The following is a 54,919-nucleotide window of genomic DNA, read 5'->3' on the forward strand; positions in this document are numbered from 1 at the left end:
GGGAAACGGGCCTGCCCACCCCTTGCAACGCCAGCCGCTAAGCCGATCGGCCTGAGGTGCGCGGCCCACCCCGGCTACGCCGGGGTGGGGGTGCCGGGGGATTTACACCACTTCAGGGGACGCCATGCAGGCCGCAAGGCTGTGGGGGTTCAAGTCCCCCTGCCCCCATGGCGAAAGGCTGGCTACGACGCACGCCAGTCAGGACAAAAGTTCATCTCCAACTGTGTCTGTGGCTCTCCATACGCACCGGTTCCACGACCTTTCCCTGGAACACCACCAGGACTAGACCGAAGCCATCGTGGGATACCGAAGTTGGTTCATGTCGCTCCGCTACTGGCCGCCACCTGCCTGGCTGGATTTGCGCTGTTGCAGTTGCTGTTCAGCATCGGCACCTGGTGAGGATGGGCCCCCTGCCCGTCCCTCGCCATGAAGGTGATCGTTGATCTCTGCGTGGTGCCGATCGGCGTGGGCGTCAGCCTGGCGCCCTATGTGGCCACCTGTGAGCGGGTGCTGCAGCAGGCCGGGCTCACGATCCGGCTGCACCCCAACGGCACCGGTATCGAGGGGGAGTGGGCGCCCGTGATGGCCGCGATCGAGGCCTGCCATGTCGCGGTGCACGCGATGGGCTGCCCGCGGATCTTCACCACCGTGACGATCAACACCCGCAACGACCGCGACCAGAGCCTCGACGACAAGCTGGCCAGCGTGCAGGCGCTGCTGGGGTGACACTTGGAGCCTGCCTTGCACCTGTGGGCGTCCACCGGAGAGCGGACCGGAACCTTCGGAATCGTGCTGTTCCCGGGGGTGGAGGAACTCGACGCCACCACCCACTGGGCCTCCCTGGGGCGCCTGCGGGCTCTCGGTGATGTGGAGGTGGTGGAGGAGCGCTTCACCCGGGATGGGGCCATCTGGACGGCGGCCGGCATCGCGTCCGGCATCGACCTCACCCTGCAGTTCATTGCTGAAACGGCCGGAGACGATGTGGCCGGCACGGTACAGCTGGAGGCCGAATACTTTCCTTCTGCAACGATCTACGGGACGGCCGCCAGCAGCGGCAAGGGGGCCGCCTATTTCCGGACGTCGTGAGGCGATGGGATGGGTGTTTTCACTCATCTTGGGAGCATTTTATTCTGATTAGGCTGAATCAGAAGAAGGGAAGATCCGATGACAACCTGTGAACGATCCAGCACAAGTACCCATGCTCAGCCCAATGCCACGGACGCTCTCCATCGCGTCAAGGATCTGGCTCAGCGTGATCCGGTGTTCGCCGATGCCTTGCAAACCTCTGAAACTCCCCAGGCAGCAGCTGATCTGGCCCGCCAGCATGGCATCGAGGTGAGTCCGGCCGCACTCTGGCGCCGTCGCGGCACCCTGGAACCCGGGGGGCAGCCCACCTGGCGTGGCTGAAAACCGCCCATTCCGGTGGCCGTTTCAGCCCTGGGGTGGGCCCTTGAGTTCGAGGCTGTTCCCCTCCGGATCGTCCAAGTAGAGGGCCGGGCCGACACCCTCGGCTCCATAGGTGTGATGGAGGGGGCCGGCCTCAAGGCCGTGGCGGCGGAGATGGGCCCGCAAGGCCTCTTCGTCAAAGGGTTCGATCCGCAGGCAAATGTGATCGAGGTTGTGGCCTTCCGCCGCCGGCTCCGCACCTCCCCGACGACCCAGTTCCCCGTTGACGGCCGCCAGATCGATCAGGCTGTTGCCAGCCCGGAGGTGGATCAGGCCGAGTGCTTCGTTGCGTCGTGCCACGGTGCATCCCAGCACGTCGAGGTAGAAGCGCTCCATGCGCTCCAGATCCCTGCAGCGCAGCACAACATGATCGATCGCCACGATGGTCATGACGGTCGGCTCAGCGTTCTCTTCAGGCAGGGCCGGTGGCACGGGCTCGCGGGGCAAGGACGGGGCCCATCCTTCCTGCTTTCGTGGCGGCCAGGGATGGGCGGCTGTGGATCGTCGCGGGCCGTTGCATGGCAGCGCCGACCAACGGCCCGAACCCCTCAGAGCACGGGCTGCCAGGAGACGTTCCGCGCTTCGACCCCGTCGCTCTCTTCGTTAAAGGCCAGCACCCGGTTGCGCCCGGTCTGCTTGGCCCGGTACATGGCGCGATCGGCCCTGGAGATGATCGCGTCGGGGCTTTCGCCCGGTTCGACCATGGTGACGCCGATGCTCAGGGTGATCGACAGGTCGCCGGCACTGGTGGGGATCGGTTGGGCCACGGCCCGACGCAGCTTTTCGGCGATGGTCACCGCATCACCCAGGCTCCGCACCCCCTGAAGCATCACCATCAGCTCGTCGCCTCCGATGCGGGCGGCCATGTCGCCACTGCGCAGGCCCATGCGGATCCTGGCGGCCACGGTCCGGAGCAGTTCGTCGCCCGCCAAATGGCCGAAGGTGTCGTTGATCTCCTTGAAGTTGTCGAGGTCACAGAACAGCACGGCGGAGGCGTCGCCATGGCGCAGCACGCGGCCGGCGATGGCGGTGATCTGCTCGAGGGCCTCGTGGCGGTTCACCAGGCCGGTCAGTTCGTCGGTGCAGGCGCGGCGGGCCAGCTCCCGCTAGGCGGCCACCTCCTGATCCACGGTCCGGAACGATCCGACGATGCCATTGAGGTGTCCATCGAGATCCCGGTGGGGGCTGGCATGCAGTTCCACCCAGCGATGGCTGCGGTCGTCGGCCAGGGCGTGGAGGTCGCGCTCCAGGGCGGGATGCTCGTCAGCGGGGATGAAGCGACTGAGGGGATGGCCGATCCAGTCCTTCGGCTGCCAACCCAGCATGCCGGTGAGCGAGGGGGAGATCCAGCTGATCAGCCCGTCCTGGATGAGCAGCACCACATTGCTGGAGTTCTCCGCCAGGAGCCTGTAGCGCTCTTCCGAGGTGGCCAGGGCGGCTTCGGCCTGCACCATCTCGGTGACGTCATTGAACTGGGCGATCACGAAGGCTGTGCTGCCGTCGGCATGGCGGGAGCAGGACACGCTGCCATCCACCCAGATGGAGCTGCCGGCCTTGTGGAGAATGCGCTTGCGCAACCGATAGCAAGGAAGCCGGCCGCCCAGGAGCTCCTCCATCAACGGGCTTTCGCGGGCCTGGTCCTCCGCCGGTGAGAACGCCTGCCAGGTCAGGCCCACAAGATCAACATGATCCTGGTCGAGCAGCCCGCGGCCGGTGGGGTTGATGGAGAGGAAATGGCCCTGGGCGTCGAGCAGGGCGATGCCGGTCGAGGCGTTCTCCATCGTCAGGCGCAGCTGCTCCTCCGAGGCCGCCAGGGCCGCCTTGGTGCGCTCCTCCGCGGACCACATCCGGGGCGTTTTCGGCCAGCAACTGGTAGTGCTCCTTGAACTCCCGATTGCTGCGCTCCTTGGCTTGAAGCTCCCGGGCCAGATGCATCGACACCCAGGCCATGCCGATCAGGCCGACCAGCCGCAGCATCAGCTCCAGCGTCGAGACCCGGGGTGCCTGAAGCGACCAGATGACGGTCAGCACGATGGCCAGACTCGTGAACCAGACCACCTGGCGCGGCGTCGCGAACGAGGCCGCCAGAACCACAGGGATCTAGTGGTACTGGAACAGGGTGATTCCCATGGTTCTGGTTAGAACCAGATCCACCAGAAAGAGCGCGATCAGAGCAACAGCCGAGACGACGATTCGTTGGTGATCGCGAGGTTGGGCTGGAGTCAAATGATCCGGACTGACGAAGGGGACAACCAATCACCAGGAGGCCCATGCCACCACCCCGGTGGTGGCGAGTTATCGGTTGGAGGCTTCCGCGTTGGTGTCGGAGCTGCGCTGATGGCCGTTGATGTGCTTTTCGCACGCCAGGGCTGATGTTGGGAACAGCAAAACAAAACTCAACGCCATGGCCGCTAACTGGGCCTGAAGCAGGAGATTCATGGCGTGGGCGCCCACATGCAGCAGATGGTAATAGGTAGCGTCCAGTTCGCTGGCTACAGAGAGTCCGGCCGCATTGCTGCTGCTCTCTGCTGACCATGGCGTGGGCTTTGGCTAGCAAGGGACGGTGGGAGAACAACGGCATGACCCCTTCGGCCGCAGCCAGCACCGACCCGCGCATCGCCCAGGTGATCCGTCGACACGGAGCCCGGGCGGATGCGCTCATCGAGGTTCTCCATCAGGTGCAGGAGCTCCACGGCTATCTGGCGCCGGAGTCGCTGCGGGATGTGGCCACCGGGATGCGGCTGCCGTTGAGCCGCGTCCATGGGGTGGCCAGCTTCTACCACCTGTTCCGGCTCGAGCCCCCCACCGCCCATCGCTGTGCCGTCTGCCTCGGCACCGCCTGCTACGTGAAGGGGGGCGCCCAGGTGGCGGCCCGCATCGAGCAGCGGCTGGGGGTGCGCCTGGACGATCCGGCGGGCGATGGCGTCTGGGCCCTGCAGCACGTCAGCTGCCTGGGGGCCTGCGGCCAGGCGCCGGTGCTGGTGGTGGATGGGGAGCTCATGACGCGGCTGCCGGTGGATCAGCCCGAGGCGCTGGACGCCCGGCTGGAGGCCGCCGGCCTGCCTCAGCGCACCACCACCTGATCGGCGCCCAGCTCGCGGGATTGGTTCAGGGCCAGCTCCATCCTGGACAGCATTGCCAAAGCCCTGGCCACGCCGACATGAACGGCGCCCCGGCCATTTCCTGGCTAGCAAAAGGAGAGGCGCTCCCGGTTCACCATGCCCTCCCCTGTGCAGGTGCGCTGCTGTGATGCCAGTGGCTGCCGTTCCGCCGGCAGCCAGGCCCTGCGCAACGCCCTGGAGGGTGCCCGTGACGCCGCCGGCCTCGATCCCTCCCAGCTGACGATCAAGCCGGTGGGTTGCCTGCGCCTGTGCGGCAGCGGCCCCCTGGTGGCCTGCGACGGGCCCGGCCCCACCCAGCTCTTCGGCGGCATGGCACCGGAGCAGGCCGGGGCCCTGATCGCCGCCGCCCTCCCCAGCAGCCCTGCCCCCGGCAGCGGCGACCCCCTGGCGGCCCATCGGCTCGATCTGGAGGCCCCCTTCTTCGCCCTGCAGCGGCCCGTGGTGCTCGAGGGCTGCGGTCAGGTGGATCCCGAATCCATCGACGACGCGATCGCCTTCGGCACCTACGCCCAGCTGCAGCGTGTTCTGCAGGAGCTCAGCCCCGAGCAGGTGCGCGACGAAGTACGCCGCAGCGGCCTGCGCGGCCGTGGTGGCGCCGGTTATCCGACGGGCCTGAAGTGGGACACGGTGGCCCTCCAGCCCCCCGGCCCCCGCTACGTGGTCTGCAACGCCGACGAGGGGGACCCGGGCGCCTTCATGGACCGCAGCGTGCTGGAGAGCGATCCGCACCGGCTGATCGAGGGGATGGCGATCGCCGCCTACGCCGTCGGCGCCGAGCGGGGCTTTGTTTATGTGCGGGCGGAGTACCCCCTGGCGATCGAACGGCTGCGGCTGGCCCTGCAGCAGGCCCGCAGCCGGCACCTGCTGGGCAACCACATCCACGGCACCAGCTTCAACCTGCGCCTGGAGGTGCGGGTGGGGGCCGGCGCCTACGTCTGCGGCGAGGAGACGGCCCTGCTGCTCTCGATCCAGGGTCAGCGGGGCATGCCCCAGCCCCGCCCGCCCTTTCCGGCCCAGTCGGGCCTCTGGGGGGCGCCCACCCTGATCAACAACGTCGAGACCTTCACCGCCGTGCCGGCGATCCTGCGCCAGGGCGGCGACTGGTACGCCGCCATGGGCACCGCCCACAGCAAGGGCACCAAGGTGTTCGCCCTCTCCGGGGCGGTGGTCAACACCGGCCTGGTGGAGGTGCCGATGGGCACCTCCCTGCGCACCGTGGTGGAGCTGATCGGGGGCGGGGTGCCCGATGGCTCCCCGATCAAGGCGGTGCAGACCGGGGGGCCCTCGGGGGGCTGCATCCCGGCGGAACGGCTCGACACCCCCGTCGACTACGAAAGCCTGGTGGAGCTCGGTTCGATGATGGGCTCCGGCGGCATGGTGGTGATGGGGCAGAGCACCTCCATGCCGGAGGTGGCGCGCCACTTCATGGGTTTCAGCGTCAACGAGAGCTGCGGCAAGTGCGTGCCCTGCCGCGCCGGCACCGTGCAGCTGGCCCAGCTGCTCGATCGCTTCGTGGAGCGCCGCGCCACCTCCGCCGACATGGAACGCCTCGATGCCCTCTGCCAGATGGTCAAGGTCACCAGCCTCTGCGGCCTGGGCCAGTCGGCCCCCAATCCGGTCCTCAGCACCCTGCGCTGGTTCCGCCATGAATACGAGGCCGCCTGCCGGGAACCTTCGGGCTGCGTCGCCACCGGGAGGGTCCGCTGATGGCCGTCGTCACCCTCAACGTCAACGGCCAGGACGTGGCGGTGCCGGCGGGCGCCAGCCTGCTGGAGGCCACCCGGGCCGCCGCGGCCGATGTCCCCACCCTGTGCCACCTCGATGGCCTCAACCCCGTGTCCTCCTGCCGGCTGTGCCTGGTGGAGGTGGAGGGGTCGACCAAGCTGCTGCCCGCCTGCAGCACCGCCGCCGCCGAGGGGATGGTGGTGCACACCCACACGCCCCGGCTGAAGGAGTACCGGCGCATGACGGTGGAGCTGTTCTTCGCCGAGGGCAACCACGTCTGCGCCGTCTGCGTCGCCAACACCCACTGCGAGCTGCAGGACATGGCCGTGACCGTGGGCATGGACCACTCCCGCTTCCCCTACCAGTACCCCCAGCGGCCGGTGGATGCCTCCCACCCCCAGTTCACCCTCGACCACAACCGCTGCATTCTCTGCACCCGCTGCGTGCGGGTGTGCGATGAGATCGAGGGGGCCCACGTGTGGGACATCGGCAGCCGCGGCGGCCAGTGCCACATCGTTGCCGGGCTCGATGAACCCTGGGGCCAGGTGCAGGCCTGCACCTCCTGCGGCAAGTGCGTCGAGGTGTGCCCCACCGGCGCCCTGTTCCGCAACACCGACACCACCGCCGAGAAGCAGCCTGACGCCAGCCTGCCCGCCCTGCTGCGCAGCGCCCGCGACCAGCACCGCTGGCACAACCAGTGACCCCCCACCCCATGACCCCCTCCCCCGCCGCCGCCAAGCTCCGCCTCGCCACCGTCTGGCTGGCGGGCTGCTCCGGCTGCCACATGTCGTTCCTGGATCTCGATGAGTTCCTCTTCGACCTGGCCGAGAAGGTGGATGTGGTGTTCTCGCCGGTCGGCAGCGACGTCAAGATCTACCCCGAGAACGTCGACATCGCCCTGGTGGAGGGGGCGGTGGCCAATGTCGACAACCTGGAGCTGGCCCTGCAACTGCGCCAGCGCACCGCCCTGGTGATCTCCTTCGGCGACTGCGCCGTGACCGCCAACGTCCCCGGCCTGCGCAACCTGCTCGATGGCGGCCACGACGGCGCCAAAGCGGTGCTGGAGCGCGGCTACCTGGAGCTGGCCGATGCCACGGGCCAGCTGCCCTTCGCCCCCGGCATCGTGCCCGAACTGCTGCCCAGGGTGCTGCCCCTGCATGAGGTGATTCCGGTGGATCTTTTCCTCCCGGGCTGCCCCCCCTCCGCCGAGCGCATCCGCGAGGCGATCACCCCGTTGCTGGCCGGCGATCGGCCGGCGATGGAAGGGGCCGCCATGCTGCGCTTCGGATGAGGACAACGCCATGACCCGCACCGTCATCATCGATCCGGTCACCCGCATCGAGGGCCACGCCAAGATCACCCTCCACCTCGACGACGCCGGCCACCTCACCGACACCCGCTTCCACGTGGTGGAGTACCGGGGCTTCGAAAAATTCTGCGAGGGCCGGCCCTTCACCGAGATGGCCGGCATCACGGCCCGCATCTGCGGCATCTGCCCGGTGAGCCACCTGCTGGCGGCCGCCAAGACCGGCGACAAGCTGCTGGCCCTTTCGATCCCCCCGGCGGCCGACAAGCTGCGGCGCCTGCTCAACCTGGCCCAGCTCACCCAGTCGCATGCCCTTTCCTTCTTTCATCTCAGCAGCCCCGATTTCCTGCTGGGCTGGGAGAGCGATCCGGCCAAGCGCAACGTCTTCGGCCTGATGGCCGCCGACCCCGACCTGGCCCGGGCCGGCATCCGCCTGCGCCAGTTCGGCCAGCAGATCCTGGAGCTCCTGGGCGGCCGCAAGATCCACTCCGCCTGGGCGGTGCCCGGGGGCGTGCGCTCCCCCCTGAGCCAGGAGGCCAGGGACTGGATCCTGGATCGCCTGCCCGAGGCCCGCGCCACCGTCACCCTGGCGCTGGAGCTCTACAAGAAGCTCCTCGATGGCCCCCTGCAGAAGGAGCAGCGGGTCTTCGGCGATTTCCCCAGCCTGTTCATGGGTCTGGTGACCCCCAACGGGCTCTGGGAGCACATCGAGGGGCGCATCCGTTTCCGGGATGCCACCGGGGCGATCGTGGCCGACCAGCTCAGCGAGGACGACTACGCCGATTTCCTCGGTGAGGCGGTGGAACCCTGGAGCTACCTCAAGTTCCCCTACTACAAACCCCTGGGCTACCCGGACGGCATCTACCGGGTGGGCCCCCTGGCGCGGCTCAACGTCTGCGACAGCATCGGCACCCCCTGGGCCGACCGGGAGCTGGCGGAGCTGCGCCAGCGCAGCGGCCAGCCCGTCACCTCGAGCTTCGCCTACCACCACGCGCGGCTGGTGGAGATCGTGGCCTGCCTGGAGGCGATCGAGATCCTGGTGGCCGACCCCGACCTGATGCACGGCCGCATCCGGCTGCGGGCCTCCCTCAACCGCAACGAGGCGGTGGGGGTGAGCGAGGCGCCCCGGGGCACCCTCTTCCACCACTACAAGGTGGATGACGACGGGCTGCTCACCAGCGTCAACCTGATCATCGCCACCGGCCAGAACAACCTGGCGATGAACCGCACCGTGCACCAGATCGCCCGGGAGTACATCCCCGATCCGGTGCCCGCCGGCGCCGAGATCCCCGAGGCGATGCTCAACCGGGTGGAGGCGGGCATCCGCTGCTTCGACCCCTGCCTCTCCTGCTCCACCCATGCCGCCGGCCAGATGCCCCTGCGCCTGCAGCTGCTGGCCGCCGATGGCACGGTGCTGGCCGAGCGCCTGCGGGGATGAGCGGCGCCGGCGTCGGCACCGGAGGCGCGCTGCTGATCGGCATCGGCAACCCCCTGCGGGGCGATGACGGGGTGGGCTGGCACCTGGTGGAGGGCCTGGGGCTGCAGCGCCACCAGCTCACCCCCGAGCTGGCCGAGGCGGTGGCCGCCGCCGATCGCCTGCTGATCGTCGATGCCTGGCTGGCGCCGCCCCGGAGCCCCTGCCTGCTGCGGCCCCTGGTGGCCTCAGGCGGCTGGGAGCGGGACACGCACCGGGTGGCGCCCGCTCGGTTACTGGCCCTGGCCGAACAGCTGTTCGGCCGCTGCGTGCCGGCCCACGAGCTGCTGGTGCCGGCCTTCGACTTCTCCTGGGGCGATCGCTTCTCGCCGCAGCTGCGGCGCCAGCTGCCCGAGGCGCGGAGGCTGCTGCGGGGTTGGTTGGGGGAGGGGGCGGCGCCCTATGCATGAGTTGAGCCTGATGGATGCCGTGCGGGAGCAGGTTCTGGAGCAGGCCGCCCTGCACGGCGCCCGCCGCATCGCGGCGATCACCCTGCGGGTGGGCAGCCTGGCGGGGGTGGAGATCGAAGCCCTGCGCCTGGCCCACACGGTGGTGATGGCGGGCACGATCGCCGCCGGCTCCCGGCTGGAGATCGAGGCGGTTCCTGCCGAGTGTTTCTGTGCCGCCTGCGAGCAGCCGTTCCTGGCGCGCGATGGCTGCTGCGATTGCCCGCGTTGCGGCCGCATCAGCCGGGAGTTGCTGCGGGGCCGGGAACTGCAGCTGGCCTCCCTGGAGCTCGACTGAGCCGGCCACTGGGGGCCTGGCAGGCCTGGCGGGCGCTGGGGAGGTAGCGCCCCTGGTTGGCGGATATCCCGACCAGGACCGGAAAAAGTTCTTTTTATTATATGTCTAAGGTCCAATTAGCGAAGGATTCAGGGGTGAAACGTAATCTTGTGCAAGTTTTCTTTTTTCCCCCACTCTGTGCCAGGCCTGATGCTGTCCATGGCCTGTCAATTCCTCCATGGCGTGGGTTTATTCATGAATGAGTGAGAGGAACGCAACCCCCATGACTTTTTTTACGAGGAATTTCACAAGGACATTCCATCGGACTTTTCTCCGCGGTGTAGGAATCGCCGCAACGGGCGGCCTCCTGCTTGGTGGTCCCGCAATGGCGGAGGTCAGGACTGCTGGCGAACGCGCCGAGCCAGTGACGAATCCTGTGACTTTGGAAACGTCCGCAAGTCTTCCCGGGAACGTTGAAGCCGTCCCCAGTGAGAGTTCCGTCGCGGCGGTTCCGGCCCTGGAGACCACGCCGACAGTGGCAGCCCCCAGCGCAAGCCTGGCTCCCCAGGTCGCGCCTGAGGTCACCCTCATCGCCCAGACCTACCCGCAGCCCGTGGTGAAGGAGGTCTATTCCGCCCAGGGCTGGTACCTCACCATCGGTGCCGGCGCCCAGACCCCCAGTGACCAGACGGTCAACAGCAACGGCACGCTGGTTTCACCGTTCTTCACCCCTCTGCTGTACAACTTCGGCAACAACAACTCCACCAAGCTTGATCTGGGCGGTGGGTTCTCCGGAGATGTCGGCGTTGGTTACGACTTCGGCGCCCTGCGCGCCGAGCTCACCTACGGCTACAGCCGGGCCAGCCTCAACGCCGTTGGTTCCGCCAACCCGATCGGCTTCGGTGCCTTCGGCATCGTGCCCTTCACCAACAACGTCTCCGGCATCATCAACAAGAGTGATGTGTTGGCCAGCCTCTACTACGACATCGAGACCAACAGCCGCTGGACGCCCTACATCGGCGGTGGCATCGGGTATACCAACCTGAGCACCCCGAGTTTCAGTCTGAATGGCTTCCCCACCAACAGCGTCAACAAGGGGCTGTTCGGCTGGCAGGCCAAGGTGGGCGTCAGCTACGCCATGAGCTACAACTCCGATGTCTACCTTGAGGGCGTTTATCAAGGTGCTGGCGGCTATTCCTCCGAGAACCTGACCTTCGACGCTTTTAACAGCTTCGGCGGCAAGATCGGCTTCCGCTACCGCTTCGGTGCCCGCCCGGTGGCGGCTGCCACGGCTCCCGCACCGGAACCCATCATCCAGCCCGCACCGGCCCCTGCGCCGATCTTCCAGCCCGAACCGGCCCCCGCGCCGATCCGTGGCCTCTGGTGATCACGGGATGGCCCCGGTGGCCCTGCCGGCCCCGTCGGAGCTCCGTGCCTAGCCTTCGGGCAAGGCCGGGCCCCGGCGGGGCTTTTCCGTGCCGCTCTCCTGTCTGGGGGTCGATCCTGCGATGTGTGTCGACTGCGATTGCGGCCAACCGGTGGCCGCCACCACCGAAGTACCCCGGCACCTGGAGCTGGGCCAGCGCCTGCTGGTGCACAACGAGGCCCAGGCGGCGGCCAACCGGGAGCATTTCTCCGCTGCAGGCGTCCGGGTGATCAACCTGCTCTCTTCCCCCGGCTCCGGCAAGACCGCCCTGCTGGAGCGGCTGGCCCTGGAGCTGGCCCCGTCTTCGGCGGCGGTGCGCCATCCGATGGCGGTGATCGTCGGCGATCTGGCCACCGACAACGACGCCCGTCGCCTGCGCTCTGCCGGGGTGCCGGCCCTGCAGATCACCACCGGCCAGGCCTGCCACCTGGAAGCGGCGATGGTGCACCGGGCTCTCCACGACCTCGACCACCTCGGCCATCCCCTGGCTGGCCTGGAGCTGCTGGTGATCGAGAACGTGGGCAATCTGGTCTGCCCGGCCGCCTTCGACCTGGGCGAAAGCCTGCGGGTGGTGCTGCTGTCGGTCACCGAAGGGGAGGACAAGCCCCTCAAGTACCCGGCCACCTTCCATTCCGCTGATGTGGTGGTGATCAGCAAGGGCGACCTGGCTGGGGCCTGTGGCTTCGATGCTCCCCAGGCTCGCCGCAACGTGGCCCGGGTGGCCCCCCAGGCCCGGATCGTGGAGGTCTCCGCCCGCACCGGTGAGGGCATGGCCGCGCTGCTGGTGGCCCTGGGCCTGGAGCGGGTGGCCGTCGCCGGGTGAGCCGACCACCCATGGCCGGCCGGGCCAGGCTGCAGCTGGAATGCCGCGGGGTGGTGCAGGGGGTGGGCTTCCGGCCCCTGGTGCACCGGCTGGCCGCCGACCTGCACCTCAGCGGAGAGGTGCAGAACGGCCCCGGTGTGGTGCTGCTGCAGCTGGAGGGGGAACGCCCTGCCCTGGAGGCCTTCCTGCGGCGCCTGCCGCTCCAGTTGCCCCCCGGGGCCCGGCTGGAGCGGTTGGATCCGCTGTGGCTGCCGGCCCCGGGGGGGGCGTCCGGGGCGCTCCCGGTGGGGGTCCGGATCCTGGACGGGGGGGCGGAGCGCCTCGGCATCGACCTGGTGGCAACGGCCCTGGTGGCCGATCGGGCCCCCTGCAGCGCCTGCCTGGCCGAACTGGCCGATCCCGCCGATCGCCGCTTCGGCTATCCCTTCATCAGTTGCTGCGACTGCGGCCCTCGCTTCAGCATCGCCACCGCCGAGCCCTGGGCCCGGGCCCACACCAGCCTGGCTCTGTTCCCGCTCTGCCCCGCCTGTCGCCGCGAGTTCGAGAATCCGGCCGATCGCCGCTTCCACGCCGAGACGATCGCCTGCCCGGTGTGCGGGCCCCGGCTGGCCCTCTGGGATGGTGCCGGTGTGCCCCTGCTGGGTCCAGGCGGCGACAGCAGCTTGGCAGCTTTGATCAGGGCCTGCTGCGGCCGTCTCGCCGCTGGGGAGATCCTGGCCCTTCAGGGGGTGGGAGGCTTCCAGCTGCTGGTGGATGCCACCAACGCCGCAGCGGTGGCCCGACTGCGGCGGCGCAAGCGACGGCCCGCCAAGCCCTTCGCCCTGCTGGTGGCCGAGCCCGAGGCCCTCGCTCCCTTCTGCGTTATCGATGCCGCTGAGTGGCGGGCTATGGAGGAACCCGCCGCCCCGATCGTGTTGCTGCGGCGACGCCTGGCCGCCACCGAAGCCCTGCCGGGCGTGGCCCCGGGCAGCCCCTCCCTGGGGGCGATGCTGCCGGCCTCGCCCTTGCACCACCTGCTGGCGCACGCCTTCGGCCGGCCGCTGGTGGCCACCAGCGGCAACCCCTGCGGTGAGCCGCTCTGCACCGATCCCCTCGAGGCCCTGGAGCGGCTGGGGGGCGGCGCCGGCGGCCCCATCGCCGATGTCTTTCTGGTGCACGACCGCGCCATCGCCCGGCCCCTGGACGATTCGGTGCTGCAGCTGATCGATGGCCGGCCGGCCCTGCTGCGCCGTGCCAGGGGCTACGCCCCGGAGCCCCTGGTGCTGGCGGCGGGTCCTGGAGGGGCGCCCGATGGCGTGCTGGCCCTTGGCGGGGATCTCAAGAGTGCGCCGGCCCTGGCGCTGGACGGGCGGCTGTGGCTGGCCCCCCACCTGGGGGATCTGGCCGAGGGCCGCCTGCTGTCGCGGTTGGCCGATGGTCTGGCGGCGATCGAGCGGCGCTGGGGCGGGCGGCTGACGCGGATCGCCTGCGATGCCCACCCCGGCTACCTCAGCCACCAGCTCGCCGCCGACCAGCCGTGGCCACGGCGAACGGTGCAGCACCACCGGGCCCACGGCCTGGCCGTGCTGGCCGAGCACGGGCTGCCGTTGCCGTTGCTGGCCGTCACCTGGGATGGGCTCGGCTACGCCCCGGGGGGCGAGGGCGGCCCCCAGCTGTGGGGCGGTGAGCTGTTGCTGCTGGGCGGGCCCGGCGCCCCCCCCTGCCAGCGACTGGTGGCCCTGCGGCCCTTTCCGCTGCCGGGCGGGGAGCGGGCCATGGCGGAACCCCGCCGGGCGGCCCTGGGACTGTTGGCCGCCGCCGGCTCCTGGGCCCTGGACCACCCCGGGGCCCGCCACAACCTGGCCGCCTTCGCGGCAGGCGAGCGCCGCCTGCTGCTGCAGGCCATCGCCAGCGGCTGCAACAGCCCCCTGAGCACCGGCATGGGCCGGCTGTTCGATGCGGTTGCCTCCCTGCTGGACCTGGTGCAGGTGCAGAGCTACGAGGGCGAGGGGGGGCTGCGGCTGGAGGGGGCCGCCGCCGCCGCACCCCCGGAGACTGGGCGCTGGTCCCTCCCCCTGCTGCCGCCCGGGGCCGTCGCGGCGGGCGCTGCTGCCGCTGGGCCCAGCCTGGGCTGGCTCGACTGGGAACCGTTGCTGGACGCGCTGCTGGCGGCGATCGCCGTCGGTACGCCGCCGGCCCTCTGCGCCGCCCGGTTCCACCACACCCTGGCGGAGGCCCTGGCCGCCACGGTCGCTCTCGCCGCTGGGGCGATGGCGCCCCCCGCCACGGCCGGCGGTGCTGGGCTGCCGGTGGCCCTGGCGGGGGGCTGTTTCCAGAACCGGCTGCTGCTGGAGGCCGCGATCGCGGCGCTGCGCTCCAGGGGCCTGCGGCCGTTCTGGCCGGAGGTCGTGCCCTGCAGCGACGGTGGGCTGGCCCTGGGGCAGGTCTGGGCGGTGGGCGGTCCGTGGGCAGATCGGGCCGGCGCGCCTACAACCGGGTGAAGTGCCCCCGAGCCGAACCCTCCCCATGTGCCTGGCCGTGCCGGCTCGCATCCTCTCGATCCGGGTCCAGCCGCCGCCGGGAGCGTCTGAGCCGAGCGGGGCCGCGCCCGCCACCGATGACGCCGACGACGACGGACTCTGGCGCATGGCCGAGGTGGATTTCGGCGGGGTGCGCCAGCAGGTGAGTCTGGCCTGCCTGCCCGAGGCGACCGTGGGCGATCGGGTGCTGGTGCACGTGGGCCTGGCCCTCAGCCTTGTCGAGGACGACCCCGCATGACCATCACCGTCGATGGCAACGAGGCCGTGGCCCTGGTGGCTTATCGCCTCAACGAGGCGATCGCCATCTACCCGATCACCCCCGCCTCGCCGATGGGTGAGTGGGCCGACGCCTGGAACACCGAAGGCCGCCCCAACCTCTGGGGCACGGTGCCGGCGGTGGTGGAGCTGCAGAGCGAGGCCGGCGCCGCCGGCACCGTCCACGGCGCCCTGCAGGCGGGGGTGCTGACCACCACCTTCACGGCCTCCCAGGGGCTGCTGCTGATGGTGCCCAACCTCTACAAGCTGGCCGGCGAGCTGACGCCCGCCGTGCTGCACGTGGCGGCCCGCTCCCTGGCGGCCCAGGGGCTCTCGATCTTCGGCGACCACAGCGACGTGATGGCCTGCCGCGGCACGGGCTGCGTGATCCTCTGCTCCGCTTCGGTGCAGGAGGCGGGCGACTTCGCCGCCATCGCCACCCGGGCGAGCCTGCTGGGGCGGCTGCCGTTCCTGCACATGTTCGACGGCTTCCGCACCTCCCACGAGATCCAGAAGATCGAGCCCATCGACGACGCGGTGCTCCACGCCCTGATGCCGATGCAGGCGGTGGCGGCCCACCGCCAGCGGGCCCTCTCCCCCGACCACCCGGTGCTGCGGGGCACGGCCCAGAACCCGGATGTCTACTTCCAGGCGCGGGAGTCGGTGAACCGTTTCTACGACGCCCTTCCCGGCCACCTGCTGGAGGCGATGGAGCAGTTCGCCGGCCTCACCGGCCGCCATTACGGGCCCTACGAGTACGTGGGCGCCGCCGATGCCGAGCGGGTGGTGGTGCTGATGGGATCCGGCTGCGAGACCGCCGAGGAGTCGGCGCTGGCCCTGAACGCCGCCGGCGAAAGGGTGGGGGTGCTCAAGGTGCGCCTGTTCCGCCCCTTCGTGGCATCGCTGTTCGCCGCCGCCCTGCCGCCGACGGTGCAATCCCTGGCGGTGCTTGATCGCTGCAAGGAGCCTGGGGCCGGCGGTGAACCCCTCTACCTCGATGCGGTGGCCGCCCTCAGTGAGGAGTGGCGCCCCTGCCACGGCGACCGCCCCCTGCCCCAGGTGGTGGGCGGCCGTTACGGCCTCTCCTCCAAGGAGTTCACCCCGGCGATGGTCAAGGCGGTGTTCGACAACCTGCTGCTGCCGCAGCCCCGCAACCACTTCACGGTCGGCATCGACGACGACGTCACCCATCGCTCGCTGCCCGTCGCTGCCGACTTCCATGTCGATGGGGCCGATGAGGTGCGCGCCGTGTTCTACGGCCTGGGCTCGGACGGCACCGTGGGGGGCAACAAGGCCACGATCAAGATCATCGGCGAGCAGACCGACCTGTTCGCCCAGGCCTACTTCGTCTACGACTCCAAGAAATCAGGCTCGGTCACGGTGTCGCACCTGCGCTTCGGCCCCCGGCCGATCCGCGCCCCCTACCTGATCGAGCGCCCCACCCTGGTGGCCTGCCACCAGTGGGATTTCGTCGACCGCTTCGACCTGCTGGCCGGCCTGGACGCCGGTGGGGTGTTGCTGCTCAACAGCCCCTTCCCGATTGAGGAGAGCTGGCGGCGGATGCCGGCGTCGCTGCGCTGCGGCATCCGCGAGCGGGGCCTGTCGGTGTGGCTGATCAACGCCTACCGGGTGGCCAGGGAGGCCGGCATGGGCAACCACATCAACACGGTGATGCAGGCCTGCTTCTTCGCCGTCAGCGGCGTGCTGCCGCGCCAGGAGGCGATCGAGCAGATCCGCGTCTCCCTGCGCAAGACCTACGGCCGCAAGGGGGAGGCGGTGGTGGCCATGAACCTGCGCGCCCTCGACGCCACCCTCGACAACCTGCAGCCGCTCGACTGGAGCCGGCTCCCGGCGGAAGACGATCTCCCGGTCGCGCCGCCTGTGGCCGACCGGCTCGCTGACGCGCCGCTGTTCGTGCGGGAGGTGATCGGGCCGCTGCTGGAGCGGCGCGGCGATGCCCTGCCGGTCAGCGCCCTGCCCTGCGACGGCACCTGGCCCACCGGCACGGCCCAGTGGGAGAAGCGCAACATCGCCGAAACAGTGCCGGTCTGGGAGAGCGACCTGTGCGTGCAGTGCGGCAAGTGCGTCATGGTGTGCCCGCACGCGGTGATCCGGGCCAAGGCGGTGGCGCCGGAGGCTCTGGTGGGCGCACCGGAGGGATTCCGCCAGGCCCCGGCCCGGGATCCCGACTTCAAGGGCCGCAGCTTCACGATCCAGGTGGCCGTCGAGGACTGCACCGGCTGCGCCCTGTGCGTGGAGGTCTGCCCGGCCCGCGACCGCACCGAGCCGAAACGCAAGGCGATCAACATGGCCCCCCAACGCCCCCTGCGGGAGCAGGCCCGGGGGCACTGGGACTACTTCCTGGGGCTGCCCGAGATGGCCCGCGGCGACCTCAACCTGCACAAGATCGGTCAGCAGCAGCTGCAGCAGCCCCTGTTCGAGTTCTCCGGCGCCTGCGGCGGCTGCGGCGAAACGCCCTACCTCAAGTTGGCCAGCCAGCTGTTCGGCGACCGCATGCTGGTGGCCAACGCCACGGGCTGCTCTTCCATCTACGGCGGCAACCTGCCCACCACCCCCTGGAGCACCAACGCCGAGGGGCGCGGCCCGGCCTGGAGCAATTCCCTGTTCGAGGACAACGCCGAATTCGGCCTGGGCATGCGCGTGGCCATCGACCAGCAGCGCCAGATGGCCCTCGAACTGCTGGAGCGGCTGGGGCCGGCGCCGGAGCGGTCCGACCCCCTGCTTCCCTCGGCCCTGGTGGCGGCGATCCGTGACGCCGACCAGCACGACGAGGCCGGCATCGTCGCCCAGCGCCAGCGGGTGGAGGAGCTCAAGCGCCTGCTGCACGCCGTGGCACCGGAGACCGCCGAGGCCTCCCGCCTGCTGGATATGGCCGATGCCCTGGTCAAGAAGAGCGTCTGGCTGGTGGGGGGCGACGGCTGGGCCTACGACATCGGCTTCGGCGGCCTCGATCACGTGCTGGCCAGCGGCCGGGACGTCAATGCCCTGGTGCTCGACACCGAGGTGTACTCCAACACCGGCGGCCAGATGTCGAAGGCCACGCCCCGGGCGGCGGTGGCCAAGTACGCCGCCGGCGGCAAGGCCGCCCCCAAGAAGGATCTCGGGTTGATGATGATGAGCTACGGCACGGTCTATGTGGCCAGCGTCGCCATGGGGGCCCGCGACGAGCACACGGTGCGGGCGTTCCTGGAGGCGGAGAGCTACCCGGGGCCGTCGCTGATCCTGGCCTACTCCCACTGCATCGCCCACGGCATCGACATGGCCCGGGGGATGGAGCAGCAGAAGGCGGCGGTGGATTCCGGCCGCTGGCTGCTCTACCGCTACGACCCGCGCCGCACCGAACGGGGCGAGCACCCGCTGCAGATCGACAGCCGGGGTCAGAAGCGGCCCCTGGCCGAGGCGATGGCCACGGAGAACCGCTTCCGCATGCTCTCCTTCAGCCAGCCGGAGCGGGCCCGGGCCCTGGCCCGCCAGGCGGAGCTGGAGGTGGCCCGGCGCTGGGCGATCTATCAGGCCCTCGCCGGCACCCCGGCCCCATCGCCGAGCGAGGCACCGGCATGATCCGTCCCGATCTGTCCGTCACCTACCTGGGCCTGGAGCTGCGCAGCCCGCTGGTGGTGGGGGCCGCGGCGCCCCTGAGCGAGGACATCGACCAGCTGCTGCGGCTGGAGGAGGCCGGGGCCGCCGCCGTGGTCCTGCATTCGCTGTTCGAGGAGCAGATCGAGCGCGACCAGCTGGAGCTGCACCGGGTGACCCTGCAGGGGGCCGACAGCTACGGCGAGGCGCTCAGCTACTTCCCCGAGCCCTCGATCTTCCACGTGGGCCACGACCTCTACCTGCGCCACCTCGAGCAGGCCCGCTCCCGCCTGTCGGTGCCGGTGATCGCCAGCCTCAACGGCGCCCACCCCGGCCAGTGGGTGCAGGCGGCGCGGCGGATGGAGGCGGCCGGTGCCAGCGCCCTGGAGCTGAACATCTATTCCGTCCCCACCGATCCGGATCTCTCCAGCGCGGCGATCGAGAACCAGGTGCTGGAGATCGTCGCCGAGGTGCGCGCCGAGGTGTCGCTGCCCCTGGCGGTGAAGCTGAGCCCTTTCTTCACCAACTTCGGCGCCATGGCCAAGCGGCTGGCCGCCGTAGGGGCCGATGGCCTGGTGCTGTTCAACCGCTTTTACCAGCCCGACATCGACATCGAGGAACTGGAGGTGCGGCCCAACCTGCTGCTGTCCACCCCCCACGACCTGCGGCTGCCCCTGCGCTGGATCGCCCTGGTGCACGGCCGCCACCCGCTGGATCTGGCGGCCACCGGCGGCGTGCACCGCGGCACCGACGTGGTGCGGCTGCTGATGGCCGGCGCCGCCATCACCCAGGTGGTGGCGGCCCTGCTGCGCCACGGGCCCGGCCGGCTGGCGGGGCTGGAGGAGGAGCTGAGCCAGTGGCTGCTGGAGCATGAGCACGCCACCGCCCGGGAGCTGATCGGCTGCATGAGTCAGCAGCGCTGCCCCGATCCGAGCGAGTACGAACGCTCCCAGTACATGCGCGCCGTCCAGACCTTCCTGCCCGCCGATGCCGCGGCGGCGCCGGGTCCCTGGTGAGTGCTCCGCTGGTGGCGACGGCGGAGGTGGCCGCCGTGCGGGAGCTGGCGGCCGAGCTGGCGGCGATCACCACCCGCCCCTGGACCCTGATGGAGGTGTGCGGCGGCCAGACCCACGCCTTCGTGCGCTGGGGGCTCGACCAGCTGCTGCCCCCAGGGCTGCGGCTGATCCACGGCCCCGGCTGTCCGGTCTGCGTCACGCCCGCCGCCACCATCGATGCCGCCCGGGCCCTGGCCCGCCGGCCCGAGGTGATCCTCTGCTCCTACGGCGACATGCTGCGGGTGCCGGGCAGTGCCGCCGATGACGGGCCGGGGGATCTGCTGGGGGTGCGGGCCGAGGGGGGCGACGTGCGCCTGCTCACCTCCCCCCTCGAGGCCCTGGCCCTGGCCCGGCGCCACCCGGAGCGCCAGGTGGTGTTCCTGGCGGTCGGCTTCGAGACCACGGCCCCGGCCACGGCCCTGCTGGTGCGCCAGGCGATGGCCGCGGGTCTGGCCAACCTTTCCCTGCTGGCGGCCCATGTGCGGGTCCCCCCCGCCATGGCGGCGATCCTCACCGCCGAGGACAACCAGGTGCAGGGCTTCCTGGCGGCGGGGCACGTGTGTGCCGTGATGGGCACCACGGAGCTGGAGCAGCTGGCCGACCGGCACCGGGTGCCGGTGGTGGTGAGCGGTTTCGAGCCCCTGGATCTGATGCGGGGCCTGGTGGCCTGCGTGCGCCAGCTGGAGCGGGGCGAGGCCCGGGTGGCGAATGCCTACGGCCGGGTGGTGCGCCAGCAGGGCAATCCGGCGGCACGGGCCCTGCTGGACTCGGTGTTCGAGCCGGTGGACCGCCCCTGGCGGGGCTTCGGCGTCATCCCCGGCGGTGGCCTGGGGCTGAGCGCGCCGTTCCGCGACCTGGAGGCCGGGGCCCGCTTCAGCAACCTGCCCGGTGGGCCTGAGGCCGGGGTGGAGGCGCAGGGGGTCTGCATCAGTGGCGCCATCCTGCAGGGGCGTGCCCGGCCCATGGACTGCCCGGCCTTCGGGACCGCCTGCACCCCCGAGCATCCGCTGGGGGCGCCGATGGTGTCCTCGGAGGGGGCCTGCGCCGCCTACCACCGTTACGGCCGCCGTGGCTGAGCCCGCCCCGCCTGCCACCGCCCGGATCCAGCTGGCCCACGGCGGCGGCGGCACCCTGATGCAGCAGCTGATCGACGCCGAACTGCGCCGTCTCTATGCCGACCCCGACCAGGTGCTGCACGATGCCGCCCGCCTGTCCCTGCCCCACGGCCGGCTCGCCTTCACCACCGACAGCTACGTGGTGCACCCCCTGGAATTCGAGGGGGGCGACATCGGCACCCTGGCGGTGACGGGCACCGCCAACGACCTGGCCATGGCGGGCGCGAGGCCTTTGGTGCTGAGCCTGGGCCTGATCCTGGAGGAGGGGCTGGAGCTGGCCCTGCTGCGCCGAATCGTCTCGTCGCTGGTGGAGGCGGCCCGGTGCTGCGGAGTGACCATCGTCACCGGCGACACCAAGGTGGTGGAGCGGGGCAAGGGGGATGGGGCCTTCCTCAACACCAGCGGCATCGGCCTGCTGGAGGTGGACGAGCCGATCGATCCGCTGGCGATCGTTCCCGGTGATCAGCTGCTGGTGAGCGGCGATCTGGGCCGCCACGGGGTGGCGATCCTGGCCGCCCGCCATGGCCTGGATCTGCAGCCCCCCCTGGCCAGCGACTGCATGCCCCTGTGGCCCGCGGTGGAGGCGTTGCTGGCCGCGGGGGTGCGGCTCCACTGCCTGCGGGATCTCACCCGGGGCGGCCTGGCCAGTGCCCTGCAGGAACTGGCGGCCCCCAACGCCCTGGAACTGCAGATTGAGGAAGCGTGCCTGCCGGTGGCGGAGCCGGTGCGGCGCACCTGTGAGCTGCTGGGCTTCGATCCGCTGCACCTGGCCAACGAGGGACGCTTCCTGGCGGTGGTGCCCGAGGCGGATCGGCAGCGGGCCCTGGCCGTGCTGGCGCCGGCGGGGGGGACCTGGATCGGCCGGGTGGCGGCGGCAGGCTCAGGCGTCGGCCCTCCCCGGGGCCGGGTGCTGCTGCGCACCCCCTTCGGCAGCGAGCGGGTGCTGGTGCCCCTCAGCGGGGAACTGCTGCCACGGATCTGCTGAACGGCGGCAGCGCCTGTCCTGCGTGCCGCCAGCGTTTGTCGAGGGCATCCACCAGGATCACCAGCACCGGGGCCAGGGCCATCGGCCCCAGCCAGGCCATCGGGAACGGAGCCATTCCAAACAGGGCCGCCACCGGAGCCAGCAGCACCAGGGCACTCGCCAGCAGCGGTTCACTGATCCAACCCAGCCAGAGCATCGGATTGGGGATGCCGAGCATCGCCCAGGCCGGACGGCGTTCACTGCGGCAGGCCAGCAGGGTGCCCATCTGGGCGGCCACGATCAGGCAGAAGGTGACGGTGGTGGCCTGCTGCTGGATCGCCACCACGCCGGCGTCAGCGGTGTGGTGCAACAGCTGGGGGGCCAGGACGCGCAGCTGGCTCCAGCCCACGCCGTTGGCACGCCAGGTCAGCAGGTATCCCGCCATGGCCATCAGACCCTCCACCAGCCCCAGCACCAGATAGGCCCGCACCATCACGGCCCGGTTGAGCAGCGGCAGGCCCTTGGGGCGCGGGGGCAGGCGCATCACCCCCGGCTCGGGGGGGTCGGCCCCCAGGCCGAGGGCCGGCAGCAGGTCGGTGCCCAGGTCGACGGCCAGGATCTGCAGCACCGTGAGGGCGGCGGGAATCCCGGCGATCACCATCGCCAGGAAGGGCAGCACCTCCGGCACGTTCGAGGCCAGCACGTAGGTGATGAAGCGGCCGATGTTGGTCACCACCGAGCGGCCGTAACGGACGGCCTGCACGATCGTGGCGAAGTTGTCGTCGAGCAGCACGATGTCGGCGGCCTCACGGGCCACATCCGTGCCGCTGATCCCCATCGCCAGCCCGACATCGGCGGCGCGCAGGGCCGGCGCATCGTTGACGCCATCGCCGGTGACGGCCACCACCTCGCCGAGGGCGCGGTAGGCCTGCACCAGGCGCAGCTTCTGCTCCGGCGCCATGCGGGCGAACACCAGCCGGCGGCGGTACTTGAGCAACTGGCGCAGCTGCACGTCGCTGATCTGGGCCAGGGTGGAGCCCTCGATCACCCGCACCGGGTCGGCGCTGGCCTGCTGATGGGCTGTCGATCGGCCCGACGTTCGGGGCGGGTCGAGCAGACCGATCTGCTGGGCGATCGCCTGGGCCGTGAGGCCGTAGTCGCCGGTGACCATCGTCACCTTGATGCCGGCTTCGCGGCACTGCCGAATCGCGTCCGGCACCTCCGGCCGTGGTGGGTCGTACAGGCCCAGCAGGCCGAGGAACATCTGCCCGCTTTCCAGGTCATCGCTCGGCACCGTGGTCGACTGGTCGTCGCCGCGGCGCAGCGCCACGGCAATGACGCGGAAGCCTCGGGCGGCCAGCCCATCGTTGGCTGTCACCACCTGCTGGCGCAGTTCGGCGGGCAAGGGCGCGTCGCCACCGGAGGACAGCCAGCTGCTGCAGTGCGCCAGAACCTCCAGGGGGGCCCCCTTGGTGATCAGCAGGGTGCCCCCCGTGGCGATCGGCAGATCGTCGGCCTGGTCGCTCCAGTCCACCAGCACGGTCATGCGGCGGCGCACGGAATCGAAGGGGATCTCCCGAAGCCTTGGATGGCGGCCCGGCAACGCCTCCGGCACCAGACCAGCCTCAGCGGCGGCCACCAGCATCGCCGTTTCGGTGGGATCCCCAACCCCCAGCCACGGTTTGGCGGCTCCACCGGCCCCAGCCACCGCGGCCTCGAGACGGGCGTTGGAGCACAGGGAGGCGGCGCGTAACAACAGCCGCTCCAGCCCCTCTTCGGGTAAGGGCAGCCAGGTGCTCTCCACCGCCATGCGGTTGCCCGTGAGCGTGCCCGTCTTGTCGGAGCAGATCACACTCACCGAACCCAGGGCCTCCACCGCCGACAGGCGGCGGACCAGGGCCTTGCGGCTCGCCATGCGCTGCACCGCCATGGCCAGGGCCAGGGTCACGGTGGGCAGCAGCCCTTCAGGGACGTTGGCCACGATGATCCCCGTGGCGAACACCACGCTCTCCAGCGGGGCCATCCCCACCAGCAGGACGCTGAGGCCGAAGGCGACCACGCCCATGGTCACGGCGATGGTGCAGATCGTGTGGACGATTTTGCTGACCTGCACCTCCAGGGTGCTGGTGGCGCGGCTGGTGCCGGCCGCCAGCCGCGCCACCTGTCCGAATTCGGTCTCAGCGCCCGTGGCGTAGACGAACGCCTCCCCCCGTCCTGAGGCCACCGTGCTGCCGGCCATCACCAGGTTGGCCCGCTCACTGGTGCTGACCTTCGCCTGCTGTTGGGCGCCTTCAAGGGCGTCACTCCGGCGTGCCACCGGCAGGGACTCGCCGGTGAGCACGGAGAGATCGAGGTAGAGCGCGTGGGCGATGCTCACCCGACAGTCGGCCGGGACCCGATCCCCCTCCTCAAGCCGAACCCGATCGCCCGCCACCAGGTCCTCCGCCGGCAGAAAGCCCAGTTGCCCGTCGCGCCAGACCTGCACCTGGCTGGGCAGGGCTCGGGTGAGGGCGGCCAGGGTGCGCTCGGCCTGAAATTCCTGCCAGAAGGAGAAGACGCCATTGATCAGGACCACCGCCCAGATGGCCCAGCCCAGCTGGGGGGTACCGGCGGCGAAGGCCAGGCCTCCGGCGATCCACAGCAGCAGGGCCATGAAGTGGACCATCTGGTCCAGGAAGCGCAGGGCCAGGGGGCGGCGCTTCGCGGGCGGGAGGCGGTTGGGGCCGAACTGCGCCAGGCGTCGTTCGGCCTCGTCGCTGCTCAGGCCCTGCGCTGAGGTCTGCAGGGCCTGATGGACCTCCTCCAGGGGCAGCGACCAGATCGGCTGGGACGCGGCGAGACGCACGGATCGGCAGCGGGGGCCACGATCATCATGATCAGCCAGGGGAGCGGTGACGCACTGTCGCTAGCGTCCGGGGGATGTTGTTCATGCCGCAGCCCATGCCAGCGCTGGCGCTGCGCCGCTCCCTGCGCGACGGCCTGCCGCCGGCCTCCTGGCGAGCCCTGCAGCCGCGGCTGGCGGGCCTCGGGCTGCCGGAGGCGGCGATCGACCGTTTCGAGCCCTGGGCCGTGGCCCTGCTGCTGGCTTCCGCCGAGTTTCTGCAGCGGGGCTACACCCCGGACAGCGGCGTGGAGGGCCAGCTCCAGGCCCGGGCCGCCACCGACCGCAAGCCCATCGACGGTCTGGAGACCCCGGCCCAGCAGCTCGAGCTGTTCGACGGGCTGCCCCGGACCGATCAGGTGCAGCTGCTGGAGGTCACCCTGAAGGAACTGGACAGCGTCGGGCCCCGGCTCGACGCCCTCGAGGGCGCCTGGCGGGCCGGCGACCTCTCCCGACTCGATGCCTTCCTGCTGAGCGACTACCGCCAGCGCTCCGCTCTGTACCAGCGACTGGTGGTCCGGCGCAATCAAGACTGGGTGGCACCGGTCAAGGAGCTCCTGCGTCGGCCTGACGACACGCTGGTGGTGGTGGGTCTGATGCACCTGCTGGGGGAGCAGGGGCTGATCGCCCTGCTGCGCCAGCAGGGGCTGAAGCCGGAGCGATTCGTGGCCGGGGCCTGGCGGCCCGATCCCTAGGGGCCTGCACCGGACACCTCCGCTGGCCCGAAACCAGGATCCTGCGGCAGCTGTTCGGTGGTTGGCCCTCCGTTGCGCCCGCGCAGCTCCCAGCCCTTGACGATCCTGTAGACGGCGGGCACCACCGCCAGGCTGAGCACCGTGGACACCAGCTGGCCGCTGAACACCACCGTGCCGATGCTCAGGCGGCTGGCGGCACCGGCTCCGAAGGGAAACAGCAGCGGGATGCAGCCCGCCAGCGACGAGATCGCCGTCAGCAGGATCGGCCGCAGACGGGCAACGGCGGCCCCGTGGATCGCCTCCTCCAGCGGCAGGCCAGCCTTGAGCCGTTGATTGGCGAACTCCACGATCAGGATGCCGTTCTTGGCCGCCAGGCTGGAGAGCACCAGCAGTCCCATCTGCCCATAGACATCCAGGGGCAGGCCCCGCAGGCTCAGGCCCATCACCGCGCCGAGCATGGCCAGAGGCACGGTGACCAGGATGATCAGCGGATCGATGAAGTTCTCATAGAGGGCCGCTAGCACCAGGCCCATCACCAGGATCCCCAGGGCGAAGACCCGCACGTTGCCGCCACCGGCGCGGGCTTCCTCCCGGGCCAGCCCGGCCCATTCCAGATCGACGGCGCCGGAATCGCGGCTGCGATGCACCTGCTCCAGCAGGGCCATCGCCTGGCCGCTGCTGACGCCACGGCGCGGCAGGGCCCGGACGCTGATCGAGCGCACCAGGCGGGTGTGGTTGATGGTTGTCGGGCCGGCACCCTGCTCCACCTGCACCACCTCGGCCATCGGGATCAGCCGTCCTTCCCGGTTGCGCACCTGGAGGGCCAGCACGTCCTCCGTACCGGTGCGGGAGCGGCCGTCGAGCTGCACGATCACCTTGCGGACCTGGTCACCTTCGAAGGTGTCGTTGACGTAATCGCTGCCGAAGCTGGCTCCCAGGGTGTCGACCACGGTCGCCAGATCCACCCCCAGGGAGGCCATGCGCAGACGATCCGGCCGCAAGGTCAGCTGGGGGGCGCCGGCGCTGAAGCGGGTGGACACCCTCTGGAAGGCTGGCCGGCCCTGGATCTCACTGGCCTGGGCATCGGCGATGAAGGAGCGGGCCTCCTGCTCGAAGGCCGCCAGGCTGAGCAGGCCGCCGCTGGTGTCGAGCAGTTCCAGTTCCAGCCCACCTTCGCTGCTGAAGCCGCGCACGCTGGGCGCCTCACTGAGTTGCACCACGGCGGTGCGGATGCCTTTGGTGAGCAGGGCGTTCATCCGCTCGGCCACGGCCACGCTGGTCTGATCGGCCTCGGGGCGCTCCTTGATGGGCCGCAGCCGCAGGAAGAACTGCCCCTTGTTGGGGCTGCTGTCGCCGAAGGAGCGGCCCGCGTAGAAGTTGGCGCTGCGGATCGCCGGCTCCTTGGTGGCGAGGCGCCGCACCTCCTCCAGCACCTTCTGGGTCTGGGGGAGGGCCGTCCCCTCCGGCAGGATCACCACCCCGCGCAGCTGGCCGGTGTCCTCCTGGGGGATGAAGGCGGTGGGGAACCGTTGCAGGCTGAACACCGTGAGCAGGAGGCCCGCCAGGAGCAGCGCCACCACCAGACGGCGCCGGCTGAGCACCCCCTGCAGCAGGCGGCCATAGGGGGCTTCGATGGCTTCCAGGGCCCGGCGGGGAGGGTCGATCCAGCGCCGCAGCCAGGCCGGTTCGCGCCGTTCGGCGTGGAGCAGGCGGCTGGCGGCCACCGGGGTGAAGCTGATGGCGTTGATGGTGGAGAAGACCACCGCGCTGCTGATGGCGATGGCGATCGGGGCGTACAGCCGGCCCACGCTTCCTTCCATGGTCAGCACCGGCAGGAACACCACCACCAGCACCACGGAGGTGGCGACCACGGCACTGCCCAGTTCCGCCATCGCTTCACGCGCCGCGAGGACGGGCGGGCGACCCTTCTCGATGCGGCGGCCGATGTCCTCGCTCACGACGATGGCGTCATCCACCACCAGCCCGGAGGCCAGCACCATGCCGAACAGGGTGAGGGTGTTGATCGAGCTGCCGGTGAGCTTGAGCACGCTGAAGGAGCCGATCAGGGCCACCGGCACGGCGCCGGCGGTGATCAGGGCCAGACGGCTGTTGCCCAGTCCGAGCAGCAGCACCAGGAACACCAGCAGCACCGCGTCCCTCAGGGCCTCCACGGCGCCATCGATGCTGGCGCGCACGTTCTCGGCCTCGTCCACGATCACCTCCATCGCCACCCCGGGTGGGAAGCGGGGGGCCAGCGCATCGAGGGCCTCCTCCACGCCCCGCCGCACCTCGAGGGCGTTGCTGCCGTCACGCTGGAAGATCCCCATCGCCACGGCCGCGTTGCCGTCCAGGTTGGTGGCGATGGTGTCGTAGGTCTCGCTGCCGAGCTCCACCCGGCCCACGTCCTTGAGCAGGGTGACCCCTCCGTCGCCAGTGCGGGCCACCACGAGCTGTTCGAACTCCTGCGGCGAGCGCAGGCGGCCTTCCATGCGCAGGGGCAGGGTGGTCATCTGGCTGGCCGGAACGGGAGCTTCACCGGTCTGCCCCAGGGCCGCCAGGACGTTCTGCTGCTGCAGGGCCTGACGCACCTCGGCGATCGTGAGGTTGCGGGCCTGGAGCCGGTCGGGATCCAGCCACAGCCGGAATGCCAGGCTGCTGCCGCCGAAGAGATTGACATCACCCACCCCGGCGACCCGGCGCAGCCGGTCGCGCACCACCTGATCCACCCAGCCGGTGAGGAAGGTGTCGGAGTAGGTGCCGCGGCTGGCGCTGAAGCTCAGCACCATCAGCAGATCATCGGAGCTGCGCCGCACCTGGACCCCGAAGCGGGCCACCGGCGCGGGCAGCTGACGGGCCACCACGGTGGCTTCGTTCTGGGTGTTGATCTGGTTGAGCTCCGGGCTGCCGCCCTCGAAGCCCAGGGTGATCGTGCTGCCGTTGGCGGAGCTGGTGGAACGGATCGTGTCAAGGCGTTCCAAGCCGTTGAACTGTTTTTCCAGCAGGGCGGTGACACCCTGCTCCACCACCTCCGGTCCGGCGCCGGGATAGCTGGCCCGCACGGTGACCCGGCCCGGCGCGATCGGGGGCAGGTTCTCCACCTGCAGCACCGGCAGGCTGACCAGCCCCCCCAGCAGGATGAGCAGGCTGACGACCAGCGTCAGCACCGGCCGACGCAGGAAGGGGTCGGAGATCGACTTCACGGAATCGCCTGGGTGGGCACCGACCCTTCTTGCCCGCCGATCCTGGCAGGGGAGTCAGGCGGCCTGCGGTCAGCGCAGGTCGCGCTTGAGCACGGCGTAGAGGTAGTCGGGAGATTTGTAGCGGCTGGGAAGGCAGATGTGGAGCTGTTCCAGCCGGCTCCAGCAGACCGTCTTCTGAATCGCCTCCATGGTGCGGCCCTCCTTGAGCAGCAGCCGCATCGCCTTGCAATAAAGGGAATATTTCGCCTCAAGCTCGCCGATCGTGGGGGGCTGACCCTGGACCTGGGGCATGGCGGAAGGGGGCACCCGGGTTTTTCAGGGGCGCCGGTCCACTCTACGAGCTGGCCAGCAGCCCCTCGACGCCCAAAGCCCTGCCCGGAGGGGTGTGGCCAAGGGTCGCGGCCTGCCCATCGCTGAGCCGCCCGGCTCCATGCAGGACGTTGGTGATGCGTTCGATGTCGAGCACCGCGTGGCAGCGGTAGCCCGCCCGGGCGAGCCGCTGGCGGGCGCTGGTGTCGGCCTTGCCGCCGTGGTCGATGAACACCACCACGTCCTCCACCTCCAGGCCGGAGCTCTCCAGCTTGGCGATGCCCTCCAGCACACTCCCCCCGGTGATGAGGATGTCGTCGACCACCACCACCCGGTCCCCCTCCTCGAAGTCCCCCTCGATCAGGCGGCGCGCCCCGTGGGCCTTCACCTCCTTGCGGGGGTAGAGCAGGGGCTTGTGCAACTGCAGGGACAGCCCCGTGGCGGTGGGCAGGGAGCCGTAGGGAATGCCGGCGATGCGGTCGAAGACCAGCTCGCCGAGCTGGCCGGCGTAGGCATGCAGCACCCGGTGGAAAAGGTTGGGATCGGAGATGATCTGGCGCAGATCCACGTAGTAGTTGAAGACGGCCCCGGAGGCCTGCACGTAGTCGCCGAACAGCAGGCAGCCGATGTCGAACAGGTCGAGGATCAGGCTGGCCAGGGGATCGTCGATTCCATCGCCGCCGCCGTCGCCATTCGAGGCCGCACCGATCCCCGCCCCGCCCTCCGGCTGTCGCCCCGGCAGCCACAGGCTGCAGATATCGCTCTGGTCCCGGGACCGTCCCTCCAGCCAGCGGTCGCGCCGCTCACTGATGCGCTGCTTGAGGGCGGCCGATCGCTCGGCGATGTCGTCCTCCACCAGGAGGTTCTGGGGCAGGGGCATCAGCAGGCCGTCGGCGGCCGGGCTCAGTCCGGCCTCCAGCAGGGCATCGAGCCGGTCCTCCTCGCCCCAGAGGCTGCGCAGGATCAGGAAGCGCTCCGGTGCCTCCTGACGCACCCGGGCCAGGATCTCCGGGTCACTGGTGCCCACCTCCAGCAGCAGCTGGTCGGGGGTGGCCCACAGCTGGCACTCCCGCACGATGCGCAGGTAGAGGGGATCGCTCTCGTCGGGGTGGTGCTGCAGCACCCGGGCGGCCGCGTTGGAGCTGTGGCAGGTGATCACCACCGCCTTGTCGGGGTACAGCAGGAACGGGGCGGCGATGTCCTGGCCGGCCAGGGGGGAGAGGGTGACGCCATCGGCGCCGAGTTCGCGGAACAGGTAGTGGGCCAGGGCCGACGAACTGTTCAGGTCCCCGTGCTTGGCATCGATGATCAGGGGGATGTCGAGCGGCACCAGCTCCCGCACCTCCCGCAGCAGCTCCAGCCCCACCGGGCCGAGGGCCTGGTAGAAGCCGAGGCTGGGTTTGTAGGCGCAGACGTGGTCGGCGGTGGCCTCCACCACCGCCTTGATCCAGTGGCGGGCCTGGGAGAGAAACGAGCGGCCGCCCATGCCGCGGCGGTGGGCCCAGGCCTGCAGCATCTCCGGGTTGGGGTCGAGGCCGGTGACCAGGAGCGACTGACGGGCGGCGATGGCGTCGGTGAGCTGGACGAAGAAGCCCATCGCGCGGGGGGTTGGTGCCCAAGGTGCTAAGGCGAGGGGCGTCGCCTGTGCGAGCGGGTGACACAGGTCTTATTGATCCCCAGCTCAGGCCAGCTGCCGCTCCGGCGGCCAGGTGCCGGGCAGGGCGGCGACGAGGGCTCCCGCCAGCAGGGGGATCAGGGCGAAATCATTGATCCCTTCCAGCCACACCCCCACTGGCAGGTTGAAGCTCACCGCCAGGTAGGGCACGAACCAGGCCGAGAGCATCGGTGCCAGGACCAGCAGGCCCCAGCTTGGCCGGAGGGGCGCTGAGGCCGGCTGCGACAGCAGCGCCACGGTGATGGCGAAGGCGGGAAGCAGAAAGATGAACTTGTAGTCGTAGGAGCGGGTGAACAGGTAGGTGCCGATCCAGGTGGCGGAGAACAGGGAAAAGGTGATGGCCACCAGTAGCGGCGGCAATGTTGTGCTGCCCGAGTAGAGGAAGACCCGCAGGTTCGCCGCCAGTCCCGTTCGCAGGCCCAGCAGGAGTCCAGCCAGAAGGAAGATGAGCTTGAGGCCAACAGAGCCAACCAGAAGCAACCTTGAGGCGATCAATGTGAGTTTCTGACTCACCATCAGGTCGTAGCAGACCTGCAGCGCCAACAGTCCATGGCTGAGGACGCCTCCGGGGGGTCTGGGAGAGTTGCTCAGAATCACCGGCAGCCAGGGCAGCACCAGGCCCAGGCCTGCCACCGCTCCGAGCAGGGCCCAGCGGCTGTTGGCCCGGGCGGGCGGCTGGGGAGCGCCCTGGTGCTGCAGCAGCCAGGTGGTGGCCACACCGAAAAGGGGCAGCAGCTTGGTGGCCACCGCCAGCAAAGCAAGCGAGGCGGTGGCGGCGGGGGCCAGCCGGTGCCGTCCGGCCAGGGCCAGAGCAAGCAACGCCATCAGCAGAACCACGACCAGGTCGTTGTTGCCCCGCTCCAGGCCCAACTGGAAGGGAAGCGAGAGATAGGCCGCCGCCAGGGATACCCCGGCCACCAAGGGCGAAGGGATGACCGCGAAGAACAGCACCCCCACGAGCAGGGCCACGGCTCCCCCCAGAAGGAAGCCCACCGAGCCCAGGCTGCCGGCCGAGAGACCCAGGACCTGGAACATCCCCAGGGCAACGGGTGGATAGGTGAACAGGCGCCCGTGGGGATCGCAGCTCACACGGCCGGTGTAGAGATCATCGAGGCTGGCGTCGCAGCGGGCGCTGCTGGTGAGCATCGCCAGATCGGCGAAGGGCGTCTGCCGCATCGCCACGTTGTCGATGGGCCCGAAGGCCTGCGATTGCCACTCCCGCAGCTCGGGGAAGGCATAGAGCGCCAGGGAGAACAACACGTAGGCCAGGGTGGTGCCTGCAATCGTGTAGCCAACGATGGACGCCAACCTGCCAGCCAGCATGGCTTAATTCAATTTACTGTGGACGAAAGATTATCACGACATCCCTTATTCTTATCTCGCAAAATCTTCGCCCACGCAATCCGCAGCCTTGAGCTCCCCGTAGGCGGGAATCCAGCGGCAGTCCTCCAGCCGCTCCAGAGCCTGCTCGGGGCTGGTGGCTTTCCGGGCGAGGCCTTCCTCCACGGCGGCGAGGGCCACCGCCCGGGCCACGGCGCCGGACACCTGCTGCACCGCCGAAAGGGGCGGCATCAGCGGCGCCTCAGGATCGCTGGCGGCCGGAATCGCCCCTGCCAGGGCCTCGATGCTGGCGTCGATCATTGTGTCGCTCACCTCCGCGGCGCCCACCGCCACGGCCCCATAGCCCAGGCCGGGGAACACAAAGCAGTTGTTGCACTGACCGATCACCCGTTCGATCGGCTGGCCGGCGCTGCCGGTGCAGAGCACCGGCGGGAAGGGGCTGCCGGTGGCCACCAGGGCCCGGCCTTGGCTCCAGCGCAGCAGGTTCTCCGGGGTGATCTCCGCCAGGGGGGTGGGATTGGAGAGGGGCAGGACGATCGGCCGCCCGCCGTCGGCGCAGAGGGCCTCCACCACCGCCTGGTCGAAGGCCCCCGCGGCGGTGGAGGTGCCGATCAGCACCCCCGGCCGTACCGCCTCGACCACCGCCAGCAGCCCCGGTCCCCGACCATCGGCTCCGGCCGCCGCACCGAACCGCGCCGCCAGCAGCTCCTGCGATTTGGCAAACGGCCGGGCGCCGCCTGCCAGGCCCGGGGTGGCGGCGTGGATTAGCCCATCGCGATCGATCAGCCAGAGGCGATCAGCTGCGGCGGCGGCGCTGAGTCCCGCCCGCTGCAGCAGGCGCCAGAGCCGCTCGGCGATGCCGCAGCCGGCACTGCCCGCCCCGAAGATGACGACCTGCTGGTCGGCGAGCGGCTTGCCGAGGCCCCGCAGGCCGGCGAGGATCGCCGCGGCGGCCACGCTGCTGGTGCCCTGGATGTCGTCGTTGAAGCTCGGCACCCGGTGCCGGTAGGCCTCGAGAACGGGGCGGGCATGGGTGGCGCCGAAGTCCTCCCAGTGCACCAGGGCGCCGGGGCACACCCGTTGCACCGCCGTGATGAAGTGCTCGAGGAACGTGCTGTAGGCCTCCCCCTGCAGCCGAGGTTGGCGCAGGCCTGGGTAGCAGGGATCCGCGAGCAGTTCGGGCCGGTCGGTGCCCACATCGAGCATCACCGGCAGCCCCCTGGCTGGATCGAGCCCGGCGCAGAGGGTGTAGACGGCCAGCTTCCCCTGGCAGATCTGGATGCCCCCCACCCCCTGGTCGCCGATGCCGAGGATCCCCTGGGCGTCGGTGACCAGGAGCAGGTGCGGCGTGTGGCCGCCCGGGCCGCCGCAGGCCTGGGCCAGCAGCTCCTCGAGCCGGTCCTGCTGCGGTGCCGCCAGATAGATCCCCTGGCTGGGGCTGCGGTAGGTGTGACTGAAGTGCTGGATCGCCCGCCCCACCGTGGGGGTGTAGACGATCGGCATCGCCAGCTCGATGTGGTCGGCGAGGAAGCGGTGGAAGAGGGTGACGTTCCGCTCCCGCAGGGTCTGGAGGTAGGCGTACCGCTCCAGGTCGCTGCCCATGGCGCCGAAGGTCAGCCGGCAGCGCTCCACCTGGGTCTCGATGCTCTCCACCTGCCAGGGCAGCAGGGACTCCAGCCCCAGGGCTCGGCGCTCCGCCCGGCTGAAGGCGGTGCCCTTGTTGAGCAGGGGATCGTTCAGCAGCTCGGCGCCCCGGAGGTGCGTGCTCCGCTGGCGACGGGGTTCGGCGACCACGGCGTGCTCCTCGGTCCGATGGCGCCCCCATCATCCACGGGCTGCCGGGCGAGAGTGGTCCATCCGGGCCTTCGGCACCCCCCTCCGCAGCCCCCCGGCAGGTCCTCCGTGCAGCCCCCATGAAGATCGTGCGCTACCGGGAGTCGGCAGGCGGCATCCACCACGCCCGTCTGGATCCCGACGGCGGCCTGGAGCGCCTGGCGGGCGACCTGTTCGGCGGACTGGTGCCCACGGGCAAGCCGGCCGCGGTGGAGCGAATCCTGGCCCCCCTGGAGCCCCGGGCCATCCTCTGCATCGGCCTCAACTACCGCCGCCATGCCGCCGAAACCGGCGCGGCGATCCCCACCTACCCGGTACTGTTCATGAAATCGCCGGGGGCGGTGCAGCACCCGGAGGCGCCGATCACCCTGCCCACCACCGCGTCCAGTCACCAAGTGGACTACGAGGGGGAACTGGCGGTGGTGATCGGCCGCACCTGCCGCAACGTGCCACGCTCCGAGGCCCTGAAGGTGGTGCTGGGCTACACCTGCGCCAACGACGTCAGCGCCCGCGACTGGCAGAAGCAACCCCAGCTCGGCGGCGGCCAGTGGTGCCGCGGCAAGAGCTTCGACAGCTTCGCGCCCCTGGGCCCCTGTCTGGTGAGTGCCGCGGCGATCCCCGATCCCCAGGCCCTCAGCCTGCAGACCCGCCTCAACGGCACAACGGTGCAGGCGGCGAGCACCGGCGACATGATCTTTACGGTGGCGGAGATCATCGAGTTCCTCAGTGCCAGCACCACCCTGCTGGCCGGCACCGTGATCCTCACCGGCACCCCCAGTGGCGTGGGCATGGCGGCCGATCCGCCCCGCTGGCTGCGCCGCGGCGATACGGTCGAAGTGGAGATCGAAGCCATCGGCGTGCTGCGCAACCCGTTGATCGACGAGCCACTCCCCAGCCCGTCCCCCGCCCCGGCCCCGCCTCCTGAGTGATCAAGCTCCCCGCCGCCTGGACCGCCCAGCCCGAACGGGCCGAGCGCAGCGCCGGCTATCGCCATTTCGCCGTGCTGGGCCAGCGGGGCCGGGGCCGCGAGTGCCGTGTGGAGCTGCAGGCGGTGCTGGATCCCGGCTACCGGCTGCTGGTTCCCCTGGCCGAACTGCGTGACCGCGACACCTGGCAACCGGGCTGGCAGCAACTGCCGCAGGAGCAGGCGCCAGCGGACGTACCGGAGGCGGCAGAGCCGATCCAGTCAATATCTCTAAACTCCTCGCACTCCACCATGGACCTGTGACCTTCAACGGAACCCTGGAGGAGCTACAGGCCCTGGTCGCGGACCTCGGCTGCCTCGGTCACTGGGTGCATCAGGGGGGCCTTTGAGAGGCTTGTCATTGAGGACGGTGTCTCCAACCTGCGCCTCAACTGGTGGCCCGGCACCGGCACCCTGATCCTGGTGGGCGATCCTGCCCAGCGCAGGGAACTGGAGCCCCGGCTGAAGGAGGCCCTGGCGGGCGGCACCTGACCAGCGGCCACGCTCGAACACCGCTCAGTCCCGCACCAGCAACTCGGTGGTGCCGCTGCGCCGCAGCAGATCGCCGAGCACCAGCAGGTCGTTGCCGTGGATCAGGCCGATGCAGCCGTCGGTGCCGCTGCCCCGCCCCCGTCCGGCGCTGGGATCGTGGTGGATCCCCAGGCCCCGGCGGGCGGTGGGGAAGTCGGGCTCCAGGCCGATCCAGAGAAACCGGCCGAGCTCGGCCTCATCGGTCGGGTCCACGGGCGTGATCTCGGTGACGGAGTAGCGCCCCAGCGGCAAAGGCGCCTTGCTGCCCAGGCGGTCACGGTCGCCCTCCTGTCGCCGCGCGCGTCCCACCAGGGCTTCGTAGGCCCGTGGCGGCTCGCCGGGGAGAAGCAGCCGCAATTCCCAGATCGGATCGCCGCTGATGGGCAGCTGCCGCTCGGTGCGCACCAGCACCATCTGACCGCCGCTTCCAGCCGCCAGGGCCCTGGTGGCGGGGCCACCCGGGGGCGCCACGAGACCCCAGAGAAGGGTCAGCAGGGCCAGAGCGGTGGATCGCTTCATGGGCAGGACGGGACCGGTGCCCGTGTTACTGCCCCGGCACGGGTGCCACAAGGGCGGGGCAGCCGGTCCTGGAAGGCTCAGTCCCGCCCATCCCCATCCCGGCTGATCGTCACCAGGGCCGGAGCGAACAGGAACACCGTGTCCCCCAGCCGTTCCGACTGACCGTCCATGGCGAAGACGCCACCGGAGACGAAGTCGATGGTGCGCTGGGCCTCCTCCGGCGCCATCGCGCTGAGGTGGAGCACCACCGTCTTGAACTGCTGCACCGCCAGCACCGCATCGACGGCTTCCTCGAAGCGGCCCGGTGTCATCACCACCACCTCGTGAAACCAGGTGCCGAAGGGGGTTTCCATCACCCCAGGTTGCCGCAGTCCGGCCCCCCCCACCAGCACCGCCTCAGGCGAGCACGGCGATGGCGTCGATCTCCACCCGCGCCCCCTTCGGCAGGGCCGCCACCTGCACGCAGGCCCGCGCCGGAGCCACCCCCGCGCCGAACACCCCGGCATAAAGGGCGTTGACCCGGGCGAAGTCGTTCAGATCCACGAGGTACACCGTGGTGCGCACCACCTGCTCAGGGCCGCAGCCGGCGGCGGCCAGCACCGCCTGCAGATTGGTGAGCACCTGCACGGTTTCGGCCTCCACGTCGCCGTCCCCCACCAGGGTGCCGCCTGCCGGATCGAGGGCGATCTGGCCGGAGCAATAGAGGACGCCACCGGCGACCACGGCCTGGTTGTAGGGGCCCACCGGCGCGGGGGCGGCCTGGGTATGGACCGGATGAGACAAGGGCCTGTGCCTTTCGTCACTACCGCCAGCGCTGGAACTCATGACGGGTGACAATGCAGGACTGGGATCTTATGGCTTCTTCCACCACCATCGCCACGCCTGCTGCCACTCCTGCCACCACGGCTTCGAACCCCGGGGAGAGCACCGGCCGCGCCCCCCGCGACCACGTCCGCATCGATGACCTCTGGTATCGCTACCCGGGTCGCGATGGTTCTGCCTGGACCCTCAAGGGGATCGACCTCGTCCTTGGTGCGGGAGAACTGGTGGGTCTGCTGGGCCCTTCCGGCTGCGGCAAGACCACCCTGCTGCGCCTGATCGCCGGCTTCGAGCGCCCCGGCCGCGGCAGCATCCGCATCGGCGGACAGCAGGTGGCGGGTCCGGAGCGACTGCTGCCCCCCGAGCGGCGGGGTGTCGGCATGGTGTTCCAGGACGATGCCCTCTTCCCGCACCTGGATGCCTGGCGGAATGCCTGCTTCGGCCTGCGCCGCGGCCAGGACACGGCCCGGGTGGCCTGGCTGCTCGATCTGCTGGGCCTGGGCGGGCTGGAACGCCGCTACCCCCACGAACTCTCCGGCGGCCAGCGCCAGCGCCTGGCCATGGCCCGCGCCCTGGCGCCGTCCCCCTCGGTGGTGCTGCTGGATGAGCCCTTCTCCAACCTGGATGTGGAGGTGCGGCTGCGGCTGCGCAGCGAGCTTCCAGCCGTGCTGGCCCGCTGCGGCGCCAGCGGTCTGATGGTCACCCACGATCCGGAGGAGGCACTGGCGATCTGCGATCGGGTGGGGGTGCTGCGTGACGGGGTGCTGCACCAGTGCGCCCCGCCGCGGGAGCTGGTCGACCAGCCCGCCACCGCCTTCGTGGGCCAGTTCGTGCTCCAGTCCAACCTGTTGCCGGCCCGCTGGCGCGGCCGCCGGCTGCAGACCGTGCTCGGGGACCTGGAGCTGCTTTCCAGGGGGGAAGACGGCCGCGAATCACCGGAGGCCGTTGAGGTGATGGTCCGCCCCCAGGCCCTGGAGTTCCTGCCCGAGGAGGAGGGGCCGGCCTGGATCACCGGCCGGGAATTCCTCGGCCGGGAATGGCTCTACCAGGTGCAGCTCGGTGACCACCGGCTGCGCTGGCGGGCGCCCCTGGAGGCCGACCACCCCCACGGCCGTCGGGGCCGGTTGCGTTTCCGCGCCGGTGAGTCGGCGCTGCTGTTCCCGGGTGGGCGGTCGCTGGTGACCCTACCCCAGGGACGCAGCGCCGAGAGCCTCAGCTCCCCTCCCTGAGGCCGGCCAAGGGGCGGCGCCTCAGCAGCAGCAGGGTGCAATCGTCCTCGAGGTGCTGGCTGCTGGTGAAGCCCCGCAGGCTCTGGCGCAGCCCCTGGATCAGGGTGTCCAGGTGGGCCTGATCCGCTTCGGCCAGCAGGCCCTGGCACCCCTGCACACCGAAGGGCTCCCCATCGGTGACTCCGTCGGTGTAGATCATCAGCAGGTCGCCGGGGGTGAGCTGCAGGGACAGGCTCTGGGAAGTGCGGCCGGCAAAGACGCCCAGCAACGCCCCCTTCGGCATCGCAATCGGAGGCACCTCCCCGTCCTGCAGCAGCAGGGGCGGGCAGTGGCCTCCATTGGAATAGGTGAACAGGCCGGAGGTCACATCCAGATAGCCACAGAACATCGTCACGAAAAGCGCGGCCTCGTTCTCATCGGCGAGGCTGTCATTGAGGCGGCGCAGAACGGCGTCCGGCGATGTTTCGGTGTTCGCCAGGATCCTCAGCTGTCCCACCGAGCGCGCCATGAACAGGGCCGCGCCGAGACAGTGGCCGGACACATCCCCGATGCAGACGAACAGCCGGTGGCTGTCGACGAAGAAGGCATCGAAGAAATCCCCCGCCACCGTGGTGGCCGACTCCATCAACGTGGCGACCTCGATGTCCGGATGCCCGGAGAACAGACAGCCCTGGGGCGGCAGCATGTTCAGCTGCAGGTCCCGCGCCAGGTCGAGATCCTTGCGCAGGTGGGAGAGCTCCAGGGCTTCCCGCTGGGCCTCCAGTGTCAGCTGGTTGGTGAGCCGGGTGCGCTCCACCAGGGAAATCATCATGTTGCGGGCCGGCCATCGATGGCGGAAAACTCGCCGATGCACTGACCGATGGGAATGGCCATCCCTTGCTGCGGTAGCCGTCGCCGCCGAGGTGGACCGTGACCGTTCCGGCCAGGATGATGAAGATGTCCTCGTTGCTTTGCCCCAGGCTGAGCAGCACCTGACCCGCTGCCAGAGACAGAAGCTGGCAGCGTTGAACCGCCGCCAGCAACACGTCCTCCCTGACATCCCGGAAGAGGGGAATGTCCTTGTTAGGGCAGGGAAGTGGTGGTCGAGGGGTCCAGGGTGGGTGGGGGCTCGACGCACATTCCCGATCAGGGGTCTTTGGAAAAGTAGATGCCGAGCTTCAGCACGTTCCTGTCCCCGGCCCTCTGGTAGCTGCGTTCATCCATGAAGCGATGCACCAGCAGCAGGCCGAGACCGCCGGGTTCGGCCTCCTGCAGCGTGCGGGGCAGGGGCCCGCGGCTGACGCCGAGGGGATCAAAGGCCGGGCCGGCATCGACGATGGTGGGGGTGGCCAGACCCCGATCGCCGCAATCGGCCAGCTCCAGGGTGAGATCCACCGGACAGTTGACGTCGGCGGCCCCGCCGTGGTCGATCAGGTTGGCCAGCACCTCGTTGAGGCAAAGGTCTAGCTTGCCGGTGGGCCCGGGGGGAACGGCCTCTTCCTGACAGCGTTCTGCGAGCCACTCGGAGCAGCGCCGCAGTTCCAGGGGGCTGGGCTGGACCGAAAGGGTGGGGGCGTCGGGCTGGGGTGGCGCCATCGATCAAGCCTCAGGCCGACGCCTTCACCAGCTCATTGTTGCCCAGCAGGATCACCATGCGGCCGCCTTTCTGATCCAGGGCACGGGCGCTGGAGATGATGTTGCGGATGCCGATGGAGGCCAGAAAGCTGACGTCGCGAAGGTCAAGAATCACCGGCAATGGTTTGATGGCCGTCAGCGATGTGAGCTTCAGGGCAATGTCTTCCATGCCCAGCATGTCGAGTCGATCTGCCAGAACAACTTTGCGGAGCTTGATGGAGCCATCGGCCTCCAGGACATCGTCCGAACGGATCGAAGCCGTCTGCATCATGACCCCTGGAAATTGAACCAAGTGACATGACCTGGGTTGTGCCGCTGACCGACAAGTCGGGCTCTGCGTTGTGTTGTGCAATACATTCCTGTCCAGAGACGTCACCTTTCTCGCCCTAATCCGTCGCCGGTTCAGTCCGACCAGTCATTCTTGCTGCGCCGCAGGGCGGCCAGTTCCTGGCCATCCGCCGCTCGCATGAACAGGTTGGTGCGGCGTTCCTCGCCGATGCTGCTGGGGATGGTGGGCCTGTCCTGGGCCCGGGCGCGCAGCACCGCAGCCAGCCGTTCGGCGATGGCCCCATCCCCCGGTTGCTGGGCAGCGGCCCAGCGCAGGTTCGAAGCGGTGTACTCATGGGCGCACCACACCCGGGTCGTCTCCGGCAGCGCCGCCAGCAGCCCCAGGGAGTGGTGCATCTGCTCGGGGCTTCCCTCGAACAGCCGGCCGCAGCCGGCGGCGAACAGGGTGTCGCCGCAGAAGAGCTCCCCCTGCAGGGGCAGGTGGAAAGCGATGTGGGCGCGGGTGTGGCCCGGCACCGCCAGCACCTCCACCGGCTGGCCCAGCAGGGTGAAGCGATCGCCATCCGCCACCCCCCTGGTCTGGAAGGGGATCCGCTCCCGGTCGGAGCGGGCCGCCACCACCTCCGCCCGGGGCCATTCCTCCAGCAGTCCGGGGGTGCCGCCGATGTGATCGCTGTGGTGGTGGGTCTGCAGCACTGCCACCAGCTCCAGATCCCGCTGCTTCAGCCAGGCGATCGCCGGGGGGGCCACCGCCGGGTCCACCACCGCCGCCTGCCGGCCGTCGTGGAGCACGAACAGGTAGTTGTCCCGCAGCACCGGCAGCAGCGCCACCTGCAACGGGGCCTGGGGTCCGGCTTGGGCATGATCCGGCATCGTTACAGTCCAGGTTGCAGCTGGCTTCCATGATCACCGCCAACCAGCGGTCCCCGATCACCGTCGCCCTGGCCAAGGGCGCCCTGCTGAAGGATTCGGTGCGCCGCTTTCAGGCGGCCGGGCTGGATTTCTCCGATTTACTGGAGGAGGACAACCGCCTGCTGATGGTGCCGAGCCGCTGCGGCAGGGCCAGGGCCCTGCTGGTCCGCAACGCCGATGTGCCGGTGTACGTGGCCTATGGCCAGGCCCAGCTCGGGGTGGTGGGCTACGACGTGCTGCGGGAGCACCAGCTGCCGGTGGCCCAGCTGGTGGATCTCGGCTTCGGCGGCTGCCGGATGGCGGTGGCGGTGAAAGCCAGCAGCGGCTACCGCCGCGCCGCGGATCTGCCGGCCCACTGCCGCGTGGCCAGCAAGTTCACCCGCTGCGCCGAAGCCTTCTTCGAGCAGCTGGATCTGCCGGTGGAGCTGATCCACCTCACCGGTTCGGTGGAACTCGGTCCGATCACGGGCATGTCCGAGGCGATCGTCGATCTGGTGGCTACCGGCCGCACCCTGCGCGACAACGGCCTGGTGGCGATCGAGGATCTGTTCACCAGCACGGCCCGGCTGATCGGCCATCCCCTGGCCCTGCGTCTCGATGACGGGGCCCTTCAGGGCCTGGTGGAGCGCGTCGCTGCCGTCCCGCTAGCGGTCCGATGAGCAGCCTCGATGGCCAGCGACTGCGGCGACTGCTTCCTTACCTGGGCCGGGATCGCAAGCGCCTGCTGCTGTCCCTGCTGCTGCTGATCCCCCTGGCCCTGGCGGCCTCGGTTCAGCCGCTGCTGGTGGGCCAGGTGATCTCCAAGCTCCGGGGCGAGGAGGTGCTGCCCTGGCTGACCCCCCTGCCGGTGCCGACGGCCCTGCGGGTGCTGGTGGCGATGCTGCTGGCGGCGGTGCTGCTGCGCCTCTCCCTGCAGGGCACCCAGACCTACAACGTGCAGGTGGTGGGCCAGCGCCTCACCGCCCGCATCCGCGACGACCTGTTCCGGCATGCGATGGCCCTGTCGCTGCGCTTCCACGACCGCACGCCGGTGGGCAAGCTGCTCACCCGCCTCACCAGCGACGTGGATGCCCTGGCCGAGGTGTTCGGCAGCGGCGCGGTGGGGGTGCTCTCCGATCTGGTCACCCTGCTGGTGATCGGCCTCACCATGCTCTCGATCGAGTGGCGGCTGGGGCTGCTGCTGCTGGCCAGCCAGGTGCCCGTGACCATGGGGGTGCTGTGGTTGCAGGGCCGTTACCGCAAGGCCAACTACCGGGTGCGGGAGGAACTGGGCCAGCTCAACGCCGACCTGCAGGAAAATCTGCAGGGCCTGGAGGTGGTGCAGATGTTCCGCCGCGAGGCCGTCAACGGCGAGCGCTTCTCCCACACCACCGACGCCTATCGCCGGGCCGTCACCGGCACGATCTTCTACGACAGCGCCATCTCCGCCTTCATCGAGTGGGTGGCCCTGGCGGCGGTGGCGATGGTGCTGGCCCTCGGCGGCGCCATGGTCACCGGTGGGGCGATGGGCCTGGGCACCCTGACCACCTTCATTCTTTTCTCCCAGCGGGTGTTCGACCCCCTGCGCCAGCTGGCGGAGCGCTTCACCCAGATCCAGGGGGGCCTCACCGCCGTGGAACGCATCGGTGAACTGCTCGAGCAGCCGATCGAGATCGCCGATCTGCCCAGCAGCCAGCGCAGCGCCGCCGCTGTGGTGTCAGGGGCGGAACGCTTCAGCCCCGGCGAGGTGGAGTTCGAGAACGTCTCCTTCGCCTACCGCCCTGACGATCCGATCCTCACCGATCTCTCCTTCCGCATCGCCCCCGGCGAGCACGTGGCGATCGTGGGCCCCACCGGGTCCGGCAAGACCACCGTGATCCGGCTGCTCTGCCGGCTCTACGAACCCCAGCAGGGCACCATCCGCCTCGATGGCGTGGACATCCGCGAACTGCCGATCGCCACCCTGCGGCGGCGCCTGGGGGTGGTGCTGCAGGACACCTTCCTGTTCAGCGGCAACGTGGCGGAGAACCTCCGCCTTGATTCGGCCATCAGCGATGCGGATCTGGAGCGCCTCTGCGCGGACCTCGGCCTTGGCCCCCTGCTGGCCCGGCTGGGGGATGGGCTGGCCTCCGAGCTGCGGGAGCGGGGCGGCAACCTCTCCTCCGGCGAGCGCCAGCTCCTGGCGGTGGCGCGGGTGGCGATCCGCGACCCGTCGGTGCTGGTGATGGACGAGGCCACCGCCTTCATGGATCCCTCCACGGAGGCCACCCTGCAGCGGGACCTCGACACCCTGCTCAGCGGCCGCACCGCCATCGTCATCGCCCACCGCCTGGCCACCGTCGAGGCCGCCGACCGCATCCTGGTGCTGCGCCGCGGCCGCCTGATCGAGGAGGGCAACCATCGTGAACTGCGGGCCGTCGGCGGGCTCTACGCCCAGCTGGCGGAGCTGCAGGAAAAGGGGCTGGCCACACTCTGAGGCCCTTGGGTCTGGGCGGGGAGCTCCAGCTCCTCCTCCAGCCACATGTCGATCAGGGCCGCCAGCTCGCGGGGGTTCTCGACCATCGGCAGGTGGCCGAGCCCTGGAAGGATCGCCAGCTGGTGGTCGGGGCTGTAGCCGGCCAGGTGGCGCACGTAGCGGGGTTGCATCACCCGGTCGCGGCTGCCGGCGAGCCACAGGCTGGGCACCTGGAGTTCGGCCGTGAGCCTGGGCAGCTGGCGAACGGCGCCCCGGTTGGTGCTGCAGGCCAGCAGCCCCTGGGCGGCGCGGCCGTCCGCCAGCAGCGGGCTGCGGATCGCCTCCGTGCCCGGCAGACGGGCCAGCCAGGACGGCCGCCAGCGAAGGAAGGCGGCCCCGCCGCTGCGCACCCGGGCGAAGGGGCGGGGCTGGAAAACACCGCCCCCCGCCGCGATCTGCACCAGGCCCCGCAGCTGCCCCCCCAGCAGGGGCGCTGCATGCAGCGCCACGCTGCCCCCCAGCGAGTGACCCAGGAGCACCACCGGTCGCCCGGCGGCTTCCCGCTGGACGGCCTCGGCCAGCCAGCGGCCGTAGCTGGCCAGGCTGGCCTGCAGTCCCCGGGGCCGTTGCGTGCCGCCAAAGCCGGGCAGATCAGGGCACCACAGCGACCAGCGCGGCGCCAGTTCCCGCCGCAGAGGATGCCACAGCCGGCCCGCCAGCAGCCAGCCATGGACGCCGACCAGCAGGGGCCAATCAGAGTTGGCGGAGGAGACGCTCAGGACAGTCGCTGGCTGGAGTCCCTACCCTGCCGCAGTCCGGCCTGCATCCGTCAGGATCTTCAGAACGCGTAGCCCCCACGCCGTGCCCGAGACCCTGCCGCTGATGACCGATCTCTATGGGTCCGGGCACCGCCTCTGCGCCACCCCCAATCCCAGTCTGGAGCTGGTGCTCAGCCAGGCACGCCCGATCGACCTGATCGAGCTTGAGGCGCTTTGCGATGCGGTGGGCTGGAGCCGTCGTCCCCTGCGGCGCGTGCGCAAGGCTCTCCAGAACAGCCTCCTCCAGGTGGGGCTCTGGCGCCATGACGCCCGTCTGCCCCGGCTGGTGGGCTTCGCCCGCTGCACCGGTGACGGGGTGGTGGAGGCCACCGTCTGGGATGTGGCGGTCCATCCGCGCTACCAGGGCGCCGGCCTGGGCAAGGAGCTGATGGACTACGTGCTCGAGCAGTTGCGGGCCATGGGCATCGACCGGGTGAGCCTGTTCGCCGATCCCGACGTGGTGGGGTTCTACGCCGCTCAGGGCTGGGAGCTGGAGCCGCTGCAGCGCCGCTGTGCCTTCTGGTATGCCCCCTGAGGGCCCGGCCCGTAGTAGCGCTGGGCAAGCTGCGCCGCCGGTGTGCCGCGGCGCCAGGCGCGTCTGAGACGGGCGTTGGCCAGCACCGTCTGCCACACCCCCAGCCGCTGCCAGCGCCGGCTGTTCACCCGCAGGGCCGGGGCCAGGAGGCCGATCCTGGCCTGGCGACGCAGGCGCTGCACGAACTCCAGGTCCTCCATCAGCGGCAGCGGCGCGATTCCGCCGGCGGCGTCATGGAGCCGCCTGGCCAGCAGCAGCCCCTGGTCGCCGTAGGGCAGCTGGCGCCAGCGGCTGCGCAGTTCCACCGCCAGCTCCACCAGGCGCAGGGATGGATCATCGCCGGCGATGCGCAGCCGGAAGGCCCAGGCGCCGGTCTCGCCGGCGGCGATCGCCGCTGAGATGGCCCTGGCCCACCCCGACGGCAGGCGCACGTCCCCGTGCAGCAGCAGCAGCCAGGTGCCCGCGCTGCGGGCCACCCCGGCGGCCAGCTGGCCGCCACGGCCGCTGCTGTCGTGGAGCACCCCGGCGCCGGCCAGGGCGGCCAGCCGCGGGGTGCCGTCCCGGCTGCCGCCATCCACCACCAGCACCTCCCGCACCAGCTCCGGTGCCGTGGCCAGATCCGCCAGCAGGGCCGGCAGGCCCCGGGCCTCGTTGCGGGCGGCGATCACCACGCTCAGGGGCGGCCTCATCGCCAGGGGTCCAGGTCGGCGGGGCGATCGAGGTCGTGGCGCTCCGCCAGCAGGGCCGCCTCCAGGCCGGCCTGCCTTGCCAGCGCCAGGGTCTGTGCCAGCACCCGGTCGCTGCCCCAGGCGATGCCCGTGAACAGCTGGGGCGTGGCCCGGCGCCGGCCGATCAGCCAGTAGCCCCCGTCGCCGGCGGGGCCCAGCACCAGGGCTCTGTGCTCCAGGACCTGGAAGGCCTCCACCAGATCCTCGGCCGCCAGGGCCGGCAGGTCACTGCCGATCAGCACCACCGCCGCTGCCCCCTCGCGGCAGCCGCGCAGCAGCTGACGCTGCAGCCGCAAGCCCAGGCTGCCGCTGCCCTGGGCCACCACCCGGTCGACGCCGAGCAGGCGTCCCCAGCGCAGGGCCGCCCGGGGGCCGAGGCCGCTCGCCGCCAGCACCAGCTCCAGCCCACCGCCCTGGCCCCCGGCGCCTGCGGCCGACGCCAGGGCCCTGCGGGCCTCGGCCGCGGCGGCCAGCCCATGCTGGGTGAGGCGGGCCTGGATGGCGGCGGCCCTGGCCCTGCCCACCCCGGGCACCAGCCGGCTCTTGCAGCGGCCCGGCGCCGGCCAGCGGGCCAGCATCACCAGTTGCGCTGGTCGGGTCCCCCGACCTCTCGGCGGCCTCAACCCTCGCGCGGCAGTTCGGCGGGGCGGACGGTGAGGTTCTGCCGGGAGCCGTTGCGCAGCACCGTGATCGCCAGGGGCTCGTCCACCCTGCCCCGATCCACCCCCAGCTGCACCTCCGAGGCGTTGCGGACGGCCTTGTCGCCCACCTTCTCGATCAGATCGCAGGGCTTCAGGCCGCCCAGGGCCGCGGGGCTGTTGGCCATCACCTCGACCACCACCACGCCGTTCACCTCCGGCAGGCGGCACTCGTTGGTGGTGGCGTTGATCTCCTTGGCCAGCTGGGGGGTGAGGGCCTGGAGGCGCACCCCGATGTAGGGGTGGCTGGCGTAGCCGCGCTCGAGGATCTGGGCGGCGATCTGGCGGGCCGTGTTGATCGGGATCGCGAAGCTCAGCCCGGCGCCCGGCGCCTGGCGGATGGCGGTGTTGATGCCGATCACCTGGCCGCGGTCGTTGATCAGCGGCCCGCCGCTGTTGCCGGGGTTCACGGCGGCGTCGGTCTGGATGTAGGGCACCCGCTGGCCCTCACCCACGGCGTTGGTGCGCTGGATGGCGCTGATGATCCCGGCCGTGACCGTGTTATCGAGGCCGAGGGGGTTGCCGATGGCGATCGCCCATTCCCCCGGCCGCACCTTGTTGGAATCGCCCAGGGTGGCGACCGGCAGCTTGGAGGCCACCACCTTGACCACCGCCACGTCGGTCAGGGGGTCGGCCCCCAGCACCTTGCCGGTGAAGCTGCGGCCGTCGGGCAGGGTCACGCTCACCTCGCTGGCCCCCTCGACCACGTGGGCATTGGTGAGCAGCACCCCGTCGGAACGGGTGATGAACCCCGATCCCTGGCCCTGCTGCTGCTGGATGGCCGGACCCCGGCCGAAGATGCCGCCCAGGGGGTTCACGGTGCGTTTGACCGTGTCGATGCGCACCACGGCCGGGCCCGCCTTCTCGACCGCGTCGACGATCACGGAACTGCTGGGCTGCAGCGTCGGCGCTGGGGCCGCATCGCTGATGGGGGCCTGCTCGGGCTTGGGCAGGCCCGGGAGTGCCAGACGGGTGCCGGTGCAGGAGGTCAGCAGGCCTGCCGTGGCCACCTGGAGGCTGAGGCGGAACAGGAAACGGGGCTGAACCATCGGTGGCGGACGGGCGTCGCTGAAGGATTCATTAAAGACGAACCTCCGGGCCCGGGATGCCTATATTCGGCCATCGCGTCGTGGGCTCCTGGTGCAGCAGGGTGATCAGCTGTGGCACAGGGTGAGCCAGGATCTTCAGGGCAGGCTCAGCAAACCGACCTACGAGACCTGGATCCGGCAGGCTCGCTGCCGGGATTTCGCCGATGGCCTGCTGCGCCTGGAGGCCCCCAACAGCTTCGCCTGCGGCTGGCTGCGCAAGAACTATCTGGTGATGATCGCCGCGGTGGCCAGCGAGCACGCCGGCCGGCAGGTGCGGGTGGAAGTGGAGGTGGCCCCGGATGCCGAACCCCTGGGCGAGCTGCCGGAGGTCGTCGCTGAGAACGGCGGCCCGCTGCCGCAGCCGGTGCTGGAGCCCCCCCTGCGGGCGGCCGGCCCGGCCGGTGGTGCCGGTGGTGGTGGCGCCACCCGGACGGTGCCGGCCCCCCTGCGCCTCGGGGCGGGCCTGAACACCCGCTACGTGTTCAACCGCTTCGTGGTGGGGGCCAACAGCCGCATGGCCCATGCCGCCTCCCTGGCGGTGGCGGAGGCCCCCGGCCGGGAGTTCAACCCCCTGTTCATCTGTGGCGGGGTGGGCCTGGGCAAGACCCACCTGATGCAGGCCATCGGCCACTACCGGTTGGAGATTGATCCGGACGCCCGCGTGTTCTACGTCTCCACCGAGACCTTCACCAATGACCTGATCCAGGCGATCCGCAAGGACGGCATGCAGGCCTTCCGCGATCGTTACAGGGCGGCCGACCTGATCCTGGTGGACGATATCCAGTTCATCGAGGGCAAGGAGTACACCCAGGAGGAGTTCTTCCACACCTTCAACGCCCTGCATGAGGCCGGTCGCCAGATCGTGATCGCCAGCGACCGGCCCCCCAGCCAGATTCCCAAGCTCCAGGAGCGGCTGATTTCCCGCTTCTCGATGGGACTGATCGCCGACATCCAGATCCCCGACCTGGAGACCCGGATGGCGATTCTGCATAAGAAGGCCGAAGCGGAGCAGGTGTCCCTGCCCCGGGAACTGATCCAGTACATCGCCGGCCGCTTCACCTCCAACATCCGTGAACTCGAAGGCGCCCTCACCCGGGCCGTGGCCTTCGCCTCGATCACGGGCCTGCCGATGACCGTGGAATCGCTGGCGCCGATGCTCGATCCGGTCGGTAATGAGGTGGCGGTCACCCCCCAGCAGGTGCTGGAGAAGGTGGCGGAGGTGTTCGAGGTGCGCATCGACGAGATGCTCAGCCCCAGCCGCAAACGGGCCGTCAGCCAGTCCCGTCAGGTGGGGATGTACCTGATGCGCCAGAACACCAACCTGTCCCTGCCGCGCATCGGCGAAGCCTTCGGCGGCAAGGATCATTCCACCGTGATGTACGCGGTGGAGCAGGTGGAGAAGAAGCTCAGCTCCGACCCAGCCCTGGCCCGCCGCGTGCAGCAGGTGCGGGACCTGCTGCAGATTGCCTGTCGTCAGCGCCGCTGAGGCTGAGGCTCAGCCGGCGCCGGTGAGGGGCCGGGCCGGATCCAGCCCCTCCACTTCCCCGTGGAACACCCGGCTGGCGATGATGTCGTCGGCCTCGATCGTCATCAGGTCGGTTTTGGTCAGGGCGTGGCCCATGCCGCTGAACAGCCGGTTGGCCTGGCGCATCCGGGCCCGGTCGATGGCGTTGCGGATCGAGCGGGCATTGGCGAAGAAGGGCAGCTGAATGCGGCGTTGGATGTACTCGGCGAAGGCCGCACCCGCCTCCGCACTGAAGCGGTAGTTCTCCGCCGCCAGGATCAGCTGGGCGATCGCCAGAAGTTCCGGGGCGGTGTAGTCGGGGAAGTCGATGTGGTTGGCCACCCGCGAGGAGAGACCCGGGTTGCTCTGGTAGAAGATGTCCATCCGCTCCTTGTAGCCGGCGAAGATCACCACCAGATCGTTGCGGTTGTTCTCCATCACCTGCAGCAGGATCTCGATCGCCTCGGCGCCATAATCCCGTTCGTTCTCGGGTCTGTAGAGGTAATAGGCCTCGTCGATGAACAGCACGCCGCCCATCGCTTTTTTGAGCATCTCCCTGGTTTTCGGGGCGGTGTGGCCGATGTACTGGCCCACCAGATCGTCGCGGGTGGCCGTCACCACATGGCCCTTGCGCACATAGCCGAGCCCGTGCAGGATTTTCGACATGCGTTCCGCCACGGTCGTCTTGCCAGTGCCGGGCCGGCCGGTGAACGACATGTGCAGGCTGGGCGGTGCCGTGTCGAGCCCCACCTGGGTGCGGGCCCGGTTGATCACCAGCAGGGCGGCGATTTCCCGGATCCGGGCCTTCACCGGGCGCAGGCCGATCAGTTCCCGGTCGAGCTGGTCGAGCACCTCCTTGATGCCGGCGGCGTCGTAGGCCGCCCGCAGGTCCACCAGGGTCGACTCCTGGGGCACGGCTTCCCCAGCCACGTCGGCAGCCTCGTCGCTAGAGGAGCCCATCGATGGCCTTGGCGAAGGTTTCCTCCGGTTCGCCGATCGGGTCCTCGTCGGCTTCGGCGCGCAGCGTGAGGTTCACGTAGGTGCGCCCGAAGCTGATGTCGGGGAAGCGGCCCTCCTGCTCCGAGAGGCCGTTCAGGCGCTCCAGGAAGGTGCGGGTGCGTTCGTAGTCATCGAACTCGATGCGGCGCTCGAGCCGATCCGGTCGGGGCCGTCGGGTCCAGGGCTGATCCATGGACCCGACCTTAGATCAGCCCGGATCATCGAGACAGTCGGTGCGGGCCACGCAGAGGCGGGCGGCCCAGGCGGCGGCGTAGGCCCGGTTGGCCGCCTGCTGCGCCGGGACGTCGCTGTCGAGCGGATGGGGGAAGGTGCCGGCGATGGCGGCGTTGGTGACGCAGAACATCGCCTTCTGGAACGTCATGCAGATCTTCACCCGCACGTCCCCGGCGCCGCGGATGCCGGCCAGGTAGGTCTGGTGCAGACGGTCGGGCAGGTGGCGGTACATGTCCTGCATCAGCAGGCTGGGCGGGATGCCCGAGCCCATGGTGGGCAGCGGGTCGGCGTAGAGGGCGCCATACATGAACTGGGCCTGGTCAGGGGAAATCTGCTGGGCCTGGGCGTTGAAGGACACGGTGCCCAGGAACGGCGTGCCGCGCAGGAACACCGCTTCGACGTAGGGCACGGCCACATCCATCAGGAAGGTGAGGCCCGCCTCGGGGGGGAGCACCCAGAAGCGGCTGCCGGCGATCTCCACCGCGTAGGTGATCGGGGCCCCCGCCGCCGCCACCAGGCCCTCCTTGATGAACGTGACCACCGCGGCGATCGAGTCCACCCGCCCGTCCCGCTCGGCCCTGGCCAGATCGATGAACAGATCGCTCATCACCCGCCAGAACTGGCCCAGGGCATGGGTGGTGGCCGCCGAGCGGATCAGTTCGCCCAGGAACTGGGGAAACAGCGGGTTGAGGGCCGCCAGCAGGGGGTCGCGCCGGGTCTTGCGGGCCACGATGGCGGCGCAGTTGGCCGCAAAGGCCTCGCTGTCGAGGTAGGCATCGAGGCCACCGGTGCCGTGCCAGAGCATCGCCTTCTGGCAGTACTCCGCATATTCGAAGTTGATCCGGTCGTGCAGGAGATGGCGCCAGATCTTCGCCGGGCTGTGGTCACCGTCGAGGAAGCGGAACACCGGGAAGGGATTCAGGAACTGCTTCTCGGCCTGGTAAATGAGGTTGATGCTGTAGGCATCCAGCACCTCCCCGTAGCTCTCCAGCACGTCCACCACCTGGCTCAGGTGATCGGGGGACTCAGCCAGCAGGGTGCGTCCGGCCAGCAGTGTTTCCACCAGGTCGTCACTGGAGGGAAGCCCGCCGCTGAAGGTGAGGGGCGGCTTTGGAGAACGGGGGATCGGTCTCATGACAGCAGCCCTCCGCCCTGAATCGCCGCCACCAGGGCCGGCAACTGAGCCATGGCGGTGGTGGCCTGTTCGCTCAGCTTGCCCAGCCCCCAGGGCAGCACCCCCAGGCCCACCACACCGCTGGCCAGGGCCAGGGCAGGCAGGGTTTCGCGCAGGGCGACCGCCGGCAGGCGCACCTCGAGGCGGGAATCGGCCACAGGATCGCCGCTGGGTGGGGTCACCGCCAGGCGGCCGAAGAAGGCCCGGTTCACCAGCAGCAGGAAGTACACCGCCGTGAGCCCGGAGCCCACCATGCACAGCAGGGTGGCCAGCGGGAAGGCGGCGAGGCTGCCGCGGAACACCAGGAATTCGGAGATGAAGCCCGCCATGCCAGGCATGCCGGCGCTGGCCATTACCCCCAGGATCATCAGGGTGCCGGTGAAGGGCAGGCCCCGCTCGGGGTTGAGCAGGCCGCGCAGCACCTCCAGGTCCCGGGTGCGGGTCTTGCGGTAGACCACGCCCACCAGCAGGAACAGCAGGGCAGAGATCAGCCCGTGGCTGACCATCTGGAAGACGGCCCCCAGCAGACTCACAGGGGTGGCGGCGGCGGCGGCCAGCAGGATGTAGCCCATGTGGCCCACGGAGCTGTAGGCCACCATCCGTTTCATGTCCCGCTGGGCGATGGCCGCCAGCGAGCCGTACAGCACCGACACCGCCGCCCAGCCCGCCAGCCAGGGCGCGAGCAAGGCCCAGGCCTCAGGGAACAGGCCCAGGCAGAAGCGCAGCAGCCCGTAGGTGCCCAGTTTCAGCAGCACACCCGCCAGCAGCACCGACACCGGCGTGGAGGCCTCGGTGTGGGCATCGGGGAGCCAGGTGTGGAAGGGCACCAGGGGGATCTTGATGGCAAAACCGATCAACAGCGCCCCGAGCAGCACCAGCTGGGTGCCCATGCCCAGCTGGGCGGTGGTCACCGGGTTGATGCCGAAATCGGCTTGGCCGGTGACCAGGGCCAGGCCCAGGAAGGCCCCCAGGATCAGCACGCCGGAGATGGCGGTGAAGATCAGGAACTTGGTGGCCGCATAGCCCCGGTTGGCGCCGCCCCAGATCGAGATCAGCAGCCAGAGGGGAATCAGCTCCAGCTCATAGAAGAGGAAGAACAGCAGCAGGTTCTCGGAGAGGAAGGCCCCGTTCACCGCGCCGCTGATCCCGAGCAGCAGGGCGAAGTAGAGCCGGGGACGCTGGCTGAGGTCGCGGGTGCAGATCGCCGACACCAGGGTGAGGGCGGCGTTGACCAACACCAGCGGCATGGCCAGGCCATCGACCCCCAGGCGGTAATCGAGGCCGATGCTGTCGACCCAGGCGAAGGACTCCTGCAGCTGCAGGCCCGGATCGCTGACATCGAAGACCAGCAGCACCCGCAGGCTCCAGAGCAGTTGCAGGACCAGCAGGCCAAGGGCGGCGCGGCGGATGCGCTCGGTGGCCAGCTCGCCGGGCCAGCAGAGCAGGCCGAGGGCGCCGGCGAAGGGAATCAGCAGCAGGGCGCTCAGCATGGTTCCGCCTCAGCCCCCCAGCCAGGAGAGGCTGCCGATCAGCACCACGATCGCGGCCACCACGGTGAAGACGTAGGTCTGGAGACGGCCGCTCACCCCCAGTTTCAGGCTTTCGGCCGAGGCCATCGAGACGTCGGCGATGCGGTTGACCAGCCCGTTCACCACCAGTTGGTCGAAGCCATTGGTGATTCGGGCCAGGCCGGCCACGAAGGCCACGATCGTGGCCCGGTAGATGCGGTCGGTATAGAAGTCGAAGGCGAGCAGGTCCTGCAGGACACGCAGGGGCTGGCGCACGGAGCGGGACCAGAAGGTGTCCAGGGGGATCAGGCTGCCGGCCAGCAGGCCGGCCAGGCCGCTGCCCACCAGCGCCAGGGCCGTGCCGCCCGAGAAGGCACCGATGCCGGGGACGCGGTCGATGCGCGCCATCACCAGCGGGGTCACCAGCACCAGCACCGCGACGGTCACCATCGGCAGGGCCATCAGCCAGTTCACCTCCGGTGTCCGGCGGGTCTTGGGGTGGGGGCACCCCATGAACACCTGACGGTAGACCCTGGTGAAGTTGAGGGCCGTCAGGCCGTTGGTGAGCAGCACGACGGCGGCGAAGAAGGGGGCCCTGGAGCTCAGCCCCTCCACCATCAGGCCGAAGCTCCAGAAGCAGCCCAGGGGCAGCAGGCCGGTGAGGCCGGCCGCCCCCACCAGGAATCCGCTGGTGGTGGCGGGCATGCGGGAGCCCAGGCCGCCCAGTTCGGTGAGGTCCTGGCAGTTGGTGGTGGCGATGACGCTGCCCACGCTCATGAACAGCACGGCCTTGGCCACCGCATGGGAGAAGAGCAGCAACAGGGCAATGAAGGGCTGCTGCAGGGCGATGGCCACGAACACCAGCCCCAGGTAGGAGGTGGTGGAGTAAGAGCAGGCCCGCTTCAGGTCGACCTGGGAGATCGCCACCAGGGCACCGCCCAGCGCACTAATGGTGCCCACCGCCAGCAGCACATCGATCGCCACCGGCGAGATCAACAGCAGCGGCATCACCTTCAGCAGCACCACCGCACCACAGGTGACCACCACGGAGTTGCGCAGGATCGACGCCGGGTTGGGCCCCTCCATGGCCTCATCCAGCCAGAGGTGCATCGGGAACTGGGCGCATTTCCCCATCGGTCCGGCGATCAGCCCCAGGCTCAGCAGGGTGGCCCCCAGGGCCGGCAGGGTCTGGTGGGCCGACCAGGCGTAGAGGTCGTTGAACTCCAGCGATCCGGCCAAGGCCGACAGGGTGACCACGCCCATCAGCAGGAGCACGTCCCCCACCCGCTTGGTGAGGAAGGCATCACGGGCGGCGGTGACCACCAGGGGCTGGGCGTACCAGAAGCCCACCAGCAGATAGGTGGAGAGGGTGAGCATCTCCAGCAAGAAATAACTCATGAACAGGTTGCTGCTCAGCACCACCCCTGCCATGGCCCCTTCGAAGAAGCCCACCAGGGCATAGAACCGCGCCAGGGACCATTCCTTGTCGAGGTAGCCGAGGGCGAACACCTGCCCCACCAGGCTCATGAACGTCACCAGCTCCAGGGCCGCCAGGTTGGTGAGGGAGAGATCGAAGCCGATGCGCAGGTCCAGGTCGGCCGCTGCGAACCAGGCGATGTCGAGGTGCTGGGGGCCGAGGGCCAGCACGTCACGCAGGACGAGGCTGCCGTGCAACACCGCCAGCAAGGTGACCAGCAGGTTGAGGTAGGCGGCCGGACGGGGACCGTTGCGTCGGATCCAGCCGGTCGCCCAGGGCAGCGAGAGCACCATGCCGCTGAATCCGTAGAGCGGAATCAGCCAGCTGAGCTGGATCGACAGGGGAAGGGTGTCCGGCAAAGGGAGGGACGTCAGAAGGTGGCCCGTTGCAGGGAACGGGACTGGGCGTTGCCCAGGCTGTCCAGCCAGGCTGCCAGCGCTTCCCCATGCTGCTGTTCTTCGTCCCTGAGGGTTCGGAAAAAGGCCTCATTGTTGCGATCGCCGATCAGCAGACAGAAGCGCGTGGCTTCGGCGTAGTGCTGGATCAGATCCTGTTCGAGGTCGGCATCGAGGCGCAGCAGACCCACCAGATCGGCGGCGTGGCCGACGGGCCGCAGCTGGGAGGCGGCCGGGGCCACCCCCAGCTGAAGCATGCGCTGCACCAGCCGTTCGGCATGCCGCAGTTCTTCGACCGTTTCCTGGCGAAACTGTTCAGCGGCGTCGGCCTCGCCCCAGAGCTCCACGAGGGAGGCCTGGGTCATGTACTGCTGCACGGCGGACAGCTCCAGGCTCAACGCGCGGCCCAGGTAGCCGAGGACGCGCGGATGGGCGGCGTCCATGGGCATCAGCCCCTGCGGCCGACGCCGGAGGCCGCCAGGGCAGGCTCCACTTCGCTGTGGGGACGGGCAATGATGTGGGCGGCCACCAGGCCGTCGCCCACCCGCTCGCAGGCATCGGCTCCGGCCCTCACGGCCGCGTTCACGGCACCGGTTTCACCGCGCACCATCACGGTGACGTAGCCGCCGCCGACGAACTCGCGGGCGATCAGGGTGACCTCGGCGGCTTTGGTCATGGCATCCGCCGCTTCGATCGCCGGCACCAGGCCACGGGTTTCGATCAGACCGAGGGCGATGCCGTGGATGGTGGGGGCCATGGAGGGGGTACGGGGAGTGGGGGTCGTGGGGGGGGTGCCGGCGCCACCGCTGCCGCGGCGGCTGGGGCTGGAGGCGCTGGAGCGGGCGGTGGTGGCGGGAGTCCGCCGCAGCTGGCGGGCCGGTGCGGTGGCGCGGGCCGCCCGGGGGGCCTTGGTGGCCGCCGCCGGTTTGGCCACCGGTTGGGATGCCGCCGCTGGTGGCAGCGCCGG

General features: G+C 70.1%; 55 protein-coding genes (1 of these 55 cut by a window edge). 27 read left to right on the forward strand and 28 right to left on the reverse strand.

Annotated elements, in window-relative coordinates:
* Window positions 1-426 precede the first annotated feature (426 nt).
* From KBZ12_RS05060 to KBZ12_RS05070, 3 genes are all read left to right on the forward strand, one after another.
* The gene (locus KBZ12_RS05060; RefSeq protein WP_254956756.1) at window positions 427-726 is read left to right on the forward strand and encodes an MTH1187 family thiamine-binding protein; all 300 of its coding nucleotides are present in this window, start codon (window positions 427-429) and stop codon (window positions 724-726) included.
* A 15-nt stretch (window positions 727-741) separates the two neighbouring features.
* Window positions 742-1,086 carry a hypothetical protein gene (locus tag KBZ12_RS05065; protein ID WP_254956757.1) on the forward strand — a complete coding sequence of 115 codons (345 nt, stop codon included), beginning with the start codon at window positions 742-744 and terminating at the stop codon, window positions 1,084-1,086.
* A 78-nt stretch (window positions 1,087-1,164) separates the two neighbouring features.
* Entirely contained in the window at window positions 1,165-1,407 is a 243-nt protein-coding gene (locus KBZ12_RS05070) for a Nif11-like leader peptide family natural product precursor (protein WP_254956758.1), read from the forward strand.
* A gap of 24 nt (window positions 1,408-1,431) precedes the next feature.
* Here KBZ12_RS05070 and KBZ12_RS05075 read toward each other — a convergent pair whose 3' ends face one another.
* From KBZ12_RS05075 to KBZ12_RS05090, 4 genes are all read right to left on the reverse strand, one after another.
* Window positions 1,432-1,893 (reverse strand): VOC family protein, encoded by a 462-nt coding sequence (locus KBZ12_RS05075; protein ID WP_254956760.1) that lies wholly within the window; start codon window positions 1,891-1,893, stop codon window positions 1,432-1,434.
* A gap of 101 nt (window positions 1,894-1,994) precedes the next feature.
* On the reverse strand, window positions 1,995-2,546 hold the full coding sequence (locus KBZ12_RS05080; protein ID WP_254956964.1) for a GGDEF domain-containing protein: 552 nt from the start codon (window positions 2,544-2,546) through the stop codon (window positions 1,995-1,997).
* A 6-nt stretch (window positions 2,547-2,552) separates the two neighbouring features.
* Window positions 2,553-3,293, reverse strand: coding sequence for a PAS domain-containing protein (locus KBZ12_RS05085; protein ID WP_254956761.1), 741 nt, complete (start codon window positions 3,291-3,293; stop codon window positions 2,553-2,555).
* 448 nt (window positions 3,294-3,741) lie between these two features.
* A complete protein-coding gene (locus tag KBZ12_RS05090; RefSeq protein WP_254956762.1) occupies window positions 3,742-3,885 on the reverse strand; it encodes a hypothetical protein in 144 nt (47 codons plus the stop codon).
* Between the two features lie 140 nt (window positions 3,886-4,025).
* On the opposite strand from KBZ12_RS05090, the gene KBZ12_RS05095 reads away from it, so the two are divergent.
* The 15 genes from KBZ12_RS05095 (at window position 4,026) to hypE (ending at window position 21,571) form a co-directional block, all read left to right on the forward strand.
* Window positions 4,026-4,529, forward strand: coding sequence for an NAD(P)H-dependent oxidoreductase subunit E (locus KBZ12_RS05095; RefSeq protein ID WP_254956763.1), 504 nt, complete (start codon window positions 4,026-4,028; stop codon window positions 4,527-4,529).
* 135 nt (window positions 4,530-4,664) lie between these two features.
* The gene (locus tag KBZ12_RS05100) at window positions 4,665-6,275 is read left to right on the forward strand and encodes a NuoF family protein (protein WP_254956764.1); all 1,611 of its coding nucleotides are present in this window, start codon (window positions 4,665-4,667) and stop codon (window positions 6,273-6,275) included.
* Window positions 6,275-6,994: a bidirectional hydrogenase complex protein HoxU gene (hoxU, locus tag KBZ12_RS05105; RefSeq protein ID WP_254956765.1), complete on the forward strand. Its 720-nt coding sequence runs from the start codon at window positions 6,275-6,277 to the stop codon at window positions 6,992-6,994. The genes KBZ12_RS05100 and hoxU overlap by 1 nt, the downstream gene beginning before the upstream one ends.
* A gap of 11 nt (window positions 6,995-7,005) precedes the next feature.
* The gene (locus KBZ12_RS05110) at window positions 7,006-7,584 is read left to right on the forward strand and encodes an oxidoreductase (RefSeq protein WP_254956767.1); all 579 of its coding nucleotides are present in this window, start codon (window positions 7,006-7,008) and stop codon (window positions 7,582-7,584) included.
* 10 nt (window positions 7,585-7,594) lie between these two features.
* Entirely contained in the window at window positions 7,595-9,037 is a 1,443-nt protein-coding gene (locus KBZ12_RS05115) for a Ni/Fe hydrogenase subunit alpha (RefSeq protein WP_254956769.1), read from the forward strand.
* Window positions 9,034-9,483: a hydrogenase maturation protease gene (locus KBZ12_RS05120; RefSeq protein ID WP_254956771.1), complete on the forward strand. Its 450-nt coding sequence runs from the start codon at window positions 9,034-9,036 to the stop codon at window positions 9,481-9,483. Before KBZ12_RS05115 ends, KBZ12_RS05120 begins: the two co-directional genes overlap by 4 nt.
* A 10-nt stretch (window positions 9,484-9,493) precedes the next feature.
* Window positions 9,494-9,817 carry a hydrogenase maturation nickel metallochaperone HypA gene (locus KBZ12_RS05125; protein ID WP_254956965.1) on the forward strand — a complete coding sequence of 108 codons (324 nt, stop codon included), beginning with the start codon at window positions 9,494-9,496 and terminating at the stop codon, window positions 9,815-9,817.
* 514 nt (window positions 9,818-10,331) lie between these two features.
* Window positions 10,332-11,183 (forward strand): outer membrane protein, encoded by an 852-nt coding sequence (locus KBZ12_RS05130; RefSeq protein WP_254956773.1) that lies wholly within the window; start codon window positions 10,332-10,334, stop codon window positions 11,181-11,183.
* Between the two features lie 121 nt (window positions 11,184-11,304).
* Window positions 11,305-12,045, forward strand: a complete 741-nt coding sequence (gene hypB, locus KBZ12_RS05135; RefSeq protein ID WP_254956966.1) for a hydrogenase nickel incorporation protein HypB — start codon at window positions 11,305-11,307, stop codon at window positions 12,043-12,045.
* On the forward strand, window positions 12,042-14,525 hold the full coding sequence (gene hypF / locus KBZ12_RS05140) for a carbamoyltransferase HypF (protein WP_254956775.1): 2,484 nt from the start codon (window positions 12,042-12,044) through the stop codon (window positions 14,523-14,525). Before hypB ends, hypF begins: the two co-directional genes overlap by 4 nt.
* A 25-nt stretch (window positions 14,526-14,550) precedes the next feature.
* Entirely contained in the window at window positions 14,551-14,802 is a 252-nt protein-coding gene (locus KBZ12_RS05145; RefSeq protein WP_254956777.1) for a HypC/HybG/HupF family hydrogenase formation chaperone, read from the forward strand.
* Window positions 14,799-18,401 (forward strand): pyruvate:ferredoxin (flavodoxin) oxidoreductase, encoded by a 3,603-nt coding sequence (gene nifJ, locus KBZ12_RS05150; RefSeq protein ID WP_254956779.1) that lies wholly within the window; start codon window positions 14,799-14,801, stop codon window positions 18,399-18,401. Before KBZ12_RS05145 ends, nifJ begins: the two co-directional genes overlap by 4 nt.
* Window positions 18,398-19,432: a dihydroorotate dehydrogenase-like protein gene (locus tag KBZ12_RS05155; RefSeq protein ID WP_254956781.1), complete on the forward strand. Its 1,035-nt coding sequence runs from the start codon at window positions 18,398-18,400 to the stop codon at window positions 19,430-19,432. Before nifJ ends, KBZ12_RS05155 begins: the two co-directional genes overlap by 4 nt.
* The gene (hypD, locus tag KBZ12_RS05160) at window positions 19,429-20,547 is read left to right on the forward strand and encodes a hydrogenase formation protein HypD (protein ID WP_254956783.1); all 1,119 of its coding nucleotides are present in this window, start codon (window positions 19,429-19,431) and stop codon (window positions 20,545-20,547) included. Before KBZ12_RS05155 ends, hypD begins: the two co-directional genes overlap by 4 nt.
* Complete coding sequence (gene hypE, locus KBZ12_RS05165; RefSeq protein WP_254956785.1) at window positions 20,540-21,571, forward strand: hydrogenase expression/formation protein HypE; 1,032 nt, start codon at window positions 20,540-20,542, stop codon at window positions 21,569-21,571. Before hypD ends, hypE begins: the two co-directional genes overlap by 8 nt.
* Here hypE and KBZ12_RS05170 read toward each other — a convergent pair.
* Window positions 21,540-24,395, reverse strand: a complete 2,856-nt coding sequence (locus KBZ12_RS05170; RefSeq protein WP_254956786.1) for a cation-transporting P-type ATPase — start codon at window positions 24,393-24,395, stop codon at window positions 21,540-21,542. The two genes, hypE and KBZ12_RS05170, sit on opposite strands and share 32 nt — an antisense overlap.
* Before the next feature lie 95 nt (window positions 24,396-24,490).
* On the opposite strand from KBZ12_RS05170, the gene KBZ12_RS05175 reads away from it, so the two are divergent.
* Window positions 24,491-25,126, forward strand: a complete 636-nt coding sequence (locus KBZ12_RS05175; RefSeq protein ID WP_254956787.1) for a TraB/GumN family protein — start codon at window positions 24,491-24,493, stop codon at window positions 25,124-25,126.
* Here the strand turns inward: KBZ12_RS05175 and KBZ12_RS05180 are convergent.
* The 5 genes from KBZ12_RS05180 to KBZ12_RS05200 all read right to left on the reverse strand — a co-directional run bounded on the left by KBZ12_RS05180 (window position 25,123) and on the right by KBZ12_RS05200 (window position 33,445).
* Window positions 25,123-28,326, reverse strand: a complete 3,204-nt coding sequence (locus KBZ12_RS05180; RefSeq protein ID WP_254956788.1) for an efflux RND transporter permease subunit — start codon at window positions 28,324-28,326, stop codon at window positions 25,123-25,125. The genes KBZ12_RS05175 and KBZ12_RS05180 overlap by 4 nt on opposite strands.
* Window positions 28,327-28,395: 69 nt before the next feature.
* Window positions 28,396-28,617 carry a DUF3136 domain-containing protein gene (locus KBZ12_RS05185; RefSeq protein WP_094584893.1) on the reverse strand — a complete coding sequence of 74 codons (222 nt, stop codon included), beginning with the start codon at window positions 28,615-28,617 and terminating at the stop codon, window positions 28,396-28,398.
* Between the two features lie 43 nt (window positions 28,618-28,660).
* Window positions 28,661-30,232 (reverse strand): bifunctional orotidine-5'-phosphate decarboxylase/orotate phosphoribosyltransferase, encoded by a 1,572-nt coding sequence (locus KBZ12_RS05190; protein WP_254956790.1) that lies wholly within the window; start codon window positions 30,230-30,232, stop codon window positions 28,661-28,663.
* An 84-nt stretch (window positions 30,233-30,316) separates the two neighbouring features.
* Window positions 30,317-31,618 (reverse strand): hypothetical protein, encoded by a 1,302-nt coding sequence (locus KBZ12_RS05195; protein ID WP_254956792.1) that lies wholly within the window; start codon window positions 31,616-31,618, stop codon window positions 30,317-30,319.
* Between the two features lie 66 nt (window positions 31,619-31,684).
* On the reverse strand, window positions 31,685-33,445 hold the full coding sequence (locus KBZ12_RS05200; protein ID WP_254956794.1) for an NAD-dependent malic enzyme: 1,761 nt from the start codon (window positions 33,443-33,445) through the stop codon (window positions 31,685-31,687).
* 119 nt (window positions 33,446-33,564) lie between these two features.
* Here KBZ12_RS05200 and KBZ12_RS05205 point away from each other — a divergent pair, with 119 nt between their 5' ends.
* Window positions 33,565-34,413 (forward strand): fumarylacetoacetate hydrolase family protein, encoded by an 849-nt coding sequence (locus tag KBZ12_RS05205; protein ID WP_254956796.1) that lies wholly within the window; start codon window positions 33,565-33,567, stop codon window positions 34,411-34,413.
* Entirely contained in the window at window positions 34,410-34,712 is a 303-nt protein-coding gene (locus tag KBZ12_RS05210) for a TIGR02450 family Trp-rich protein (RefSeq protein WP_254956798.1), read from the forward strand. The genes KBZ12_RS05205 and KBZ12_RS05210 overlap by 4 nt, the downstream gene beginning before the upstream one ends.
* Before the next feature lie 252 nt (window positions 34,713-34,964).
* Here KBZ12_RS05210 and KBZ12_RS05215 read toward each other — a convergent pair whose 3' ends face one another.
* The 3 genes from KBZ12_RS05215 to KBZ12_RS05225 form a co-directional block, all read right to left on the reverse strand.
* Entirely contained in the window at window positions 34,965-35,498 is a 534-nt protein-coding gene (locus tag KBZ12_RS05215; protein WP_254956799.1) for a L,D-transpeptidase, read from the reverse strand.
* Between the two features lie 77 nt (window positions 35,499-35,575).
* A complete protein-coding gene (locus tag KBZ12_RS05220; RefSeq protein WP_254956800.1) occupies window positions 35,576-35,851 on the reverse strand; it encodes a cell division protein SepF in 276 nt (91 codons plus the stop codon).
* Between the two features lie 43 nt (window positions 35,852-35,894).
* Window positions 35,895-36,323 carry a RidA family protein gene (locus KBZ12_RS05225; protein ID WP_254956801.1) on the reverse strand — a complete coding sequence of 143 codons (429 nt, stop codon included), beginning with the start codon at window positions 36,321-36,323 and terminating at the stop codon, window positions 35,895-35,897.
* Window positions 36,324-36,352: 29 nt separating this feature from the next.
* Here KBZ12_RS05225 and KBZ12_RS05230 point away from each other — a divergent pair, with 29 nt between their 5' ends.
* Window positions 36,353-37,546 (forward strand): ABC transporter ATP-binding protein, encoded by a 1,194-nt coding sequence (locus tag KBZ12_RS05230; RefSeq protein WP_254956802.1) that lies wholly within the window; start codon window positions 36,353-36,355, stop codon window positions 37,544-37,546.
* Here the strand turns inward: KBZ12_RS05230 and KBZ12_RS05235 are convergent.
* The 4 genes from KBZ12_RS05235 to gloB form a co-directional block, all read right to left on the reverse strand.
* Window positions 37,530-38,357, reverse strand: coding sequence for a PP2C family protein-serine/threonine phosphatase (locus KBZ12_RS05235; protein ID WP_254956804.1), 828 nt, complete (start codon window positions 38,355-38,357; stop codon window positions 37,530-37,532). The genes KBZ12_RS05230 and KBZ12_RS05235 overlap by 17 nt on opposite strands.
* Window positions 38,358-38,671: 314 nt before the next feature.
* The gene (locus KBZ12_RS05240) at window positions 38,672-39,121 is read right to left on the reverse strand and encodes an ATP-binding protein (protein ID WP_254956805.1); all 450 of its coding nucleotides are present in this window, start codon (window positions 39,119-39,121) and stop codon (window positions 38,672-38,674) included.
* Window positions 39,122-39,131: 10 nt separating this feature from the next.
* A complete protein-coding gene (locus KBZ12_RS05245) occupies window positions 39,132-39,536 on the reverse strand; it encodes an STAS domain-containing protein (protein ID WP_254956807.1) in 405 nt (134 codons plus the stop codon).
* 26 nt (window positions 39,537-39,562) lie between these two features.
* Window positions 39,563-40,321, reverse strand: coding sequence for a hydroxyacylglutathione hydrolase (gene gloB / locus KBZ12_RS05250; RefSeq protein ID WP_254956809.1), 759 nt, complete (start codon window positions 40,319-40,321; stop codon window positions 39,563-39,565).
* Between the two features lie 29 nt (window positions 40,322-40,350).
* Here gloB and hisG point away from each other — a divergent pair, with 29 nt between their 5' ends.
* A complete protein-coding gene (gene hisG, locus KBZ12_RS05255; protein ID WP_254956811.1) occupies window positions 40,351-41,019 on the forward strand; it encodes an ATP phosphoribosyltransferase in 669 nt (222 codons plus the stop codon).
* Window positions 41,016-42,815, forward strand: coding sequence for an ABC transporter ATP-binding protein (locus KBZ12_RS05260; protein WP_254956812.1), 1,800 nt, complete (start codon window positions 41,016-41,018; stop codon window positions 42,813-42,815). The genes hisG and KBZ12_RS05260 overlap by 4 nt, the downstream gene beginning before the upstream one ends.
* On the opposite strand, the gene KBZ12_RS05265 is transcribed toward KBZ12_RS05260, so the two are convergent.
* Entirely contained in the window at window positions 42,767-43,573 is an 807-nt protein-coding gene (locus KBZ12_RS05265) for an alpha/beta hydrolase (RefSeq protein WP_315859280.1), read from the reverse strand. The genes KBZ12_RS05260 and KBZ12_RS05265 overlap by 49 nt on opposite strands.
* 103 nt (window positions 43,574-43,676) lie before the next feature.
* Here KBZ12_RS05265 and KBZ12_RS05270 point away from each other — a divergent pair, with 103 nt between their 5' ends.
* A complete protein-coding gene (locus KBZ12_RS05270) occupies window positions 43,677-44,147 on the forward strand; it encodes a GNAT family N-acetyltransferase (protein ID WP_254956968.1) in 471 nt (156 codons plus the stop codon).
* On the opposite strand, the gene KBZ12_RS05275 is transcribed toward KBZ12_RS05270, so the two are convergent.
* Genes KBZ12_RS05275 through KBZ12_RS05285 form a run of 3 tightly spaced genes read right to left on the reverse strand, consistent with a single transcriptional unit; the run spans window position 44,090 to window position 46,622 of the window.
* A complete protein-coding gene (locus KBZ12_RS05275) occupies window positions 44,090-44,836 on the reverse strand; it encodes a TIGR04283 family arsenosugar biosynthesis glycosyltransferase (protein ID WP_254956814.1) in 747 nt (248 codons plus the stop codon). The two genes, KBZ12_RS05270 and KBZ12_RS05275, sit on opposite strands and share 58 nt — an antisense overlap.
* Window positions 44,833-45,453, reverse strand: coding sequence for a TIGR04282 family arsenosugar biosynthesis glycosyltransferase (locus KBZ12_RS05280; RefSeq protein WP_254956816.1), 621 nt, complete (start codon window positions 45,451-45,453; stop codon window positions 44,833-44,835). The genes KBZ12_RS05275 and KBZ12_RS05280 overlap by 4 nt, the downstream gene beginning before the upstream one ends.
* 41 nt (window positions 45,454-45,494) lie before the next feature.
* On the reverse strand, window positions 45,495-46,622 hold the full coding sequence (locus tag KBZ12_RS05285; protein ID WP_254956818.1) for a trypsin-like peptidase domain-containing protein: 1,128 nt from the start codon (window positions 46,620-46,622) through the stop codon (window positions 45,495-45,497).
* Between the two features lie 88 nt (window positions 46,623-46,710).
* Between KBZ12_RS05285 and dnaA the strand changes: the two genes are divergently transcribed.
* Window positions 46,711-48,147, forward strand: coding sequence for a chromosomal replication initiator protein DnaA (dnaA, locus tag KBZ12_RS05290; protein ID WP_254956969.1), 1,437 nt, complete (start codon window positions 46,711-46,713; stop codon window positions 48,145-48,147).
* A gap of 9 nt (window positions 48,148-48,156) precedes the next feature.
* Here the strand turns inward: dnaA and cbbX are convergent, their stop codons facing one another.
* Genes cbbX through KBZ12_RS18615 form a run of 7 tightly spaced genes read right to left on the reverse strand, consistent with a single transcriptional unit; the run spans window position 48,157 to window position 54,709 of the window.
* The gene (gene cbbX / locus KBZ12_RS05295) at window positions 48,157-49,125 is read right to left on the reverse strand and encodes a CbbX protein (protein ID WP_254956820.1); all 969 of its coding nucleotides are present in this window, start codon (window positions 49,123-49,125) and stop codon (window positions 48,157-48,159) included.
* On the reverse strand, window positions 49,112-49,357 hold the full coding sequence (locus KBZ12_RS05300) for a 4a-hydroxytetrahydrobiopterin dehydratase (protein ID WP_254956821.1): 246 nt from the start codon (window positions 49,355-49,357) through the stop codon (window positions 49,112-49,114). Before KBZ12_RS05300 ends, cbbX begins: the two co-directional genes overlap by 14 nt.
* Before the next feature lie 15 nt (window positions 49,358-49,372).
* A complete protein-coding gene (locus KBZ12_RS05305; protein WP_254956823.1) occupies window positions 49,373-50,533 on the reverse strand; it encodes a CO2 hydration protein in 1,161 nt (386 codons plus the stop codon).
* Window positions 50,530-52,062 carry an NADH-quinone oxidoreductase subunit M gene (locus KBZ12_RS05310; RefSeq protein WP_254956831.1) on the reverse strand — a complete coding sequence of 511 codons (1,533 nt, stop codon included), beginning with the start codon at window positions 52,060-52,062 and terminating at the stop codon, window positions 50,530-50,532. Before KBZ12_RS05310 ends, KBZ12_RS05305 begins: the two co-directional genes overlap by 4 nt.
* Before the next feature lie 9 nt (window positions 52,063-52,071).
* Window positions 52,072-53,916: an NAD(P)H-quinone oxidoreductase subunit F gene (locus KBZ12_RS05315; RefSeq protein WP_254956833.1), complete on the reverse strand. Its 1,845-nt coding sequence runs from the start codon at window positions 53,914-53,916 to the stop codon at window positions 52,072-52,074.
* Between the two features lie 11 nt (window positions 53,917-53,927).
* Complete coding sequence (locus tag KBZ12_RS05320) at window positions 53,928-54,401, reverse strand: ferritin-like domain-containing protein (RefSeq protein WP_315859417.1); 474 nt, start codon at window positions 54,399-54,401, stop codon at window positions 53,928-53,930.
* Window positions 54,401-54,709 (reverse strand): BMC domain-containing protein, encoded by a 309-nt coding sequence (locus tag KBZ12_RS18615; protein WP_143594029.1) that lies wholly within the window; start codon window positions 54,707-54,709, stop codon window positions 54,401-54,403. The genes KBZ12_RS05320 and KBZ12_RS18615 overlap by 1 nt, the downstream gene beginning before the upstream one ends.
* Here KBZ12_RS18615 and KBZ12_RS18620 point away from each other — a divergent pair.
* Window positions 54,687-54,919: the 5' portion of a hypothetical protein gene (locus tag KBZ12_RS18620; RefSeq protein WP_254956835.1), read on the forward strand. It continues 172 nt past the right edge of the window; 233 of the gene's 405 nt are visible here — the first part of the coding sequence; the start codon lies at window positions 54,687-54,689; its stop codon lies beyond the right edge, outside the window. The genes KBZ12_RS18615 and KBZ12_RS18620 overlap by 23 nt on opposite strands.

The sequence above is a fragment of the Cyanobium sp. Cruz CV13-4-11 genome, assembly GCF_024346055.1.
Lineage (GTDB): Bacteria > Cyanobacteriota > Cyanobacteriia > PCC-6307 > Cyanobiaceae > Cyanobium.

Bases quoted from the DNA above. Each gene is read 5' to 3' on its own strand.
- KBZ12_RS05060 (WP_254956756.1), top strand. From the start codon at position 427: ATGAAGGTGATCGTTGATCTCTGCGTGGTGCCGATCGGCGTGGGCGTC.
- KBZ12_RS05070 (WP_254956758.1), top strand. From the start codon at position 1,165: ATGACAACCTGTGAACGATCCAGCACAAGTACCCATGCTCAGCCCAAT.
- KBZ12_RS05085 (WP_254956761.1), bottom strand. From the start codon at position 3,293: ATGTGGTCCGCGGAGGAGCGCACCAAGGCGGCCCTGGCGGCCTCGGAG.
- KBZ12_RS05090 (WP_254956762.1), bottom strand. From the start codon at position 3,885: ATGAATCTCCTGCTTCAGGCCCAGTTAGCGGCCATGGCGTTGAGTTTT.
- KBZ12_RS05095 (WP_254956763.1), top strand. From the start codon at position 4,026: ATGACCCCTTCGGCCGCAGCCAGCACCGACCCGCGCATCGCCCAGGTG.
- KBZ12_RS05100 (WP_254956764.1), top strand. From the start codon at position 4,665: ATGCCCTCCCCTGTGCAGGTGCGCTGCTGTGATGCCAGTGGCTGCCGT.
- hoxU (WP_254956765.1), top strand. From the start codon at position 6,275: ATGGCCGTCGTCACCCTCAACGTCAACGGCCAGGACGTGGCGGTGCCG.
- KBZ12_RS05110 (WP_254956767.1), top strand. From the start codon at position 7,006: ATGACCCCCTCCCCCGCCGCCGCCAAGCTCCGCCTCGCCACCGTCTGG.
- KBZ12_RS05115 (WP_254956769.1), top strand. From the start codon at position 7,595: ATGACCCGCACCGTCATCATCGATCCGGTCACCCGCATCGAGGGCCAC.
- KBZ12_RS05120 (WP_254956771.1), top strand. From the start codon at position 9,034: ATGAGCGGCGCCGGCGTCGGCACCGGAGGCGCGCTGCTGATCGGCATC.
- KBZ12_RS05125 (WP_254956965.1), top strand. From the start codon at position 9,494: ATGGATGCCGTGCGGGAGCAGGTTCTGGAGCAGGCCGCCCTGCACGGC.
- hypB (WP_254956966.1), top strand. From the start codon at position 11,305: ATGTGTGTCGACTGCGATTGCGGCCAACCGGTGGCCGCCACCACCGAA.
- KBZ12_RS05145 (WP_254956777.1), top strand. From the start codon at position 14,551: ATGTGCCTGGCCGTGCCGGCTCGCATCCTCTCGATCCGGGTCCAGCCG.
- nifJ (WP_254956779.1), top strand. From the start codon at position 14,799: ATGACCATCACCGTCGATGGCAACGAGGCCGTGGCCCTGGTGGCTTAT.
- KBZ12_RS05155 (WP_254956781.1), top strand. From the start codon at position 18,398: ATGATCCGTCCCGATCTGTCCGTCACCTACCTGGGCCTGGAGCTGCGC.
- KBZ12_RS05175 (WP_254956787.1), top strand. From the start codon at position 24,491: ATGCCAGCGCTGGCGCTGCGCCGCTCCCTGCGCGACGGCCTGCCGCCG.
- KBZ12_RS05185 (WP_094584893.1), bottom strand. From the start codon at position 28,617: ATGCCCCAGGTCCAGGGTCAGCCCCCCACGATCGGCGAGCTTGAGGCG.
- KBZ12_RS05190 (WP_254956790.1), bottom strand. From the start codon at position 30,232: ATGGGCTTCTTCGTCCAGCTCACCGACGCCATCGCCGCCCGTCAGTCG.
- KBZ12_RS05205 (WP_254956796.1), top strand. From the start codon at position 33,565: ATGAAGATCGTGCGCTACCGGGAGTCGGCAGGCGGCATCCACCACGCC.
- KBZ12_RS05215 (WP_254956799.1), bottom strand. From the start codon at position 35,498: ATGAAGCGATCCACCGCTCTGGCCCTGCTGACCCTTCTCTGGGGTCTC.
- KBZ12_RS05220 (WP_254956800.1), bottom strand. From the start codon at position 35,851: ATGGAAACCCCCTTCGGCACCTGGTTTCACGAGGTGGTGGTGATGACA.
- KBZ12_RS05225 (WP_254956801.1), bottom strand. From the start codon at position 36,323: ATGAGTTCCAGCGCTGGCGGTAGTGACGAAAGGCACAGGCCCTTGTCT.
- KBZ12_RS05230 (WP_254956802.1), top strand. From the start codon at position 36,353: ATGGCTTCTTCCACCACCATCGCCACGCCTGCTGCCACTCCTGCCACC.
- KBZ12_RS05235 (WP_254956804.1), bottom strand. From the start codon at position 38,357: ATGATGATTTCCCTGGTGGAGCGCACCCGGCTCACCAACCAGCTGACA.
- KBZ12_RS05240 (WP_254956805.1), bottom strand. From the start codon at position 39,121: ATGGCGCCACCCCAGCCCGACGCCCCCACCCTTTCGGTCCAGCCCAGC.
- gloB (WP_254956809.1), bottom strand. From the start codon at position 40,321: ATGCCGGATCATGCCCAAGCCGGACCCCAGGCCCCGTTGCAGGTGGCG.
- hisG (WP_254956811.1), top strand. From the start codon at position 40,351: ATGATCACCGCCAACCAGCGGTCCCCGATCACCGTCGCCCTGGCCAAG.
- KBZ12_RS05260 (WP_254956812.1), top strand. From the start codon at position 41,016: ATGAGCAGCCTCGATGGCCAGCGACTGCGGCGACTGCTTCCTTACCTG.
- KBZ12_RS05270 (WP_254956968.1), top strand. From the start codon at position 43,677: ATGACCGATCTCTATGGGTCCGGGCACCGCCTCTGCGCCACCCCCAAT.
- KBZ12_RS05275 (WP_254956814.1), bottom strand. From the start codon at position 44,836: ATGAGGCCGCCCCTGAGCGTGGTGATCGCCGCCCGCAACGAGGCCCGG.
- KBZ12_RS05280 (WP_254956816.1), bottom strand. From the start codon at position 45,453: ATGCTGGCCCGCTGGCCGGCGCCGGGCCGCTGCAAGAGCCGGCTGGTG.
- KBZ12_RS05285 (WP_254956818.1), bottom strand. From the start codon at position 46,622: ATGGTTCAGCCCCGTTTCCTGTTCCGCCTCAGCCTCCAGGTGGCCACG.
- cbbX (WP_254956820.1), bottom strand. From the start codon at position 49,125: ATGGGCTCCTCTAGCGACGAGGCTGCCGACGTGGCTGGGGAAGCCGTG.
- KBZ12_RS05300 (WP_254956821.1), bottom strand. From the start codon at position 49,357: ATGGATCAGCCCTGGACCCGACGGCCCCGACCGGATCGGCTCGAGCGC.
- KBZ12_RS05305 (WP_254956823.1), bottom strand. From the start codon at position 50,533: ATGAGACCGATCCCCCGTTCTCCAAAGCCGCCCCTCACCTTCAGCGGC.
- KBZ12_RS05310 (WP_254956831.1), bottom strand. From the start codon at position 52,062: ATGCTGAGCGCCCTGCTGCTGATTCCCTTCGCCGGCGCCCTCGGCCTG.
- KBZ12_RS05320 (WP_315859417.1), bottom strand. From the start codon at position 54,401: ATGCCCATGGACGCCGCCCATCCGCGCGTCCTCGGCTACCTGGGCCGC.
- KBZ12_RS18615 (WP_143594029.1), bottom strand. From the start codon at position 54,709: ATGGCCCCCACCATCCACGGCATCGCCCTCGGTCTGATCGAAACCCGT.